Here is a 57,671-nt window from a genome sequence, read left to right as displayed (position 1 = left end):
GGAGCCCGGCCTGGCCGAGCGCCTGCACCAGAGCCTGGCCGATTGCGTCGGCAAACAGGAAGCCCGCAACGAACCGGCCGTGGTCCTGGTCCCCGGCACGGTCCGCGCCGCCCTGGCCCGCCTGGTCCGCCACAGCGTCCCCAGCCTGTCGGTGCTGGCGTATAGCGAAGTGCCGGAAGACAAACGCCTGAAGTTGGTCGGCACGATCAGCTGAGCCGAACGCACATCGTCGTCGCCCCCCTTCCGTAGGAGCGCACCCGGGCGCGACAGCGTTACCGGGACAGCCCCATCGCGCCCAGGTGCGCTCCTACGACGTACTGGGTCATCCGACAACGCGGGTGAGCTTTGATCCAGACGGGTCAACCGCTGGGATACGAGATCCCAAGAAGACAGCACAGCTCGGACTGGACAACGTCGCCGACACCGCTTGTGTAGGAGCGCACCCGGGCGCGACGACTTCACCGGGACAGCCCATCGCGCCCAGGTGCGCTCCTACGAATGTATCAGCGCTCCGGTAGAGCCCGATAGCCTCTATCGCGTTCTCCAGCAATCACAGCAGGCCGGCCACCAACCGCCAACGCCACGCGCCGGAAATCCGCCACTCGGCAAAACCCCCAATCGATTGCATGACACCGACTCCGGGAAGCATGACGCGCGCGACGGTGTCGCGGTGCGCGCAGGCGTTCAATGCACTCCCAGACACCCGATCTGCCCCGCCGTCCGGCCCATGGGCGCAGTCGAACCGGCGACAACGCCGCCAAACATCCCAATCAGGACAAGCACTTAGCGCCGCGCACCCGGCTCAGCATCAGCGCCCAGCCGCCCTCGCCAAAAACCCAGCACCGCCGTTTTGGCACGCCGCGTGCATTAGCTCTGGCGAGACCGCAGACAGCACCACCGCTGCGGGGCGGATGGCAGGACTTGGAACAACCGAACGGGACAGGCAACTCATGACGCTGGCAACACACCCACATTCATCGCGCACCCGTCCGGCGTCCGGCGGGTCCCGTTCCTGGAGGCACGTGGCATGAAGATCAAACGCTTTGTCGCCCCGGACATGCGCACCGCATTCCGCATGGTGCGTGAAGAGCACGGCCCGGATGCAGTGATCCTATCCAACCGTCGTACCGCTGAAGGCATCGAGATCGTCGCCGCCAGCAACTACGACGAAGAACTCGTGCAGCGTGCACTGGAAACCGCACGCTCCGATGCGCCGATCACCCACACCGCTCCGCTGCAGCAGGCGCCCGTGCAGCAGGCTCCGGTGCAGGCCGCCGCCCGCCCCGCCGCTCCGGTGCATGCCCCGCTCAAGCCGGCCGCCGAGAACGGCATGAGCCACCGCCAGCGCGTTGCCAGCGCCGCCGAAGACATGATCGCCGCCATGGCGCTGCGTCAGCCGGTCAGCGTGCCGCGCCAGTCCCCGGTGGCCGCCCCGATCCGCAGTGCGGTGCCGATGCCGGCCGTGCAGGACGTCGCCGCCCCGGTTGTGCAGCGTCAGGAACACGCGCTGTCGGCGGTGCCGGAACAGCTGTTCGCCGACTTTTTGACTACCGCCCCGGTGCAGCGCCCCGCCGTGCAGGCCGCTCCGGTGCAGGCGCCGACCCCGGTCGTTGCCGCCGCCCTCGCCGCCCCGGCTTACGCCGCACATGGGCAGGACGACGATGCATTCGCCGACGAAGCCGACTTCGACCTGGACGACGCGCTGCCGCAAATCCTGCCGCCAGCCGCGTTGCCGCCGATCGTCGTCGCCCCCGCCGCGCTGGCCGCGGTGCCGGTGGCCGCCGCACCGGTCCCGCAGAACGACGAAGAACTCAAGCAGCTGCGTGGCGAACTGGCGCTGATGCGCCAGATGATCGAGCGCGAAATGAACCGCCTCACCGACGAGCGCCTGCGTGGCTCCCCGGTGCGTGCGCAGGCGCTGGAGCTGATGGACGACTACGGCTTCGATGCCGGCCTGACCCGCGATGTCGCCATGCAGATCCCGGCCGATACCGAATTGCACCGCGGCCGCGGGCTGATGCTGGGCCTGCTGTCCAAGCGTCTGCCGGTGGCTCCGATCGACCCGCTGGAACGCGGCGGCGTGATCGCCCTGGTCGGCCCGACCGGTGCCGGCAAGACCACCACCATCGCCAAGCTGGCGCAGCGCTTCGCCGCCCAGCACGCCCCGCGCGACGTGGCCCTGGTCACCACCGACACCTTGCGCGTCGGTGGCCGCGAGCAGCTGCACAGCTACGGCCGCCAGCTCGGCATTGCCGTGCACGAAGCCGATAGCGCCGACAGCCTGCTCGCGCTGCTGGATCGCCTGCGCGACTACAAGCTGGTGCTGATCGACACCGCCGGCATGGGCCAGCGCGACCGCGCCCTGGCTGCCCAGCTCAACTGGCTGCGCGCCGCCCAGCAGGTCACCTCGCTGCTGGTGCTGCCCGCCAACTCCCATTTTGCCGACCTCGACGAGGTCGTGCGCCGCTTCGCCCACGCCAAACCCCAAGGCGTGGTGCTGACCAAACTCGACGAGACCGGCCGCTTCGGCAGCGCCTTGTCGGTGGTGGTCGACCACCAACTGCCCATCACCTGGGTGACTGACGGACAGCGGGTCCCCGACGACCTGCACCGCGCCAATGCCGCCAGTCTCGTTCTTCGTCTTGAAGATTTACGGCGCGCTGCCGATAAGCCCTGTACTCCGGAGCACAACCATGCAGTCGCGTGAATACGCAAAGCTGACCAACGCCTTCCCCCTGACGGCGACCCGTCCCGAGCCCTTGGGCCCGGTGCGCACGATTGCCGTGACCGGTGGCAAGGGCGGCGTGGGCAAAACCAACATCTCCGCCAACCTGGCCGTGGCGCTTGCCGACATGGGCAAACGCACGCTGCTGCTGGACGCCGACCTTGGCCTGGCCAACCTGGATGTGGTCTTGGGCCTGTCGCCCAAGTTCACCCTGGCCGACCTGATCGCCGGCCGCTGCACGCTCGATGAAGTGATCATCGAAGGCCCGGGCGGCGTGTTGGTGGTGCCGGCCGCCTCCGGTCGCCGCCACATGGCGGAACTGGCTCCGGCCCAGCACATCGGCCTGGTCAATGTGTTCTCCGAACTGGAACGCGACCTGGACGTGATGGTCATCGACACCGCCGCCGGCATCACCGACAGCGTGCTGACCTTCTGCCAGGCCGCCCAGGACACCGTGGTGGTGGTCTGCGACGAGCCGGCCTCGATCACCGACGCCTACGCGCTGATCAAGGTGCTCTCGCGCGAACGCGGCGTGGACCGCCTGCAGATCATCGCCAACATGGTGCGCGACCCCAACGAAGGCCGCCTGCTGTACGACAAGCTCTCGCGCGTGTGCGAAAAGTTCCTCGGCGATGTGTCGCTGAACTATCTCGGCCACGTGCCGCAGGACGACTGGTTGCGCCTGTCGGTGCAGCGTCAGCAACCCGTCATCAAGGCGTATCCCGCCAGCCCGTCGGCGCAGGCCATTGCCGAAATCGCACGCCGTACCTCGCGCTGGCAGGCTCCCACCGTGCCGCGCGGCAACGTCGAGTTCTTTGTCGAACGCATCATCCAACGGGGAGTGGCCGCATGAGCACTGCTACCGCAACCACGGCCAGCGCGCAGTACCGCGCCGTGCAGCGCAATAACGCCAACGACGTGGTGACCCAGCACGCCGATCTGGTCCGCCGCATCGCCCACCATCTGGCGGCGCGTCTGCCGGCCAGCGTGGAAGTGGACGATTTGATCCAGGCCGGCATGATCGGCCTGATCGAAGCCTCGCGCAGTTACGACTCCGACCAGGGCGCCTCGTTCGAAACCTACGCCTCGATCCGTATCCGCGGCTCGATGATCGACGAAATTCGCCGTGGCGACTGGGTGCCGCGTTCGGTGCACCGCCGTGCCCGCGACGCCGCCGCCGCCGTGCGCAAGATCGAGCAGAACACCGGCCGCGCCGCCGCCGCCACCGAAGTGGCCGCCGCGATGGAAATGCCGCTGCCCGATTACCTGCGCCTGATGGAAGACGCCGCACGCGGCCAGGTGCTGAGCCTGGAATCGCGCATCGAAGATCACGGCGAGCTGGACACCACCGCCAAGGGTGGCCCCAACCCGCAGCAGATGATGGAGCGTGGCGAATTCGGCCGCGAGCTGGGCAAGGCCATCGGCCAGTTGCCCGAGCGCGAGCAGCTGGTGCTGTCGCTGTACTACGAACAGGAATTGAACCTGAAGGAAATCGGCGCTGTGCTCGGTGTCAGCGAGTCGCGCGTCTGCCAGATCCATGGCCAGGCCGTGGTGCGTTTGCGCGGCCGCCTCAAAGTCTTCGAACTGGCCGATGCCGGTGTCGAAATTGACGACTAATTTTTTCGCGTATTTTTTCGTATTAGGAGCTTGATGTGAATAAGAACATGCGGATCCTGATCGTGGACGACTTCTCGACGATGCGACGTATCGTCAAGAATCTGTTGGCAGATCTCGGCTTCACCAATACCGCAGAGGCCGAAGACGGCAACAGCGCGCTGGCTGCATTGCGCGCGGGCCCGTTCGATTTCGTGGTGACGGACTGGAACATGCCCGGCATGACCGGCATCGACCTGCTGCGCAACATCCGCGCCGACGCCAAGCTCAAGCACCTGCCGGTGATGATGGTGACCGCCGAAGCCAAGCGCGAGCAGATCATCGAAGCGGCGCAGTGCGGCGTCAACGGCTACATCATCAAGCCGTTCACCGCGCAGACGCTGGAAGAAAAGCTGGGCAAGGTGTTCGAACGTCTGGCGGCGACCGCCTGATGAACGCCACCGTGGAGACCAATGCCGAACGCGCTGCGTTGATCGAGCGTCTGCAAGGTGCACTTGATGCACTGGAAAGCGGTGACGAAGCTGCGTGGAAGCGCGAGGTCGATCACCTCGCCGCCCTGCGCACGCGTCCGATGATGCAGGGCCTGAGCCGGCTCGCGCGCGAACTTGGGCAAGCGCTGGGCGAGCTGCCCACCGTGCCCGAAGAAGCCGGCGAACTGGACGATGCCTGCTCGCGCCTGGACCACGTGGTGGAAATGACTGAAAAGGCCAGCCATCGCACCCTGGATCTGGTCGAAGAATGCCGCGAGCTGGCCAACAAGCTGCGCGACGGCGGTCTGAATCAGGACCAGGGCGCGCTGATGGACCAGATGCGCCACAACCTGACCGAGCTGTCGCTGGCGCAAAGCTACCAGGACCTCAGCGGGCAGATCATTCGCCGCGTGGCCGGGATCGTGCGCCGCGTGCATGAAGGCTTCGGCGCGCTGGGCCTGCCGCCCAAGAGCACCGAGCCGAAGAAAGACGACGGCGGTCTTGCCGGTCCTGCGGTCAAGGGCCTGGACCGTCACGCGGTGTCGCAAGACGACGCCGACGATTTGCTGTCCGGATTGGGGTTGTAACCATGAGTGCTGTTCCAGACGATATTGCTGCCGATTTCATCGTCGAGGCCCAGGAAATCCTGGATCGCCTCGGCGAACAGCTGGTGTCGCTGGAACAGGCGCCAGACGAAGCCGACCAGCTCAACGCGGTGTTCCGCGGCTTCCACACGCTCAAGGGCGGCGCCGGCTTTCTGGCGATCAAACCGATGGTGGAGCTGTGCCACGCCGCCGAAGAAACCCTCGGCATGGCGCGCTCGGGCCAGGCGGTGCTGCAGGCGCATCATTTCGATGCCGCCCAGCAGTCGCTGGACTATCTGCAGGCCATGCTGGATGCGATGAGCTCGGGCGAACCCGTGCCGCATGCACCGCCGTCGCTGATCGCACAGTTCGATGCCAAGAGCGGACCGCCGGCGGTCAAGACCGCGCCCAAGGCGGCAGCTGCCGCACCTGCGCACGACGACGGCCATGCCGCGCCGGCGCCAGGCGCCAAGGCCGCGCCCAAGGCCGCCGCCAAAGGCGGCGCCGAAGCCGAACAGACCGTGCGCGTGGATACCAAGCGCCTGGACGCCATCGTCAATCTGATTGGCGAACTGGTGCTCTCGCGCAACCGGTTGAAGACATTGCGCACCCGTCTGCGCGACGAAGAACTCGACCGCGCGGTCAGCGTGCTGGATATCGCCACCGCCCGCCTGCAGACCGCGGTCATGCGCACCCGCATGCAGCCGGTGAGCAAGGTATTCGCGCGCTTCCCCAAGGTGGCCCGCGACGTTGCGCGCACCCTGTCCAAGGAAGTGGAACTGGAACTGGTCGGCGCCGAAACCGAGCTCGATCGTAATCTGGTCGAAGCCCTGGCCGACCCGCTGGTGCACCTGGTGCGCAACGCGATCGACCACGGCATCGAATCGCCGGCATTGCGCGAAGCCACTGGCAAACCACGCAGCGGCCATGTGCGCCTGTCTGCGCAGCAGGAAGGCGACTACGTCAGCATCGAAATCCAGGACGACGGCGCCGGCATCGACCCGGAACGTCTGCGCGAAATCGCCCGCAACAAGGGCCTGATCGACGCCGAAGCCGCTGCGCGTCTGAGCACCGACGAGTGTCTGCATCTGATCTTCATGCCGGGCTTTTCGACCAAGGCTGAAGTCACTGACATCTCCGGCCGCGGCGTCGGCATGGACGTGGTGCAGTCGCGTATCCGCGAGTTGAGCGGGCAAATCCAGATCCAGTCCGAGCTGGGCCGCGGCAGCCGCTTCATGATCCGCGTGCCGTTGACCCTGGCCATCCTGCCCACGCTACTGGTGCAGGCTGGCGAAGCGGTGTACGCGCTGCCGCTGGCACGTGTGGTCGAAGTGCTGCACGCACCGCAGACCTCGCTGGGCTGGTTCGACGGCCGCGCCGTACTGGATCGCCGCTCGCACACGTTGCCGCTGATCGACCTGCGCCGCTGGCTGGGCGTGCCCGCCGATCAACCGCCGCTGCTGACCGTGGTGCTGCTGCAGGCCGGCGAAACCCGCTTCGGCCTGGTGGTGGATCAGGTCCGCGGCCGCGAAGAAGTGGTGATCAAACCCCTCCCCCGCGCCCTGCGCGGCCTGCCCGGCTACGCCGGCGCCACCCTCATCGGCGACGGCCGCATGGCGCTGATCCTGGATGTGGATGGATTGCGCTCCAGCGATCATTGATCTTTGGAATCGGGAATCGGGAATCGGGAATCGTCAAGACGATCCTATCTGCCTGATCTAACGACAACGGCCGCGTACTGCGGCCGTTATCGTTTCACCACCAGCATCGCTGCCGATCTACGCTGCTACGCGCGCAGGCATGGGCGCGATGGTTTGGCGACGGTCAGGCTGCCGTGGAACTGAAACTGGAACCGTTATTTCGGAACCGTTACTTCACTAGCCCTCACACCATCCGGTGTTGAGGCGCAATCGACTGCTCTCGCTGTTGCTCCTGCTGCTGGGATTGCTGTTGGCGCTGCGTTTCGCCCAAGGCCTGTAATTGCGCCAAGGATTGCTCGACGGGCTGCGCAATCGCATCACTCGTCTTCATATGCGCCATCTTGTGAGCGGGATCGTTCAACGCACCTTCCACAACGAAGACGTTCTCGCCCTGCCGCACGGACTTGGTGTTCTCGCTCAGCACGACATGATCGATTCGCGACAGCCCGTTCTCTTTGGCTAAGAGCCGCTAACAAAACTACTGTGCAGCCGCCAGGCGGGCGCGGCCGGTGCTCGGAATCCTCATGTACCACCCGTACACTCCGGTTCCTCCGCGCCGTCCACACCCACCTGACGACTGCTCGCTACGTTTTGTTAGCCGCTCTAAATACGCGCTGCTTGCTGCCAGCCGAGCGCTGTTGTCGTCGTACTCGCGGCCGAGGCCTTGTTCAAGGCGGCGAACGGCCTCTTCTGCTTGGTGATGCAGCGGATCTGTTGGCAGCACTCTCGCGAGCTGTGTTGCTTCCTGTCGTGGAGATACCTGCTCACCGGGCGGCTGCGCCTCACCAATCACCTTCTGCCAAAGTTCCTGCTTGGGCTTCGGATTGTTGTGCTCCTTATTCAACTCACTTTTAGGCACAGGAGCAGGAATGCTCTTGATATCATCTACGTTTTCTACGGGTCTGATATCCCCCTCAAAGCCTTTATCAACTCCATCTTTTGTCTTCCGGTGCAGTCCAGCGTGATTGAGCGCATCCCATGTGAAGTCGATACAACTGTTTTTAGCACCGTGATATTCCATATTGAACCCGTGCTTAGCAGGGGCCGCGCCGAAGGCCTCCAGCTTTTCATACTGCGCCTTATCGATCTCCATCGTGCGTGAGTAATACGGTTTTTGATAGGTGTCGACGTCATTGAACGAAACTTTTCCTGGCCCGCTAGCCTCGCCATGCTTGATGGGCGAGAACCCATAACTTTTGACAGTCGTTCCGTCGTCAATCGAGTAGTACATATGGCCACCGAAGGATGTGCCTCCGGCCATCAACGGCGTACCTGCGGCAGCGACGTAGACAGTGACTGCATAGCGCTTTTCCTGATCATCCATGCTCATCCCCCTCACTTTCCTTTGTAGGTGTAAGCGACAAGAAGTTGCGCATTAGCCGCAACCAGCGCCTCGGCGTTCTGATCAAAGCGCAGTTTGAGCCGATAACGGCCTGGCTGGACAGCATTGCTGTAGCCGAACGCCAACTCCCTGGACGCGGTCTGCTCAGTAGACAAAGTGGCGTTCTGCAGCGTTGTACCGTCCGCATCAAAAGCGAACAGACCAGGCGCCATACCATCAGCTGACAAGGGAACGGACGCCTGCTGACCTACTCCCACACGCTGACTACGCTGCAATTCCACGGCGACCGGACCGGATGGTTCAATACGCTCCAAGTGGAGCTCGGCCGAAACACCAGCGCTAATCAGCCTGTCAGCACTTTGGGAGACGGCAGTTGGATCGACACCTGTGATCCGCACACCGATGAAAACGGGCGGAGTCGCGTCGTCGGGCAGTGCGGGCACATCGAATTCCAGCTCTGTGGGCCCACGATCATGCGGGGTCAAGCTCCGTACCAACGGGACGACCGTTCTCATCTCTATCTGCTCCTTTGCGATAGGCACGTTTGCAGGCGGCGGTTGCAGGCTGCAGCCAGGGATCAGGCAGGTAATCAATGCCGTGAGTGCAAAGCGCATTCGATCGTTTGCAAGGGGCACGGTCTTTCTCCAATGAGTGTTGGTGCTGCAGGGGGAATTTTGACAGTTTTTCAATGCCATCGTGACATGCACGCCTCTCAACTACCCCCAATGCCCTATGCATGCATTGCTTTATGAGGCCTGACAACTCCAGGGCTGAGTGACATGTCCGCTACCTCAGCTTATCGGACGTAGACCCATTCGACGCATTTGTGCGCCACTAACTCTTGCGGTTCCGCAGCCTCACCTCGCGGAAAGACCTCTACTCGCATTCCTGGGCGCGTAAAGAAATCACTCATCCAGCGGCCGTCTTCGATGATGTTGCGCTCACGTGCAAACCCCATCTGCTCAAGCTGCTGGGTAAAGCGATCAAAGTCCAGGCGACAAATTTCGCTCATCGGAGGCGATGCACCGGCCACATTGCGATCGAAGCGGAATTCGAACCATCTGCCATCAAGCTTGGTTTCATCGACTCCAAATCCATAACTCCAATCCTTAGTGAGCCGGCCAAAGGCCCGGTATCGGCCTTCGTCACCTTTCACGAACTGAACCACCTGCCCCATCGTCGAATTCAAACGCTGTGGAGTGAAGTCGGAGGTGGTCTGGCTATCCTTGATCAACAAAAGCAGCTGACCAAGCAAGCCTTCAGCAATGGGCTTATTGGGCGGCACAGTGATAGGGCCGGATGCATTTATGGCGGATGTCTCCGTGACGGTTGCCAGGGCTGGGGTGGCCGCCGTGTGGGCGCATGCGCCCAGGGCGAAGGTGGCGAGCAAGGCGTAGAGGGGGCGCGCGATCATGAAGCGTCCGTAGTGCGCTGATGTCGCTGCGACGCTAGTAGCATGCGGCACTGAGGTCAATCGCAGGTCTCTGTCACCCGCACCATCATCGCCGCACTCTGCGCGCCTTGGCCGGCACCTCCACCGGCGGCAACACCTGCATCAGCAACTGCCCTTCGCTTGCAGTGATGCGCAGCTTGGTGCCGATGGCGAAGCCCAGTTGTTCCAGCCATAGGCCGCTGAGGCGGACGCGGGGCACGTGTTGGTCGCCGGCATGGTCTTGGGCGCCGGGGGTAATGGATGTAGCTGACGGTGCATTGGCGTGCGTAGCGAGGGGCATATGAGCACCCAGGCTTCATTCTGTTTTGTTGAACCTCAACGCGTCATCGACGGACCGGCCTGGGTAACGGCTTGTTGCGATTGCTCCAGCGCCTGCTGCTGTTCGCGCGCCTGGGCCTGAGTCTGGTTGATTGCCTGCAGGCGATCGAATGACTGGGCCTCTGGTGTCTGCACGGCATCCAAGGTTGGCATATGGGCACGCTGGTGTGCCGGGTCATTGAGTGCACCCTGGACAATGAAGACCTTTTCGCCACCGGCCAACTGCGGTGTCGGGTTGTTGAGCACGACATGATCCACCCGTGACAGCCCTTCCTCTTTTGCCAGCGCAAGCAGGCTGGCCGTCATGCGTTGGCTCGATGCATCCCACTCTTTGCCATGTTGGGCATCGAGCTGCATCACGCCACCTCTGATCTGCTGGTACAGCGCGTGGTCTGGGTGGCCCGGCTGTGATGGCATCTGCGCCGGGGAAGAAGGTGGTGATTGCGGGTCGCGCTCGCGTAGCTCCTGCTCCAGCGCCTGGGCAGAAATCGGCGAGACGTATAGATGATTGTCCTTGCTGTGCTGGAAGAGCCCAGGTGTTGGCGGCTGCTTACTACTGTCGAGGTACGGCATGGGACGGGTGTCACTGCCTAGATCGATGCCGTTGCGTTCCAGGATTTCCTCCTTGAATCCCAGACGCTGCATGTTCAGGATCATCGGCTGCTCTGGCTCGCCGGGCTTTGACTTGTTGTAGTGACGCTCGTAGATGGCGGCGGTGCCGACAACCCACGGACCATAATGATTGACGTAGTCGGACTGGCCCGCATGACCAATACGAGTGCTTTTGGCGGCCTTGTCGAAAAAGTTGGCTCCCATTGCCTCGACGTTAGCTGCAGTGGCCGGCATCGTCATATCTGCGTTCAAAGCAAGATTAAGCTTAAGCGCGTAATTTAATTGGGGCAGCCCGCCAGTTTGATCAATAAAATCGTTCATGCGCCCTGGAACTTCTCGAAAGATATCTTCCAGTGAGGGATTCGGATTTGATTGCTTTACTCTGCTTACCACTGCATTCCAACCGGCGATTTCCGCGCCTGCTTCATCTACCCGATTGCTTGATATCACTTTTTCCGCAGCATCAGAATAATCGTGCGTCGTCTTAGCGATTTTTACCGCAGCGATTTCAAAATCCTTACGGGAGGCGGCTGCGATCGGGCTGTACATGCCATGTTGAAGTTCATGCCCAAGCACAAACGTCATTTCGCCGGAATCAAGCATCTTTCCCGTAGGTCCATTGGAGAGCTTGGCAAGAGGCAGACGAATGGAATGGTCATCAGGAGTAAACGTCCCGCCCGCATTCGGATCATGGAGAGGCTTTAGACCTACAACGCGCTGCTTTGATACCGCATCATTGAACTGGTCGAGCAAAAGGGGCGAAGCGTTAAGTACGCCCTGCAAATTTACGATGTGCTCGGGAGTGACGCCTGGCTGGCGACCGAATTCATCGATAATGGCTTGCGCTTGCGGACTCAGTGGCATGACCGTTCCTTGGATTAACGAATGTAGATCCATTCAACACAGTGATGTTCCACGCGATCTTGCGGAGCATCAGCCTCGCCGCGTGGAAACACTTCCACACGCATGCCGGGGCGAGTAAAGAAGTCGCTCATCCACCTTCCGTCCTCCACCATGTTTCGTTGACGCACAAACCCTATCTTCTCGAGCTTTTGGGTGAAGACATCGAAATCGATCTTGCAGATCTCCGACATGGGAGCAGTGGCTCCAGCCTGTGTGGGGATGAAGGTGAACTCAAACCATTTACCCGCAGTTGGCGTCTGATCCACTCCGAAGCTGTAACCCCACTCAGGGGTGAGCGGACCGCTGGCACCGTACCGCCGGGGATCCTTGGCCGCGTGCGTCACCGCCCCCCCCATTTTTGATTGCAAGTAGCCTGGCGTGAGATCGTCAAGCCCGCGGATTCCTTCGATCAGTGAAAGCATGCGCGTCAGCGCGTCTTCCGCCGTTCTTATTGGGGTGCTGGGTTCACTGCCGGTAAGGGCAACACCGGAATCGGATGGGGAACTCATGGCAGATGTCTCCGTGACGGTTGCCGGGGCTGGGGTGGCCGAGGTGTGGGCGCATGCGCCCAAAGCGAGGGTGGCGAGCAAGGCGTAAAGGGGGCGCGCGATCATGAAGCGTCCGTTGTGCGCTGGTGTGGCTGCGACGCTAGTGGCATCCGGCACTGAGGTCAATCGCAAGGGGTCTGGCAACCGCACCATCATCGCCGCACGCTTTGCGCCTTGGCGGGCACCTCCACTGGCGGCAACACCTCCATCAACAGCTGCCCCGCGCTGGCGGTGATGCGCAGTTTGGTGCCGATGGCAAAGCCCAGTTGTTCCAGCCATAGGCCACTGAGGCGGACATGGGGTACGTACTGGTCGCCGCCGTGATTGTGGGCGCCGGAGTAATGGGTGTAGCTGACGGTGCATTGGCGCGGGCGGCGGGCGCGGCGGGGCGCGCCCAGCGTGCCAGGGCCTTGCGGGGAGGCGTCCGGGTCGGGCGGCAGCATCGGTGGAAGCTTGGTGCGGTCGGGTTCCACAACGACCCACTGCAGCCGCTTGGTCGTCGCGGGGCGTGCACGCTTGCTGCTGGGCTGTGAGGTGGCAGATGCCGTGGGTGGGCGGCGACGTGTCATGACGCCTCCGCGTGATGGTGGGCGATGCGTGAGGCGACGCAGCACTGCAACATCACATCAGCGCATGCGGATCGACGGCGCGAGATGTGCGGCAACACACCGAGCTGGCGACTCAGCGAATGTGCGGGATCGTTGATCGCTCGCTCAACAGCTGCGCGTGCTGCGAGCCGACGCAGCACTTGGGCTACATCCCGCCGCAAGCGGTGAGCAAAGGCTGGAAACAGATCAACCAACAAAGATGCCGGCATGCATGGTGCGGTAGACATGGCAACGCCCTCCTGGAACAACCCAAGAACCGCCACCAACGGCGACGGGATGTCGGGAGGTTCGAAACCGCTAGTAGCCGGCGGGCGTATTCCCCTTGCGGGTGTTGTATTAGCCGCCCTCCCGACGCAGGCATTGCGTCGGCTTGCACCTGCAGGATGCAGGCACAAAAAACCCACCGGTTTGACGGAGGTGGGTACCGCTACTAGAGGAGTTTCGACGCTCCTTGGGACTAGATTGCAAGTACACAGCCTGGCGTGTCAACACAAGCTGGTGGGTCTCGCGCGGCTATGTGTGCCGCTGGCGAAGTTCCATACCGGCCACGCAAGCCGAACGCCGTCGCCTGATAAGTGCACCTGACCCCATCACGGTCAGGCCAAGAGCTGCAAGCTGCATTTCTATGTATTCAAATAACGTTTTCAGATTCACTTCTTTCGTGATCAAACCCCTACCCCACGCCCTGCGTGGCCTACCCGGCTACGCCGGCGCAACCCTGATCGGCGACGGCCGCATGGCGCTGATCCTGGATGTGGATAGATTGCGCTCTAGCGATCATTGATTTTCGGGAATCGAGAATCGAGAATCGGGAATCGGGAATCGTCAACACGATCCTGGCTGCCTGATCTAACGACAACGGCCGCGTACTGCGGCCGTTGTCGTTTCACTACCAGCATCGCTGCCGATTTACGCCGCCACGCGCGCAGGCATGGGCGCGATGGTTTGGCGACGGTCAGGGTGCCGTGGAACTGAACCTGGAACCGTTATTTGGGCAGTGGAACTGAACCTGGAACCGTTACTTGGGCAGCCAGCGCATTCTGCGTGAAGACTGCGCTCCTCGGCAGAATCCCGCTAGCCACTACGTTTTCTACAGTGGCCGCAGGGTCGGCAACAAAGAAAGTCAGCACCAGCCCACGCTTGGCACGAGTGCAACAGACATACAACAATCGCAGCGTTCAGCTCCAGGTATTTTCATCACCGTTCTGGGCTCGTGCACGATCTGCTGCACGGGCATCAGCGCTGGCAAAGACCCGCTCGTAGTTGTACGTTCGATAATCACTCTCTTCCTCGTCCATCACCACAACGACGCGGTCGAACTCAGCGCCTTTCACGCCATGCTGCGTAGCATAGGGCGAGCCTTCAGAGACATATCGTTCGTATGGCCGAAGCTCTTGTGCGGCGCACCGGAAGAACTTGAGTATTGCCGCGTCCGAGGACAGTCCCTTCGCAGTAGCTGCATCAGCGGCCTCGGCTTCTTGAGCCATGTCACCGATGTCTCCGACGAACTCAAGCACTCGCTCATACCGCTCGTCGAAATCGAATAGGCCCGAGTCGCGGAGATGGATGGCTATGTCTCCAATAGTGGTGTCGGCCTCATCCAGCATGGCGACGAGTCTTAAAACGGCTGTGCGCAGCTCACGCAAAACGCCCGCAGCACGGCGGCCGGTCAGGGCGCCAGGCGTCAGGCGCGGGCTGAACTCCCGGAGCAGATTCATCGCGGCGAACTCGTTGCCGGCGTTCATCGCTGCAACGATTGGCAACACGAAATTGAGGAAGGGCCGAACAGGCCAGCCGGTACCGTCCTGCATTCCCTGCTTCATGGCCTCCGACGTCTTGTCGTTCAGAGCCGAGTAGATGCCACCAAAGCCAAGCCGGCTTGCGGCCATACGGTGCACGATAACAAGGATTTTGACCCCAAGATCTGGGGTAGTCCACCCTTCGTCGTTGTTCGCTGCCGCGCTCCATGCTCGGACCCTTGCCAGGGTCTCATTTCGGTTCAGCGTGTTCGGCAGGACGAACATCCGGGCCGAGCCCTCCACGGGTTTGAGCTCACCATCGACCCTCTCGTGCAGTCCGCGAACTTGCTCCATGCCGTCGCCCTGCGCGCGCACGGCGTTGGCGACGTCCAGGATTTGCATGGCGCAGCGGAAGTTCTCCGGCTTGGTGATGGCTTGCCAATGGTCTTCGCGCGGAATCTCCCCAGCGCCTCTCATGAAGATCGACTGCATCGGGTCGCCAAAAAAACCGAGACAGAACTTACCCCGCATCTGGGCTTCCACTTCCTTGAAGGACTTGACCACGTTCGGGAATGTGTCCTGACTCTCGTCAATGAACACGAACGGGTAGTTCAACGCCACGACCCTTCGAAACAGTGGGCGATTCTGCAGTAGGAAGTCTGCAAGCTGAAGGATGTCCTCGTGGCCGAGGATGCCCTTCGCGTAATCACTGCCGACGCCGTAATTGAACGTCTTGATGCCATCCAGAGCTTCCAGGTTTCGGGCATAGCGCTCCTGATCGGCCTTGTTCCTGTCACGCGTGGTTTGCCGAACGCGCGAGCTGTAGTTCTTGAACTCTTCTTCCAGCTCAGAGATCCGCCTGTAGATGTCGCTCTTCAGCCAGATCTTGATGTCAGCCTGAAACGTCTTGGCAATGGCCCAGTAGAAGCTATGGATCGTCGAGACATGAACCAGCGGACTGGAGTTGACGTCCGACAGGATTTCATTCGCGGCGAGGTCTGTGTACGTGATACAGGCAACCTTCTGCTTCTTTGCCCGCATGCTGGCGCCGTGCTCAGACATCACCCAGTCCAGCGCCTTGATGAGGGAGGTGGTCTTGCCGGAACCTGCGCCGGCACGAACCACGAAGGGCTGTGGTGGCGTTGCCGTAATGCACGCGTGGATCTCGCGGTCCGCATCGGTATCCGGGCTATCGACTCGCCTGCTCATGCCATCTGCTCCGCGCCAGCAATGACAGAGACAGTGCCGGCCGCAGTAGGCTCGATTGTCGCGACCTCGCTGGCGATGGCCGCATCCGCTTCAAGCTCATGGGCCACTTTCGCCTCGAGCCAGGCCAACCCCTCAGCGATGTACGTGGGAACCTTCCAGCCATTGAGCGGCCCACTTGCGAGGACCTCTAGCGCAAACCGTGTCTTGTCGAAGTTCTTGCCGACCACCCTGTCATGCAACTTTTCGGCCAGCTCCTCAGGACTGTTCGGTGCGCACTTCAGCTTGAGGCCGACCGCCCGGTTCGCCTCAACCTGACACCAGTCGGCGTTCTCAAGGCCAAAGGCCTCCTCAAGCGTGCGGCCGCAGAGCTGCGCGGTCGCCGACCCCACCGTCACCGAAACCTTTGTCTGATAGGCCACTCGGACCGCTGCACTGGAACCTTCAGCCAGCGACAACGTCTTCTGCTCCGCCGTAACTTCCCAGAGTTCGGCCACCGAGCGTTTCTTTGGAATCCAGCTAATGAGGGTCTGGTTGGCCGTGACGGCACCCTCCACGTGTGCATGGCAAGTGCTTCCGCGCTGCTTGGACTTCTTCTTGCCGCTCGGCTGTGTCGCGTCGTCGTCTTCGAGCTCGAAGGGTTTCAAGTCGTCGTCGTCATCCACGGTGTCGCCAATGCCGGCGGTTTGCGCGGCGGCCTTCTCGTCATCCGACTTAACTTTCACACTGTCAAGGTCTGTGACGACCAGCGTCGTGAGTCCAACGAAGTTAATGAGTTCCTGAAAGCGGTGCGCGAACGCGCCTCCGACTTCAAGGATGGTCAGGGCGGAGGAGCGAAGGCGCTTGGCAGCCGACTCGATCATGGCAGGCAAAAGCAAGCGCTCGACGTTGCCTTCCACCAAGATGACCGCGTCGGAAAAGAACAGGTCGCAGTGCGTAAGCTTCAAATACCGCTGCAGGAACTGGCGTGCTGGAGCGTCGGCCTCGCTCGTCTTGAAGAGGGACAGATTTCGTACATCGGTTTGATGGTCCAGCTGGTCGCTGACGCGACGGAAATACCGGATGGACGAGAACCCGCGTTCGTAGAGGATGTGTGGGGAATGAGTGGTAATGACGAGTTGCGTATGGAAAAACGTCGCGTGGTCGTTGGCATCCTCAAGCAGGCGCAAAATGTTCCTGATGAAGACCTGCTGAATTTGCGCGTGCAGATGAGCTTCAGGCTCTTCAATAAAGAGCAAGTGCAGCGGAGCCCGTTTGTCTTCTTCGGCTTTCCACTGCTCGTGCAGATCGAGGAGTTCAACCACCATGTAGACCAGGTTCTTGAACCCCAGGCCGTTGTAGCTGTCGGGCAGTTGGGCGGAAGCCGCGCCTGGAACCATATAGTGAACCTTGGCATCCTGCCCCAGGACAGTCGTCGGGTCCAACGCGGCCCGAATCACAATCTCGGGATTATTTACGCCTGGATAACCTAGCTTGGCTAGGCGCTTGAGGGTGTCACCGAAAACTTCCTCCAGGTGGATGTTCAGTTCCTTCTCCGAGGTATCGAGTGCTTTGAGAGCAGTATGGTCGTCGCCACGCTTCTCCAGGTTACGGTGATAGAAACGGCTGAGGCGCCGCGAAAGGCTTTCGGCGCGGTCAGAACTGCCAGTATCCGGGTCATCAAGGTGCCGCTGCGCGCGCAGGAAGTCCACCTTGACCAGCGACTTTAGAATGGCCGCGCCGCCAGGCTCCTTGCTCAAGGGCAGGGGCTCGTAATCGGCCTCTGAGGCCCGATAGCCGACGAAGGACCGCTCATCGAGCACGTAGTAACGGAAGGTGTATTCCTTGCTGAGTTCTTTTGTGAGGTACTTCGTCAGGCTTTGTGGCCAAGGCTTGTACTCGCTGGCCTCGGCTGCCTCAACCTCATGACCTGCTCCCGCCTCGGCAACAGAGGCACCGGCCACCTTACGCTTGGCCGCCATCGCGATCGCCACGTTGTTCGCCTTCTGATGCAGCTCATGGAAGCGCCGGACGAGCTCGTTGGGGTCGCGAGGCTCGAACGCCACACGGATTCCGACGCACTTGCCGTCCCAATCAGTGCTCGGAAGAAGCGACATCGCAGTGGCGAGATCATCTTCACCGACGCGGAACCAGAGATCCAAGAGGATGCATGGCAACCTCTTGGGCGCTTCCTCATCCCCTGGAGCCGACATTCCGATCGCGTCGATTTCAGCCCACAGCGCCGCGCTGAAATCAAAGAGTTCAAATTTCCTCGTATCGCCGCGCAGCATTGAGTACAGCCCCTGGACAGCAGACGTCTTCCCGCTGTTGTTGGCACCGACAAAGATAGAGATCTCATTATCGAGCTCGATGACAACGTCACGCAGCCGGCGATAGTTGTTTAGCCGATAAGCCTGTAGTTTCACGATCAACCCCCCTTTAATTTTCGCTGGCTATTCACGAAATAACGGTTCCAGGTTCACTTCTTTACCATCGCGCCCATACCGCCACGTGGCAGGCATGGGCGCGACACGCTGGGCCTAGAACTTGTAGGTCAGCCCCAGGTACGCCAGCCGGCCTGCGTATCCGCCGCTGTAGAAGCGGGCTCGGGTGTCCTCGCCCAGGTGCGAGCGCGACTCCTGCTTGGTCAGGTTCAACACCGAGGCGGTGAGGCTGAGCGCCGGGGTGATGTTGTATGCCGCGTTTACATCGATCTGGTAGTACGGCTCCTCAAAGACGTTCAACCCGTTGACCAGGCCTTGCACCAGTTCGCCACGACGGTTGTACGAGGCGCGCAGCAGCAGGCTATCGGCTTCGTAGAACACGGTGAGGTTGGTCTGGTTCCTGGCGCTGCCCGGCATGGACGTCTTGCCGGCCTCGGTGCCGTCTTCCAGCCGCACCGCCGCCTTGCTGGCATCGTTGTAGGTGTAGTTGACCTGCACGCCGAGGCCAAACGGCAGCGTGTGCTGCGCGTATAGCTCCACACCTTGCGAGACCGCGTCCTGGCCGCCGGCCTGGGTGCTGTAGTTCTGCACGGTGACCGGTTGGCCGTCGACCATCATGTTGACGTCGCTGATCACGTCGACCGCAAAATTCTCCACGTTCTTGCGGAACAGCCCCACACCCGCCACCGAGCCCGGGTGGAAATACCATTCCAGCCCCAGGTCGAACTGGTTGGCCTTGTACGGCTCCAGGTTCTTGTTGCTGCCCGAGCCGTACCAGGCCTGCTCGCTGGCACCGCCGGTCAGGCGCCGGTCGGCCACGTACTCGGGGCTGTAGAACTCCAGGCTGCCAGGCGCGGCGATGTCGTTGTAGCTGGGACGTGCGATCACCTTCGCGGCTGCCGCGCGCAGCAGCAGGTTCTCGGTCAGATCGTAGGCCAGGTTGAAACTCGGCAGCACGTCGGTGTAGTTGCGATCCAGCCCGCTGACCACGAACGACTCGGTGCGCTGCACGCTGTCGGACAAACGCCAGTAGCCTTCGGTCCCGCAATAGGTGTCGGCCGGGGCGCCGCTGGGCATGGCGGCGCCCTGCTGGCAGGCCAGCGGACTGCCGTCGGCGCCGTCGAAGAAATAGTCGTTGTAGGCGGTCACCTTGTCGGTGGAATCGGCACGCTGGCCGGTGCGCGCTACCCGCACGCCGACGTTGCCACGCAGCCGCTCGGTGTGGAAGTTGAGCTGCAGGTAGGTGGAATAGATCTCTTCGTCGACGTTGTAGACGAAGTTGTCTTCGCTGCGGGTCTGCATCGCGCCGTAGGTTTGGTTCAAGTAGCCGATGTAGCCAGGAAAGTTGATCGCCGGGAACGCGCTGGCGTTGACGCCACCGGCCAGGTTGTCCTGCGCGAACAGCAGGCCCGGCGAGAACTGCGTGGCGATGGCATTGCAGCGCCCGTTCCAGTAGCGGTTGTCGTAGTCGCTTGGGTCGGTGCCCGGGCACACCCAGTAGTTGTTGCCGGTGTTGCGGTGGATGCCGCCGTCGCGGCGCTTGAGCCCGAACTGCAGCGAGTCGAAGACCTCGCCGTCGAAATGCCAGGTGGTATCGATCTGCGCGTATTGCTGCTGATTGGTGTTGCGGGTCCAGGACGAGCCGGTCGAGCCCAGGTCGACTTGCAGGATGCCGTTGCGCAGGTTTTGCATCAGCTCCGGCGAGAACGTCATGCTCGGTGTGCCAGTCAGGTCCCAGGCGCTGGCGAAATTGCCGTTGGTCCAGCTGCCGTCGGCATTCTGCAGGCGCGGCTTGATTGGCAGGGAGAACTGCAGCTCCGGCCCGCCCTTGGCCCAGGTGCGGCCAGCCTTGAACGCCACGTCCACCTGCTCGCCACGCCATTCGCCGCCCAGGTCCACCGTCTGCGACTGCGACTTCTCGATGTTGTAGCTGCCGGTGATCTGCGGCGTCGGCACCGTGCAGTCATCCGAGCCCCAGCCGCCCGGCGGCAGGCCGGCTGCGGCGGCCTGCGCCTCGCTGCAGTAATAGGTCTTGCCCGGACGCAGGCTGTAGGCGGCGCCAGTGACAATCGTGCCGCTGGGATCGAACTGCAGCCCGTCGAGCAGACGGCCGCCGCGCCAGTTGCCGTCGCCGTTAAAGCGGGCAATGTTCCACTCGGGGATCTTGATGGTATTGGTCTGCGCGTTCTGCGACAGATCGAAGCGGAAATAGTTCGCGGTCAGGGTCAGGTCGTCGGTTGGCTTGAACTGCAAGGTCAGCTGCCCACCCTTGCGCTCGCGCTCCTCGCGTTTGGCATCCAGGCTGACCGCAGTCGGCATCATGAAACCGGTGGAGTAATTGCTGTCCTGGTCCCAGAAACCGGTCCCGCCCCACCAGTTGGCGTTGAAGTCCGACGGATTTCCGTTCACGTCCACCGCCGGGCCAACTTCGTCGCGGCCGTACCACTGCCAGCTCTCGGTACTGGCATTGAGCGTGCGTGCGGTGCGCTTCTGCTGCGTGTAGCCAACGAAGACACCGAAGCGGTTGTCCTTGTCGTGCCACGAGTACGAACCGGAGAACTGGCCGTCGGTGTTCTTGCTGGTATCGGACCAGGTGCCCTCGGCGGAAACGAAGCCGGAATGTGGTTCCAGTTCCAGCGGGCGCCGCGTCTGCAGGATCACCGTGCCGCCGATGCCGCCTTCGTCGATGCGCGCTTCCGGGGTCTTGTACAACTCCGCGCTACCCAGCAGGTTCGACGGCAGCAGCGTGTAGTTGAACGAGCGCGTCGGGTCGCCGTTGGACTCGGCGGTGGCGATGTAGTTGCCGTTCAATTCGGTCAGCACCAGCTCCGAGGACAGACCACGCACGCTGACGTTCTTGCCTTCGCCGCCGTCGCGGCTGATGACCACGCCGGGCACGCGCTGCAGCGCATCGGCCACGTTCTTGTCGGGGAACTTGCCCACGTCCTCGGCAGTGATCACATCGACCACAGCGTTGGCGTTGCGCTTCTGCTCCAGGCTTTTTTCGATCGCGTAGCGGTAGCCGGTTACCGTCACCGCGTCCAGCTCCGTGGCCTGCACCTCGGCCTGGCCCGCGGGCGCCGGCGTGCCGTCGGCCTGCTGGGCGGAGACGGTGGCGGAGGCGGCGCTCGCGAACAAGGCGATGGCGATACCGGCGGACAAGGTGCTGCGGTTGCGTGCGAATGGCATGCAGTTCATTTCGATCATGTTCTCCCAATAGTGATCGGCTTCGGCGGCTTTGTATCGATCCAACGATCGGACAAGAACACCGCGCGAGTGACGCAAAAATATCCGGCGCCGTTGCGGCGACCCGGTTTCCCTCCTCTTCTCTCCCCTTCTGCGCGGATGCGATTAGATCGTTCTAATGCAATGAAAAACTAAGTATCACAGCCCATGCGCCAGCGCATTCTGCCGCGCAGCAGGCCGCAGCGTTGTAAGGCATCCACGATGGCCGGCCGCGCTCGCCACGCTTGCACGCGGCACGGCACAGCCTGCTGCGTCGTCGGTAGCAGCAGCTCGATCGCCGCCAGCAACGCCCTCGCCCGCATCCGCGCGCAAGCGGTACCGAAGCGCCTGCGCACTCCCCATCATTTGCAACCGGGCTCAGCCAGAAGCAGGATCGATATGAGTGTTGGAACATTCCAGGACATGGCCACCACACGCCGCTTGGCTGCCATCGCCACGGCAATTCTGATACCGCGAGCATTCTTTATCGCTTGTGATTGCCTGGGCGTTCGATCAATGAATCTGACCCCGATCACGGCCGCACCGATGGCTCCACTGAAGCATTGCACGCAGTCGCGTCAACTGATTGCCGGGTATTCCGGGAGCCTGGCTCCCACCTTGCCGCCGCAATGACGCATGAAACGACTCACCCTCCTGTGGCTGATTGCGCATACGTTTTGTCGGCTGCTCTGAGGCCCGCCGGCACCCTGCGCCGCTGCGCGCGGCTGCACGTTGATTTCGGCCTCGGTGCGGTTGGGCAAAGTTGTCAGGTCGCAAGTGGCCTGCGGCGCGAGCCAGGATGCCGCGTCGCTACCGACGTGGCGCGCGAGTCGCGCAGCGGTATCGGCAGTTTACGATCCGGGTTGCCTGAGTAATGACAACGGCCGCACACAGCGGCCATTGTCGTTTCCGTAGATCTTGCTGCGCGCAGGTGCGTGACGAACTACATTCCGTACAACCTCGGCCCAAAGGTGGCCCGTACCCTCACCCCAACCCCTCTCCCGCAAGCGGGAGAGGGGCTTGTGCAGACGACTTCGTCCTTCTCCCACGGTCGGAGAGGGTGCCCGAATGGCATGCGATTTCATTCTTCTCCTGCATGCGTTCGTCCCTTCCCTCGCGTGCGGGGGAAGGTGCCCGAAGGGCGGATGGGGGCGGCATCGCCGACAGGGATCCGGCCGACAGTCGATCAACACAGACTCCCCCCCGATGAAAACGCACCAGTCTGTTGGCATTGGCAGAGTGGTCACGATGCGCTACCGGCTCCCATGACGCGCAAGCTGCGCACCGGAGCCCGCCAGCTCAACCCCGAGGTGCCCGTACCCTCACCCCTCTCCCGCAGGCGGGAGAGGGGCTTGTGCAGAACCGGCTCCAATGACGCGCACGCGGCGCGCACGCAAGGAAGCGGGCGCAGACCTCAGAACGACAAGTTTCTGGCGCTCTCGACCGCCCGCCTCTATCAAGTCCGCCGCGCCTGGGCCGATACCGCTTGCATGGACAGACTGAGCATTATCGGACTGGTGCTGGCGATCGTGGCGATCGTGGGCGGCAGCGTGTTGAAAGGCGCCGGCATTTCGTCGCTGTGGTCGCCGGCTGCCTTCCTCATCGTAATCGTGGGCACCGTGGCGGCGATCCTGCTGCATACCTCGCCGGCAGTTTTCCGGCGCGCGTTCAAGATCCTGCGCTGGGTGATCCAGCCGCCGGCCAGCGATCGCCCGCAGCTGGTGGCGCGGATCGTGGAATGGAGCAACATCGCGCGTCGTCAGGGCCTGCTGGGCCTGGAAGACCAGCTGCCGCGCCAGAGCGATGCCTTCCTGCGCAAGGGCCTGCAGATGCTGGTCGACGGCGTGGAGCCCGAATCCATGCGGCATATGCTGGAAATCGAAGTCGATAACCAGGAGCGTCAGGATCTTGCCGCAGCCAAGGTGTTCGAAGGCATGGGCATCTATGCGCCCACGCTGGGCATCATCGGCGCGGTCCTCGGCCTGATGGCGGTGATGAAGAATCTGGCCGACCCGGCCATGCTCGGCCACGGCATCGCGGCGGCGTTCACCGCCACCATTTACGGCATTGCCTCGGCCAATCTGCTGTTTCTACCGGTGGCGGCCAAGCTCAAGAGCGTGATCCATTGCAGCACCAACGAGCGTGAAATGGCGATCGAAGGGCTGATTGGGATCGCCCAGGGCGAGAACCCGCGCAACATCGAGTCGAAATTGGCAGGCTACTTGCATTAGAGCGTGCTATGGCCCGTCGTCGCAAACACCACGAAGAACATGGCAACCACGAAGCGTGGGCGATTCCGTACGCCGACCTGATGACCTTGCTGCTCGCCTTTTTTGTGGTGATGTACGCCATTTCCTCGCTCAACGAGGGCAAATACAAGGTCATGGCGCAGGCGCTGACCAGCGCGTTCGGCGGCTCGTCCACCAACGCCAGCCCGGTGCAACTGGGCAAGACCCAGAGCCTGGGCGCCGACTACGACCGCCCGTCGGTGATCAAGGCCGGCGCGCCGATGGCCGCCTCCAACGGCCCCACCGATCCCACCTTGCTGCCCTCAATGGCCGCGCAGATGCGCATGCCGGTATCGCTGCGCAATCAGACCCAGCTGGCCCGCGCGCAGCGGCAGATGGACGCAGTGGAGCAGCAGCTGAGCAAGACGCTGTCGCCGCTGATCGACAAGAAACTCATCACCATCCGCCGCAACGATCTGTGGATCGAAGTGGAGATCAACAGCGACATCCTGTTCGGTACCGGCTCGGCCACTCTGGCCGGCGGCGCCCGCGGAACGCTCTCCACCTTGGCGTCGGTGCTGCGCGATGCGCCCAACGGCGTGCGCGTGGAGGGCTATACCGATAACCAGCCCATCGCCACCGTGCAGTTCCCCTCCAATTGGGAGCTGTCGGCGGCGCGTGCGGCCAGCGTGGTGCACCTGTTTGCCGACGACGGCATCGCCCCGCAACGATTGGCGATGGTGGGCTATGGAGAATTCCGCGCACGTGCCGATAACACAACCGAGGCGGGACGGAATGCGAACCGGCGAGTGGTGTTGATCATCCTCGCTGACTCAGCTGGCTCACTCGCACCCGATCCGCCATCGCAGTTGCACGCGACCGCCGCCGGGGCGCCAAAGCTTCCCAAGTCAGACGGCGGCCAAACGGCCGTCACCACCGAAAGCGGCACAAGTTCCGTCCCCGCCGTAATTGAAGGAGTGCAGTGAGATGCGTATCTGGGCAATCGCCAACCAAAAGGGCGGCGTAGGCAAGACCACCACGACGCTGGCGCTGGGTCGCGGCTTGGCCGCGCTCGGCCATCGGGTGTTGTTGATCGACCTCGACCCGCACTCCTCGCTCACCCGCGCGTTCGGCGTGGCGGTCGACCCGCCGCCGCGCGGGGTACTGGATCTGTTCGGCACACCGCCGAGCGATCTGGCCAGCCTGGCGCACGAAAGCAGCATCCCCGGCCTGTCGTATGTGTGCGCGCAAGCCGCACTGGCCACGCTGGAGCGCCGTAGCGCCAATCAACCTGGCCTGGGCCTGGCATTGCAGAACGCCATGACCCGCCACGCCGGCCAACACGATTACATCCTGCTCGACTGCCCGCCTACGCTGGGCCTGCTGATGATCAACGCGCTGGCCGCCTGCGACCGCGTGGTGGTGCCGACCCAGGCCGAGCCGCTCGCATTGCATGGCCTGGCCAGCATGGTGCGCACTGCCGACATGGTGCAGCGCTCGCGCCGCCGCGAGCTGCCGGTGTCGATCCTGCCGACCCTGTTCGACCGCCGCACCCGCGCCGGCAACGAAACGCTCAAGGAAATGCAGACCACCTACGGCCCGGTGGTATGGGAAGACGCCGTCCCGATGGACACCCGTATTTGCAACGCCGCCGCTCTCACCGTCCCCGCCAGCGGCGCCGATTATCAGGGCCGCGGCCTGTCCGCCTATCGCCGCGCACTGGAATGGGTGCTGGCCGATGACGCGATGCGCATGGAGCAAGCAGCATGAGCAACCACGCCGCCAACGGTGAGCTGGACGACTATCTGGAAGGCTTGCTGCACGATGCCGGCGTGGAGATTCCCGCCGCCGTCGCGAGCGCGCCTGCCGCTGCAACCCTGGCCGCTGCGCCCGCTGCCGCGCTTGCCACGATCGAAGAGACCGACGTCGCTGTCGCCGAAGCACCGGTTGCCGTCGCCGCAACGCCGGACGTCATCGCCGCCGATCTGCTGGCCGACCTGCGCTCGGACCCGGCACTCGGTGCGCCTGTGATTGCCGCACCGAGCGCGGCCGACATCGCTGCCGATTTCCTGGCCGAGATGGATGCCGATCCGGCCTTCGGGCCGCCTGTGGTTGCCGCACCGAGCGCTGCCGACATCGCCGCCGATTTCCTGGCCGAGATGGATGCCGACCCGGCATTCGGGCCGACCGTGGTCGCCGCACCGAGTGCTGCCGACATCGCCGCCGATTTCCTGGCCGAGATGGATGCCGACCCGGCATTCGGGCCGACCGTGGTCGCCGCACCGAGTGCTGCCGACATCGCTGCCGATTTCCTGGCCGAGATGGATGCCGACCCGGCCTTCGCCACGGAAGCGCCCAGCCCGTTCATGAGCACGGCCGATCTGATGGCCGAAATGGACGCCGACCCGGCCTTCGGCACCGCCTCCTCTGCGGTGGACCTGCTGACTGCCGATCTGCTGGCAGAGATGGATGCGGACCCGGCGTTCGGGCTGGAAGCCGCACCGGTCGCCGTGCCGGCACCGGCACCCGCACCGCGTGCAGCACCGGCACCGCCGCGCGCCGCGCCCGCACCGGTGTACCCGCAAGGCCTGCAGGCACTGCTTGCGCCTGGTCAGGCCGACAAGATCCATGCCGAGCGCCGCGCCAGCGAACGCAGTACCCGCTGGCTGCGCCTGCGCTGTGGCGAACAAACCTATGCGCTGGAATTGCTCAAGGTGCAGGAAGTGGTGTTGCCGGTGCCGCTGTTGCCGCTGCGAGGCACCGCCAGCGCCATGCTGGGCATCATGAATCTGCGTGGCCAGGTGGTGCCGGTGATCGATCTGGGCATCCATCTGGGCTCGTCGCCGGTGGACATGGACCTGCACACCCGCGTGGTGGTGCTGGAAGAAAACGGCGAAACCATGGGCCTGCGCGTGTCGGCCGTGGAAGACGTCACCAGCCTGACCGATCACCAGATCGAGCCGCCGGACAACGCACGCCTGTGCCGCATTTCCAACAACCTGTTCCGCGGTGTCGCCCGCCTGGGCCATCAACCGATGATCCTGCTCGATGCCACGCACCTGCTGCATTAACGCAGGGCTTGCGCAATCTGGCGTATCGCCGATTCACCGTTAAAGCTTTTCCGCCTTCCGCCGTTAGTACGCATAGAACCAGCCGTTCGGAGCAACAATGAGCACAGTGATATTGGGTGAGGATCTCGGCATCGAGACCAGCGCCGACCTCAAGCAGAAGCTTGCCGGATTCCTTACCCAGGGCGGCGACCTGGTGCTTGATGCCGGTGAAGTCCGCCGCATCCACACCGCCAGCGTGCAGTTGCTCTGCGCCTTTGTGCAGAGTCGCCGCCAGGCCGGTCTGCATACCGAATTCGATGGCTGCAACGACACTTTTAGAGATGCGGCACGTCTGCTCGGCGTCACCGACGCACTAGGACTTTCCGCATCCAATGACAACCTGAAATCTGTGGAGAACGCCGCATGAGCGCACGTATCTTGGTGGTGGACGATTCGGCGTCAATGCGCCAGATGGTCTCTTTCGCCCTCACCTCCGCCGGCTTTGCCGTCGAAGAAGCCGAAGATGGCGCCGTTGCGCTGGGCCGCGCGAAGGGCCAGCGCTTCAATGCTGTGGTCACCGACGTGAACATGCCCAACATGGACGGCATCTCGCTGATTCGCGAGCTGCGCCAGCTGCCGGACTACAAGTTCACCCCGATGCTGATGCTCACCACCGAATCGGCAGCCGACAAGAAGTCCGAAGGCAAGGCCGCCGGTGCCACCGGTTGGCTGGTCAAGCCGTTCAATCCAGAACAGCTGATCGCCACCGTGCAGAAAGTTCTCGGTTAATCCTTACTCGCTTCACCATCGGATCTCACGCCCATGAGCATGGACCTGCAACGTTTCCACGCCACCTTTTTCGAGGAAAGCCGCGAAGGGCTCGACGCGATGGAGGCCGGGCTGCTGTCCCTTGAAGAGGGCAACCGCGACCCGGAAATCATCAACTCGGTGTTCCGCGCTGCGCACTCCATCAAGGGTGGCGCAGCCACTTTCGGGTTCGAGGCCGTCGCCGGCCTGACCCACGTGCTGGAGACGCTGCTGGACGAGTTGCGCTCCAACAAGCGCCAGCTCGAACCCAATGCGGTCGACGCCATGCTCGGCTCGGTCGATGTGCTGCGCGCCTTGTTGCGCGAAGCCGAACACGGCACTCCCGCCGACCCGGCCGCGGTCAAGGCCGTGCATACGCGCTTGAACGCGGTGCTGGCCGGCGAAGCGCCGGTGGCGGTGGTCGTCGCCAAGCCGAAGGAAGAAGAACCCGAAGCCTGGCACATCGGTTTCACCCCGGCGCCGTCGCTGTTCATGAGCGGCAACGACCCGCTGCGCATCATCCGCGAGCTGGAGCATCTTGGCCCGCTGCAGATTGCCGCGCGTCTGGAGCGCATGCCGGGCTTTGAAAGCATCGATCCGCTGGAAGCCTACCTGGCATGGGATCTGGGCCTGATCGGCAAGATTCCGCGCAGCAAGATCGAAGATACCTTCGCCTGGGTGGTGGACGATTGCGAGCTGGACATCCGCCCGATGGCGGTACCCGGCCCGCCGCCGAGCCTGGCAGTAGACGCCGCAGCGCCAGTGGCCGCCGTTGCACCGGCCGCTGCCGCAGCCGCTGAGCCTGCCGCTGCTGCTGCGACGCCGGCCAAGGCCGCCGCCGCAGAAGCCGAAAGCTCCATCCGCGTCAGCGTCGACAAGGTCGATGCGTTGATCAATCTGGTCGGCGAGTTGGTGATTACGCAAGCCATGCTCAAGCAGGTCTCCGCCGGGCTGGATCCGGCGCATGCCGAACAGCTGTTCGCCGGCCTGGACCTGCTCGAACGCAATACCCGCGATCTGCAGGAAGCGGTCATCGGCGTGCGCATGCTGCCTGTCGATGCGGTGTTCCGCCGCTTCCCGCGCCTGGTGCGCGACCTGTCCAGCCGTCTCGGCAAGCAGGTGCGTCTACGCACCATTGGCGAAAGCACCGAACTGGACAAGGGGTTGATCGAAAAGATCGCCGACCCGCTCGTCCACCTTGTGCGCAACTCGATCGATCATGGTCTGGAAATGCCCGATGCGCGCCGCGCCTCCGGCAAGGACGAGACCGGCACCATTACCCTGGCGGCCTCGCATCAGGGCGGTCACATCGTGATCGAAGTCAGCGACGACGGCCGTGGCCTCAATCGCGCCAAGATCCTGGAAAAAGCGGCCGAACGCGGCATTGCCGTGCCGGACAACCCGACCGATTCGCAGGTGTGGGACCTGATCTTCGCACCGGGCTTCTCCACCGCCGATGCGGTCACCGATCTGTCCGGTCGTGGCGTGGGCATGGACGTGGTCCGCCGCAACATCCAGGGCTTGGGTGGCGAAGTACAGCTGGAAAGCAGCGCCGGCAGCGGTACCCGCGTGCTGATCCGTCTGCCGCTGACCCTGGCCATTCTGGACGGCATGACCGTCTCGGTGGCAGGCGAAACGCTGATCCTGCCGTTGTCCTACGTGCTCGAAGCGCTGCAGCCCGCCGCCGAAGACATCCGTTCAATGGCCGGCGAAGGCCGCGTGCTACGGGTCCGCGGCGAGTATCTGCCGATTCTCTCGCTCACCAATTACTACGGCTTCGGCGGGCAACAGTCCTCGAAGGAACCGCTGGTGGTGGTGGTCGAAGGCGACGGCCAGAAAATCGCGCTGGAAGTGGACGAACTGCTCGGCCAGCAACAGGTTGTCGTCAAGAACATCGAAAACAACTACCGCCGCATTCCGGGCGTCTCCGGCGCCACCATCCTGGGCGATGGCCGTGTATCGCTGATCGTGGATATCGGCGGCCTGGTGCGCTCGTTGAAGGTGCCGCAGGCAGCCTGATGTCAGCGCAGTCGCTGCGGCAAGGATGCCGCGGTGGTAAGCCATAAGGACACGTAGGATCCGCCGACGGTCTAGGGCCCGCCGGCATGCGTCACCGCCTTGCTCCATGCATGGCGACGCCTCGGGCTTCACTGCCCCACTGCTTGATTCAGCGACCGTCCTCAGCGTTGCGACGATGCCGACGCCAACGCTTTCCATTGATCTTTTTGAAAGTCGACTCCCATGAATTGGTTTCGTCATCTCGCTGTTGCGCGCAAGCTCGCTGTCGCCTTCTTTTTCACTACCCTGATCACCCTGTGCCTGGGTGCGTTTGCGCTGGTGCGCATGCATACCAACGCGCAGCTGCTGCGCGAAATCGGCCACACCTGGGCGCCGGCCGTGCAGCAATTGAGCGAAATGCGCGCCTTGCTGGGCGAATTCCGCACCTACGAACTGGCACAGCTGGCGCGCGCCAACGATCCGGACGCGGTGAAGAATTATTTCGAGCGCATGGCCAAGACGCGTGCCGACGTGGATAGCGCACAGGCGGCGTATATCAAGACCATGACCGCTGGCAAGGAAACCGACCTGTATAACGCGGTCAAGCAGCAGTTGGACGGGTACTACGGCGCCAACGCGGCGATGGCTGCTGCCGTGCGCGCCGGTGACTTCGCTGCGGCCAGCAAAGTGTCTGACGAACAGTCACGTCCGCTGCGCCGCGAGCTGTTCGCCAAGCTGGTGGAGTTGACCAACTTCAACATCGCACACATGGATGCGGAGATCGCCAGTGCCGAAGCCGGGTATCAGAGCTCGCTGAAGATCATGCTGACCGCAATGGTCGTGGCGGTGTTGTTGGCCGCTTTTGCAGGCTGGTTCATCGCCCGCAGCATCGCCGGCCCGCTTGGCCGCGCCACCCGTGTGGCCGGCGCTATTGCACAAGGCAAGCTGGACAACCTCATCAGCGTGGACAGCCGCGATGAAACCGGCCAGTTGCTGCACAGCATGCAAGGCATGCAACAGCAGCTGCAGGCCGTGCTGGCCGCGCAATCGGACATGGCCAAGCGCCACGACGCCGGCCAGATCAGCTACCGCATGGACGCAGACGCATTCCCCGGCGACTACGGCACCATGGTGCGCGATACCAATGCCCTGGTCGGCTCGCATATCGCAGTGAAGATGCAGCTGGCGCAGATCATGTCGCGCTACGCCATCGGTGACCTGAGCCAGGACATGCAACGCCTGCCCGGCGAAAAGGCCGTGCTCACCGACACCATGGACACGGTCAAGCGCAATCTCTCTTCGATGAACAGCGAGATCAAGATGCTGGCGCAGGCTGCCGCCAATGGCGACTTCAGCGTACGCGGCGATGCGCAGCGCTTCCAGTACGACTTCCACGCGATGGTGGCGAGCCTCAACACCTTGATGGCCACCTCCGATACCAACCTGCGCGCGTTGTCGGGCGTGTTGCAGGCGATTGCAGCGGGCGATCTGACGGCGCAGATGCACGGCGAGTTCAATGGCGTGTTTGCGCAGATGCGCGACGATGCCAATGCCACCACCGAGCAGTTGTCGAGCATCGTCGGGCGGATTCAGCACGCCACCGTGTCGATCAATGCCGCGGCCAGCGAGATTGCCGCAGGGAATAACGACCTGTCGCAGCGCACCGAGCAGCAAGCGGCCAATCTGGAAGAAACCGCCGCCTCGATGGAGGAGCTCACCTCCACCGTCAAGCAGAACGCCGAGCATGCGCGTCAGGCCAATCAGCTCGCCATCGGCGCAGCGACGGTGGCCTCGCAAGGCGGCGATGTGGTCGCGCAGGTGGTCACCACCATGTCCGGCATCGAAGTGTCGTCGAAGAAGATCGCCGAGATCATCAGCGTCATCGACGGCATCGCCTTCCAGACCAACATCCTGGCGTTGAACGCGGCGGTGGAAGCAGCGCGTGCCGGCGAACAGGGCCGCGGTTTCGCCGTGGTTGCCTCGGAAGTGCGCACGTTGGCGCAGCGCTCTGCCGGTGCCGCAAAAGAGATCAAACACTTGATCGACGACTCGGTCGGCAAGGTCGCCGAAGGCTCGCTGCTGGTGGACCAGGCCGGCAAGACCATGGCCGATATCGTTGCCAGCGTGCAGCGTGTCACGGACATCATGGGCGAGATCTCCGCCGCATCGCAGGAGCAATCCAGCGGCATCGAGCAGGTCAACCTCACCGTGACGCAGATGGACGAGGCCACTCAGCAGAATGCCGCGCTGGTGGAAGAAGCCACCGCCGCCGCACGTGCGATGGAAGAACAGGCCGGCCAACTGTCCGATGCGGTCACGATCTTCAAACTGCAGCCCACCGCTGCAACGGCGATGGCAGCGGCGCGCCCTGCCCCGACAGCGCGCAAGCCGCTCAAGACGCTGGCGGCCAAGCGCACTGCCGCCAGCGCCGCACCGGCAGGCAAGCCCAAAACCGCGACACGCCCTGCGCTGGCAGCAGCCTCCGGCGGGGACACCAGCTGGCACGAGTTCTGAGGTCTTGCGCGAGATCGGCTGCGGTTACGCAGCCTGCACCACCAAGCCCTGGCAGCGATGCCGGGGCTTGCGCGTTTATGCGGGGCGCGTGCGGTCGGTTGTCGTCGCGCGCAGCCAGTACCGGCACGCGATGCCGCCACGGCCAACTCCGTCGCCGAGAGCGCCGCAGCGTCGATCGCGATGCAAGGCGTGCAATGGCTTGCAAACCCCTGTGCCTGCGTCATCACGTTGCACGCGCCAGCCGCACTACGCATCGCGCCACTGCGTCGCACTTGCGTCGAGCGCGCTGAACGCAAGCGTGCCAGGCAAACCCGAGCGGCTTCAGAAACCCGGCGAGCGAACGCTACCGGTGTACCTATTTCCCACCCTCCCTTAGAGAACACCATGAAATTCCTGCACTCCCTGACCGTCGGGCGACGCCTGGCGTTGGCATTCGCGTTGCTGATCGTTTTGTTGGCCGGCTCCACCACCCTGGCCCTGTACGAATTCAAGACCGTCAAACACCAGGTCTCGATCATCATCGAGGTCAACAACCGCAAGGCCGCGTTGCTCAACCAGATGCGCGAAAGCAACATGCTGGGCGAGCGCTACCTGCGCGACTTCATGCTGGCCACCCCGCAGCAACTGCCCGCCGTCGATGCGCAGCTCAAGGCCAATCGTGCGCATTACGCACAGCTCTGGGCTGCGCTGGAACAGTTGCCGGCCAACGCCGACGGCATGCGCGCGCGTCAAGCCATCCAGGACAGCCTCACCGCGACCCGTGCCACCAACAACCGTCTGCTCGGGATGGTGCGCGATGGCAATCTCGACGGCGCCAAGCAGCTGTTGAATGGCCAAGCGCAACCGCTGCTGGAGCGCCGCTCCAAGGCGATCGCCGCGGCGGTGGAATTGCAGAACCAGCAGAACGCCGCCGGTGCGGACACGATCCTGAGCAGCGTGGCGCTGGCCAATCGCGCCTTGATCGCCTTCGGCCTGTTGTCGGCCGGCCTGGCCGCTGCATTGGCGTGGCTGATTTCGCGCAGCCTGGTGCGCCCGCTGCAACAGGCCACCCAGGTGGCCGAGGCGATCGCGTACGGCAAGCTGGATAACCCGATCGGCCCGCAGCCGGGCGACGAGCCCGGCCAATTGTTGACCAGCATGCGCGGCATGCAGGATCAACTCAAAGCCGTGGCCGCTGCGCAGCAGGAGATGGCGCGCCGGCACGACGCCGGCCAGATCAGCTTCCGCATGGATCAGGCGGCGTTTCCCGGCGAATACGGCACCATGGTGCGCGACACCAATGCACTGGTCGCATCGCATATCGAAGTGAAGATGAAACTGGCGCAGATCATGTCGCGCTACGCCATCGGCGACCTGAGCCAGGACATGGACCGCCTGCCCGGCGAGAAGGCCGTGCTCAGCGACACCATGGATGCGGTCAAGCGCAACCTCTCGGCAATGAACAGCCAGATCCAGTTGCTTGCCCAGGCTGCCGCCAATGGCGACTTCAGCGTGCGTGGCGATACGCAGCGGTTTCAGCATGATTTTCTGGCGATGGTGGAAAGCCTCAACCAGTTGATGGCCACTGCCGACGGCAACCTCGGTGCGTTGTCCAAGGTGCTGCAGGCCATTGCCGCCGGCGACCTGACCGAGCGCATGCACGGCCAGTTCCATGGCGTGTTCGCGCAGATGCGCGACAACGCCAATGCCACCACCGAGCAGTTGTCCGGCATCGTCGGGCGTATCCAGCTGGCCACCAGCGCGATCAACACCGCTGCCGGCGAAATCGCTGCCGGCAACAACGACCTGTCGCAGCGCACCGAGCAGCAAGCGGCCAATCTGGAAGAGACCGCCGCCTCGATGGAGGAGCTCACCTCCACCGTCAAGCAGAACGCCGAAGGCGCACGCCAGGCCAATCAACTCGCCATCGGTGCCGCCAACGTGGCCTCGCAGGGCGGCGAAGTGGTCAGCAAGGTCGTCGCCACCATGGCCGACATCCAGGCATCTTCGAAAAAAATCGCCGACATCATCAGCGTCATCGACGGCATCGCCTTCCAGACCAATATCCTGGCCTTGAATGCGGCAGTGGAAGCGGCGCGTGCCGGCGACCAGGGCCGCGGCTTTGCGGTGGTGGCCAGCGAAGTACGCACCCTGGCACAACGCTCGGCCGGCGCGGCGAAGGAAATCAAGGAGTTGATCGACGACTCGGTGAGCAAGGTCGCCGAAGGTTCGCGGCTGGTAGACCAGGCCGGCACCACCATGACCGAGGTCGTGGCCAGCGTGCAGCGCGTGACCGACATCATGGGCGAAATCTCCGCCGCGTCGCAGGAGCAGTCGGCCGGCATCGAGCAGGTCAACCTCACCGTCACGCAGATGGACCAGGCCACCCAGCAGAACGCCGCGCTGGTGGAAGAAGCCACCGCCGCCGCACAGGCGATGGAAGAACAGGCCGGCCAGTTGTCCGATGCGGTGGCGATCTTCAAACTCCATCCCGGCGCGAGGCAGCCGGCAACGACCACCCGCCCTGCCCCGCAGCGGCTGACATCCGTGGCCTCGACGGGTGCGCCCCGCCACGTTGGATCTGCGAAAGCAAAGCTGGCGATCGAACCCACGATCGTCTCGCGCCCAGCCCTGGCAACGGCCGCCGATAACCAGGCGAACTGGCGCGCGTTTTAAGCGCACGACGCTCACCCACCTCCCGCACGGAGGTGGATTCCAGTGAGGGGACGGCTCAGCGTCACGGCTCCAGTCCTCCTCACGCTGCATCACCCAAAGCCCCAGAACGCCCCGGCCAACCACCGGGGCGTTCTGCTATCCAGACGCGACACCCCTGCATCGCCGGGCGCCTTACCAGGCCAACGATGCATCCACCGGCCTTGCCGTTGGTCGAAAGGCGATCAAGCGCAAGCTTCCGCGGCCGATACACACAACAATGAGGGCGCAAGCGCCCGCGCCATGTCGAGGACGTCCGCATGCATACCGCCAATTCCATCCGCTCTGCCCGCAACATGCTGGGCGCCGCGTTCGCCGTCGCCGTGCTGGCAGCGGGCGTGTCGTTGCCGCCCTCGTTTGCCGCACCGGCCGCACCGGTCTCGGTGCTGCTGGACAGCGTGCCGGTGAGCGCGTTGCAGTCGCTGGCCATCGACCTGGTGCAACTGCGCGACGACCAGCGGGCACAGCTTGCCGTCGCGCACGATGCGGCCCGCGTGCAGGCCTATGACGAGCGCATGGGCAACCTGCGTCAACGCATCGCCCGGCATGCCGGGTATTTCCAGGCCACCGCGCCGCAGGGTGAGCAGGCGCGCCAGTTTGCAGTGGTGCAGCAGCAGCTGGGCCAGTATCTGGAGCAACAGCGTCTGGCCAATCGCGCCCTGCATGCAGGTGACCTGTACCAAGCGCAAGCCTTGTCGCTTGGCCAACCCGGCGATACCCACCAGGTGCTCTGGACCGAGCTGCAGAACCTGCAGGCATCGGTGGCCAAGGTCGGCACGCCACAGCGCCGCTAAGCGCCTTGCAGTGTGTGCCGGCAGGCCGCAGCACGGCCACCGCCATCCCTCCCACAACACGCTTTACCGCTTCGCGTGATCTGCCTTGCGGCGATTCGTGCGCGCTGTGCCGTGCCTGCATGTTTTTGCGCGTCATCCTCAGCGTCAGCGGATGTTTCGTGTGACCCCGTAGTCGCTGTCGTGCTACCCGGCCGTCGCCAGGTTGCATACAGCAGTCGCACCACCGACGTCACGCAATGCTCAACATTTCTAGTACCGGGTCGCTATTCGAATTATCCCGGTCAAAATCCTCTCGCTGGATACCTGTCATGACGTTCAAGAGCTCGCTCGCAAAGACGTTGGCCAATGTGCCGCTCAAGCGCAAATTCTTCGCCCAGACCGCGCTCGTTGCATTGGGCATCGTCATCCTTGCCGTCGTCGCGGCACGCATGCAGTACGTCGATCTCACCGATACGCGTCGTGATGGGCTCAAGAGCCAGATCGAAATGGCGATGGCGGTGGTCAACGGCTACGCCGAGCGCGCCGAAAAGGGCGAAATAAACGTGGAAGCCGCCAAGAAGGGCGCACTGAGTACCTTGTCCACCATGCGCGCACGCGGCGGCGTGGACTACATCTACGTCACCGACCAGGCGCCGGTGATGCTCATGCATCCCACCCGCCCGGACCTCAACGGCAAGCCCTTGACCGACGTACTCAGCCCGGACGGCAAGCGGATCTTCCCCGCGTTCGTGACCGCCGCGCAGGCTGGCGGCGGTTATGTCGACTACACCTGGGCCAAGCCCGGGCAAAAAGACCCGGTGCAGAAAACCTCGTATGCGGCGCTGTACAAGCCGTGGGGCTGGGTGATCGGTACCGGTGTGTATCTGGACGACACCCAGTCGCAAGCGCTGGCCTTCACCGGCATCGTGACCCTGGCCGGTGGCATGCTGATGCTGCTCAACCTGCTGGTCGGCTGGATGATCGGCAACTCGATCCTGGAGCCGGTGGCGCGCGCATTGGCGGCGATCAAGGGCGTGGCGCGTGGCGATCTGAGCGTGCGCACTGCCGAGCATGGCAACGATGAAATCGGCCAGATGCTCAAGGCCACCGACGACATGGTGCACACCCTGGTGCGCTTCTCCGCGCAGACCAAGGTGATGATGCACATGCATGCCGGCGAAGACGTCACCCACCGCATGCCGAGCGATTTCCCAGGTGTCTATGGCGAATTGGCCAGCGGCATCAACACCATGATCTTCGAGCACCTGGATGCCATCGTCGATGCCATCGGCATCCTCAACGAATACGCACAGGGCGACCTGTCGCGCGATGCCGTGCGCCTGCCCGGCACCCGTGCGGTATTGCACGAAGCGATGGACGCGGCCAAGGCCAGCCTGCTGGCCATCAACACCGAGATCAAGCGCCTGGCGCAGGCGGCGGCCAATGGCGATTTCAGCCAGCGTGGCGATGCAGCGCGCTTCAAGCACGATTCGGCGCGCATGATCAACGACCTCAACGCGATGATGGATGTCAGCGACCGCAATCTGGGCAAGTTGTCCGAGCTGCTGGCGGCACTGGCCGAAGGCGACCTCACCGCGCGCATGGACGGCGAATTCCATGGCGTGTTCGCCCGCATGCGGGACGACGCCAACACCACGGCCACGCAGCTGGCCGGCATCGTCGGGCGCATCCAGCAGGCGGCAGGCTCCATCACCGGCTCGGCCAGCGAAATCGCCGCCGGCAACAACGATCTGTCGCAGCGCACCGAACAGCAGGCGGCCAATCTGGAAGAAACCGCCGCCTCGATGGAAGAGCTCACCTCCACCGTCAAACAGAATGCCGAAAGCGCACGTCAGGCCAACCAGTTGGCGATCGGCGCGGCCGGCGTCGCCTCGCAGGGCGGCCAGGTGGTGAGCCAGGTGGTGGACACCATGTCCGGCATCCAGACCTCGTCCAAGAAGATTGCCGAGATCATCAGCGTCATCGATGGCATCGCCTTCCAGACCAATATCCTGGCCTTGAACGCCGCGGTGGAAGCCGCACGTGCCGGTGAGCAAGGACGTGGTTTCGCGGTGGTGGCATCGGAAGTGCGCACGCTGGCACAGCGCTCGGCCGCTGCGGCAAAAGAGATCAAGCATCTGATCGACGACTCGGTCGGCAAGGTGGCGCAGGGGTCGGCACTGGTGGATCAGGCCGGCAAGACCATGGCCGACATCGTGTCCTCGGTGCAGCGCGTGACCGACATCATGAGCGAGATCTCCGCCGCCTCGCAGGAACAGTCGGCCGGCATCGAACAGGTCAATCTCACCGTCACCCAGATGGACGAGAGCACCCAGCAGAACGCCGCGCTGGTGGAAGAAGCCACCGCTGCCGCCAACGCGATGCAGCAGCAGGCGCAGCAGCTGGACGATGCGGTGTCGATGTTCCGGGTGGTGGCCGCATCGCCCGCGCAGTTTGGCAATGCAGGCGCACGCGCGCCCAAGCGCGTAGCGATGGCCGCTTACTAAAAGCAGCCAGCAAGACGCCGTCAGCGGCCGCGAGGCCGCTACGGCCCCCACAGCTGCCGCGTTCGGGAGGTACATGCCGCACCGAACAGCGCCCGCGCTGATGATCGCCGCCCAGTGAGTCTATTGCGCGTCTTACCTGCACTCCCGCGCCCCAGCGGGTTCCTCTCCCTTCTTTTGCAGCCACGCCCATGACCTCGCTCTCCTCGCACTCACGTTTCGACGGCCGCCTTGCGTACCGCCTGATGTTCGGCACCGCGGTCATCGCCTCGCTGTGCTTCGGCCTGACCGCGGCTATCAGCTACTGGCAGAGCAGCCGTGCCTTGATCGCCTCGGCGCAAACCACCATGCAGAGCGTGGCGCGCTTTCAGGCCGAGCAGGTCGGCAATGAGTTGGGGCAGGCGTTCGTCGCCGGACAGTCGGTGGCCAGTGCCCTGTTGGCACAACGCGCCCATGGCGGAATCAGCCGCGACGCAGCGGCCGCCATCGTGCACGATCAATTGCAGGACCACCCGGAATGGGTGGGCATGGGCACGTTGTGGGAGCCGCAAGCCTTCGATGGCAAGGACGACGCCTACGTCGGTGCCAAGGGGCACGACAGCACCGGCCGTTTCATGACCTATTGGGCCTATAACGGCCAGACCCTGATTCGCGAGCCGCTGGTTGGCTACGAAAAACCCGGCGACGGCGACTGGAACCTGAAACCGCGCGCATTGGGCCGCCAGATCGTGGCCGGCCCCTACGATTATGTGATCGGGGGCAAGCCGGTGCTGATGACCACCTTGTCCACGCCGATCATGGACAACGGCAAGTATCTCGGCGTGGTGTCGGTCGATTTCGCCCTGGCCGCGTTGCAGAAACGCTTGAGTGCGTTACGCCCCATGGATGGCGGCTATGTGGAGTTGATCTCGCCTGCAGGCGTGATTCTGGCCTCGCGCGATGTCGCACGGATCGGCCAACCAGCCACCGGCGAGGGGTATCGTGCGTTGCTGCAGGCCACCAGTGCCGGCAAGGATTACATCGACTTCACCCCGGACGCAGCAGGCAGCGTCAGCGCCTATGTGCCGTTGCAGATCGGCAAAGCGCAGGAGCGTTTTGCGCTGGGCGTGGTGGTGCCGCATGCGGCCATCATGCAGCAGGCGCATCGTCTGCTGTGGACGATCCTGCTGGTGGGCCTGGCCTCGGCGGTCGTGCTCAGCGGTGCGTTGTTCCTGCTGCTGCGCCGCCAGGTGGTGCGCCCGCTGGAATCGGCGGTCGGCGTGGCCGATGCGATCGCCTCGGGCAAGCTCGACAACCACATCGCCATTCAACGTCGGGACGAAGTGGGCCGGTTGATGGGTGCCATGCAGCGCATGCAGGACGACCTGCGTGCGCGGATCGAACGCGACACCGCCATCGCCAACGAAAACCTGCGCATCCGCACTGCGCTGGAGCATTCCGAAATGGAAGTGTTGCTGGCCGACGAACAACACAACGCGGTGTTCATTACCAAGGCGCTGCACACCTCGTTCAAGCACGGCGAGCCGGCCTTCCATGCCAAGGGCCAAACCGGCTTCAGTGCCGATGCGGTCGTCGGCAAGCCGCTGGACTACGTGTTCGGTACCGACAGCGAGGGCAAGGCGCGTGCGCAGAGCCTGCAGCACTTGCAGTCCACCACGTCGGAGCGCTACAGCTTCGGCCCGGTGACCCTGGATCTGACCATGAGCCCGCTCTACGCGGCCGATGGTCATCGCAGCGGCAGCATGCTGCTGTGGCGCAATGTGAGCACCGAAGTCAGCACGCAAAAAGAAGTAGCGGCGCTGGTGCAATCGGCGTTGATGGGCGATTTCGGCCAGCGTCTGGCGCTGGACGACAAGCACGGGTTCTATCTTGAATTCGGCCGCCAGCTCAACGGCTTGCTGGAAACCACCTCGCAAGGCCTGGAGCGTATTTCCAGCCTGCTCAGCGCGCTGGCCGAAGGCGACCTCACCGTGCGCATGGATGGACAGTTCGCTGGCGTGTTCGCACGCATGCGCGACGACGCCAACGCCACCGTGGCGCAGCTCACCGGCATTGTCTCCGGCATCCAGACCTCGGCCACGCAGATCAATGCGGCCGCCAGCGAGATCGCTGCCGGCAATCACGACCTGTCGCAGCGCACCGAACAACAGGCCGCCAATCTGGAAGAAACCGCCGCCTCGATGGAAGAGCTCACCTCCACCGTCAAGCAGAACGCCGAACACGCGCGTCAGGCCAACCAGCTGGCGATCGGCGCGGCCGATGTCGCCTCGCATGGCGGCGCGGTGGTGGCGCAGGTGGTCACTACCATGTCCGGTATCGAAACCTCGTCCAAGAAGATCGCCGAGATCATCAGCGTCATCGACGGCATCGCCTTCCAGACCAATATCCTGGCCTTGAACGCCGCGGTGGAAGCCGCACGTGCCGGCGAGCAAGGCCGCGGGTTTGCGGTGGTGGCATCGGAAGTGCGCACGCTTGCGCAGCGCTCCGCCGGTGCGGCAAAAGAAATCAAACACCTGATCGACGACTCGGTGAGCAAGGTGGCGGAAGGCTCGTCGCTGGTGCAGCAGGCCGGCACCACCATGAGCGAGATCGTGGCCAGCGTGCAGCGCGTCACCGACATCATGGGCGAAATCTCGGCGGCGTCGCAGGAACAATCGTCCGGCATCGAGCAGGTCAACCTCACCGTCACCCAGATGGACGAGGCCACCCAACAGAACGCCGCGCTGGTGGAAGAAGCCACCGCCGCCGCGCGTGCGATGGAAGAACAGGCCGGCCAGCTCACCGAGGCGGTCGCCGTGTTCAAACTCAGCCACGTGGCCGCACCCGCGAGCGCTGCGCTTACCGCCAGGCCGGTTGTGCGTGCCCTGCCCGCGTCCAAGCGCGCACCCACCGGCAGCACGCGTATCGCTGCACCTGCGCGCCAGTCGGCCAAGCCGTCGGCCAACACGTCCGGCAACGAGAGCCAATGGCAGGACTTCTAAAGCAGGCATGATCCAGCGACGGCGCCTGTGCAAGGCGCCGTGCTGCCTGCACTGAGCACTGCGCCTCACACTAGCGTGCGCAGTGTCGCCACGCACGTGGGCCCTGGCAATTGCGCGCTACGCCTTTCAAGCGCATCGAACCTGTTTGATAGCGTTGCCGCAACCACAACACCCACGTGCATGATGGCCGCTTCAAGCAGACGCAAGCGCTGCTGTCGGCCCGGCGCTGCACACACGCCCTGCCCCGCCTTGCGCCACCGATCGGCAATGCTTAAAGATTTATCTGGCGTTGCCGTTAGCCTGGGTGACAACGGCTGCCTGTGCACTACCGCAACAGCCGCTCACACACCGCATGCGCAGGTGCAGACAGCACGCGCAGACGCATGCATCCGAGGTTGGATCGTTGCAGGGGTTGCCATGAAGTCATCCGTTCTCGCCAGCTGTCTTGCGCTGTTGTGCGTCGCCGGCCATGCCCGCGCCGAAGACCCCATCGCCACCGACCGGCCCGATTTTGTCGAGTCCAGCCTCACCGTCGGCAATCATCGGTTGCAGGTGGAAACCAGCGCCGCTTGGGAACGCGATGCATCGGTCGATGGCTATTCCACGCCAACGCTGTTCCGCTACGGACTGGGCCAGACCTGGGAATTGCGGCTGGAAACCGATGGCTGGCAACGCATCGACCTGCCGGGCGACTCCAGCATCAGCGGCATGTCCGACGTCGCGCTCGGCATCAAGCATCATCTGGCAAGCTCCGACAGCGGCAAGACCTCGTTGGCCTGGCTGCTGCATGTGGATCTGCCCAGCGGCGCACGCGCCCTGCGCGGTCACGGCGCGCGCCCCTCGTTCCGGCTGGTGGCCGAATGGGAACTCAGCGAGAGCATCTCTGCCGGCGTGATGCCCGGCGTGATCTGGGACGACGACGGCGAAGGCCATCGCTACACCGCAGGCATCTTCGGCGCGGTGCTCGGCAAAGCCTGGAACGACCGCGTGCGCTCCTTCGTCGAAGTGGCATTGCCGCAGATCGCCAAGAGCGACGATGGCGGCAGCGTGGCCTTGCTCGATGTCGGCTCGGCCTGGCTGCTCAGCAACGATGTGCAACTGGACGCGGTCTATAGCCGCGGCCTCAACGATCGCTCACCCGACCACGCCCTCGGCGTCGGTCTGTCTTTCCGCTTCTGACACGGACCGCGCAATGAAGATCATGCATATGTTGGGCGTTCTGGTGCTGGTGGCTGCACTGGCGTTGCTCACCCTGGGCGGTGTCGGCTACAGCGGGCAGCGCGGGCTGCTGGAAGCCATCGCCGCGCAGGTCATTTCTTCCGACGCGCTGCGCAACCACATGCAGGCCGACATGATGCACGACGCCTTGCGCGGCGACGTCACCGCCGGGCTGCTCGCCGCATCGCGCCAGGACGATGCCGGCATCGCCGCCGCGCGCGCATCGCTGGGCGAGCATGCCGGTGAATTTCGCGATGCGGTGCAAGCCAACCGCAAGTTGCCGCTGGACCCGGCATTGCGCAGCGAGCTGGAAGCGGTAGCACCCGCGCTGCAGGCCTACATCGCCTCGGCCGAACAGGTCATGACGCTGGCCGAAACGCATGCCGACAGCGCTGCGGCGTACCGCGATTTCACCGACAAGTTCGGCCAGCTCGAAACCCGCATGGGTGCGATCAGCAAGCGCATCCTGGCCTTGAACGAGGCCAACCGCAGCCAGGCCGAGCAATACAGCCACCGCGTGATGTGGCAGCAAGGCGGCGCCGTCGTGCTTGCATTCGTGTGCCTGGCATTGGCCGCCGGCTGGATCCTGCGCTCGGTGTTCGGCCTGCTGGGCGGCGAACCGCAGCTGGCCATGGCCGCTGCACAGCACATTGCCGAAGGCCGCCTGGACCAGCCCATCCCGGTTGCCGCACAACATACGCACAGCCTGATGGCGGCGCTGTCGCGCATGCAGCGCGACCTGCGCGAACGCCTGGAGCGCGAGCGCAGCATCGCCGCGGAAAACCTGCGCATTCGCACCGCACTGGATAACGCATCCACCGGCATGTACATCGCCGACCCGGACCTGACCATCATCTATACAAACACCGCACTGCAGTCCTTGCTGCACGCCTACGCAGACGATATCCAGGCCTGCGCGCCGGCGTTCGATCGCAGCGCCAACCTGGTCGGGCAACCGGTGTCGCTGCTGGAAGTGGGCAATGCGCAGGACGCGGAAATCTACCAGCGGCTCGACCGCCAGGGCGCAGCACAACGCGAAGTGCGGTACCGCGCCACCTGCATCGCGCAGAATGTCTCGGCCATCCGCGACGAAGGCGGCGCGCATCTGGGTTTTGTCTGCGAATGGCGCGACCGCACCGCCGAAGCGCGGGCAGAAGTAGACGTGGCCGATGTGGTGCGCAGCGCCGCTGCAGGCGATCTGTCCAAGCGCATCGACAGTACTGGAAAAAAAGGCTTTTTCCTGCAACTGGCGCAACAACTCAATGCCCTGCTCGATGCCAATGCAGTGAGCATCAGTGAGGTGTCGCGTCTGCTGAGCGCACTGGCCGAGGGCGACCTGAGCACACGCATGCACGGCGACTTCCACGGCGTGTTCGCCACCATGCGCGACGATGCCAACACCACCGCCGAGGAGCTGGCGCAGGTGATCGGACGCATCCAGCAGGCCGCCGGCAGCATCCATACCGCCTCCAGCGAGATCGCCGCCGGCAATAGCGATCTGTCGCAACGCACCGAACAACAGGCCGCCAATCTGGAAGAAACGGCTGCCTCGATGGAAGAACTCACCTCCACCGTCAAGCAGAACGCAGAGAGCGCGCGTCAGGCCAACCAGCTCGCCATCGGCGCGGCCGGTGTCGCCTCGCAAGGCGGCGCGGTGGTGGCCAAGGTGGTCACCACCATGTCGGGCATCGAAGTGTCGTCGAAGAAGATCGCCGAGATCATCAGCGTCATCGACGGCATCGCCTTCCAGACCAATATCCTGGCGTTGAACGCGGCGGTGGAAGCGGCACGCGCCGGCGAGCAGGGTCGTGGTTTTGCGGTTGTTGCCTCGGAAGTGCGCACCTTGGCGCAGCGGTCGGCCGGTGCGGCGAAGGAAATCAAGCACCTCATCGACGATTCGGTCAGCAAGGTGGCCGAGGGCTCGCAGCTGGTCCACCAGGCCGGCACCACTATGGCCGACATCGTCGCCAGCGTGCAGCGCGTCACCGACATCATGGGTGAGATTGCCGCGGCCTCGCAGGAACAATCGTCCGGCATCGAGCAGGTCAATCGCACCATCACCCAGATGGACGAGGCCACCCAGCAGAACGCCGCATTGGTGGAGGAAGCCACGGCGGCCGCACGCACCATGGAAGATCAGGCCGGACAACTGGCGCAGGCGGTCGCGCGCTTTACGCTTGCCGATACGCCTCAGGTCGCGGCATTGGCACGCCCGGCCAAGCCGGCATCCATCGCACCCAAGCAAGCGCCACCCGTGCGCCGTAAAGCGGCCAGTGTGCCCACGGCCGCGTTCGGTAACGAAAGCCAGTGGCAGGACTTTTAAACCATCTCTGCGCCGTTGCAACCACGGCGCTGGATCGTGGTGTTTTAGCTAGATGAGAACAGATCAGCAGTTTTTCAGTGGCAATCCCCGCATTGCGCCCAGTTGCAGGACTGTTTGATTCATTCTTGCAATATCAAGAATCATCGCTCCGGGCCGCTAGCGTGCAGGACAACATCGCGATGTTACGCCCCGGAGTTACATGATGAACAAGTTCAACGATTGGCCCATTCGCCGCAAGCTGATGTTTGCGTTCTGCCTCAGTGCCGTGCTCACCGCCCTGCTCGGCGGCTTGGGTTTTTCGCGCATGAAGCAGATGCAGCAGCAGACCGCCCTCATCAATGAAGATGTGGTGCCGGTGTTGAGCAAGTTGTCGGAACTGCGTGGTTTCGCCGGCGAATTCCGCGTCTATGAAGTGGGTCAGTTCGTCAATCTGGACGACCCGGAACGCTATGCGTATTTCTTCAAGCGCATGGACGAAATCCAGGCCAAGTATGCGGAAACGCAAAAGACGCTGGACGCCAAGATCGGCCCGGATTCTCCGCTAAAAGCCGAATACGCCAAGCTGGCCGATGCCAGCACGCGCTACTTCGCCGCCAATGTGAAACTGCGCACGTTGTACGCAGACCCCGACCGCGCTGCGGCCATGGAGTTTTCGCGCAAGCAGTCCGGCGAGATCCGCAAGGAACTGTTCGCCTCGGTCGACAAGATGTATGCGCAGCAGTCCAAGGCGTTGAGCGACATGGTCGCGGCCAGCGCAACCTCGTTCAAGTTCACCAGCGCAGTGCTGCTGCTGGGCACCTTGTTGATGGCTGCGCTGTCGATCACCTTCGGCTGGCTGATCGCACGCAGCATCACCAACCCGCTGTCCAAGGCATTGGGCGCCATCCAGGCGGTGTCGCGTGGCGATCTGAGCATGCAGGTCAGCAAGACCAGCAACGACGAAATCGGCCAGATGCTCGAGGCCACCAGCCGCATGACCCAGATGCTGCGCCGCTTCTCCGACGAGACCGCACGCATGTCGCATCTGCATGCGGCCGAAGACATCACCCACCGCATGCCGGAAGATTTCCCCGGCGTGTACGGCACCCTGGCCGGCGGCATCAACACGATGATTTTCGAGCACCTGGACGCCATCACCGATTCGGTGCGCATCCTCAACCAGTACGCGCAGGGCGACCTGACCCAGGACGCACGCCGGTTGCCGGCAAGCCGCGCGATCCTGCACGAAGCGATGGATGCGGCCAAGGCCAGCCTGTTGTCGATCAACACCGAGATCAAGCAGTTGGCGCAGGCGGCAGCGGCGGGCGACTTCAGCGCCCGCGGCAACGCGGCACGCTTCAAGTACGACTTTGCGGTGATGGTGGCGGACTTGAACTCGATGATGGAAGTCAGCGATCGCAACCTGGGCAAGCTGTCGCAGTTGCTCGGCGCGGTCGCCGATGGCGACCTGACCGCACGCATGGACGGCCAATTCCACGGCGTGTTCGCGCGCCTGCGCGACGATGCCAATGCCACCACACAACGCTTGACCGACATCGTCGGCCGCATCAAGCACTCCACCCTGACCATCAATACCGCCGCCGGCGAGATTGCTGCCGGCAATCAGGATCTGTCGCAGCGTACCGAGCAACAGGCGGCCAATCTCGAAGAAACCGCTGCCTCGATGGAAGAACTCACCTCCACCGTCAAGCAGAACGCCGAACACGCGCGCCAGGCTAATCAGCTGGCGATCGGCGCGGCTGGCGTGGCCTCGCATGGCGGCAGCGTGGTCGGCCAGGTGGTCACCACCATGTCCGGCATCGAGACCTCGTCCAAGAAGATCGCCGAGATCATCAGCGTCATCGATGGCATCGCCTTCCAGACCAATATCCTGGCGTTGAATGCCGCGGTGGAAGCCGCACGTGCCGGCGAACAAGGCCGTGGGTTTGCCGTGGTCGCCTCGGAAGTGCGCACGCTGGCGCAGCGCTCTGCCGGCGCCGCCAAGGAAATCAAGAGCCTGATCGACGACTCGGTCAGCAAGGTGGCCGAAGGCTCGGCATTGGTGCATCAAGCCGGCACCACCATGAGCGAGATCGTGTCCTCGGTGCAGCGCGTGACCGACATCATGAGCGAGATCTCCGCCGCCTCGCAGGAACAGTCGGCCGGCATCGAACAGGTCAACCAGACCGTCACCCACATGGACGAAGCCACCCAGCAGAACGCCGCCCTGGTGGAAGAAGCCACCGCTGCCGCACGCTCGATGGAAGATCAGGCGCAGCAGCTCACCGAAGCGGTGGCACTGTTCCGTCTGTCGGCCGAACTGGAATCCCAGACCCGCGCCACGCCGGTCGTGCACCAACTCGCCGCCAAACGGCCCACCGCGCCAAGCAAGCCGGCTGCCAAGACGCTTGCCAAGCCGTCTGCTGCAAGGCCCGTCGCGCGCGCCGCAGTGGCGTCGGCACCGTCCAACGAATCGGACTGGGCCGAGTTCTAAACCACTGGATCGGTCGCATAGCGGCCGATGCTGTCGAAGCCGCGCTCTTTCGGGAGCGCGGCTTTTTTATTGGATCTGGTCGCTGGCCTCTGCCTCGATGCAGTGGAGCGATTCAGCGCGAACTCAATTACCAAGTCACCAACGCTGGTGCCGCGTTGGCGCTGTAAGATGCACCCGCTCCGCAAGACCTGTATCGCCAGCCGGCCAATGCCACTGACCGTCCCAGCCTGAGGAGCGCCGACTGGCGACGCGATGCAGGCGTGGACAACCCCACAGCGACGCCGATCGTCGCCAGCTACCAAAAGGCGCGCGAACTCAATTACTAGGCGACCAACGCCGCTGCCGCATTGGTCTTGAAGGATGCGCCCACTCCGCAGGATCCGTATCAGCAGCCGGCCAATGCCACTGACCGTCCCAGCCTGAGCAGCGCCGACTGGCGACACGATGCAGCGGACGGCCAGTGGCATCGGCTGGTCAAGACCGAGGTGTCGGGCGCCAACGATCGCGGCAGTTACGTGCAGGAAACCGCCCTGCCGCCCCGTGCGGCCGAACTGGACGCACAAGCGCAGGAGGTCATCGCCTGCACCTAGGATGCGTTGACTACCTCTAACCGCCAACGCTACTGTCGTGGGATAGAGTGTCTTTACTCAGATTCAAAATCATGTTGATCGGGAGCTTGACTGCAAGCATTGATGTTGTCTGTTGAGAAATGTGGTACTGCTTGAAGCTGAATCACTGGGTTGTTGATACCTAATTCTGGCAAAGTCACCATAACCGATAAGCTGTGGAGCAATATCCATGAACGGAACACAAGAAATAGAAGTGACTACTCAGAATAAACCGCAGAAAGGCGAGTTCTACATCTTGATGCCAGATCTTGAATACGGCCCTGAACTCGGGGTGGTGTTCGAAAACGTGAAAAAACTACTCGTACCTCCCAGATTAATTTTGAGGCCGAGCGAAGGGGGCTTTCCTACACTTCTAGAAAGACCACGCCTCATCTACGACCCATCGAAAGGTGTTATGCCTAAAGACCTGGAAGCCGGTTTCAGTGGCTATTGGCTCGTGTCCGAGCGTTTACACCAGGTATTTTCGACCGTCGATCCAGAGGGCTTCAGCTTCGTCGAGTGCGATTTCCTGATGGCCGATGGCACTCAGGGTCCTAGATACTTCCTGTGCGATGTAGTGCGAGTGCTGGACGCGCTTGATGAGGAGCAGTCGGAAGTAGAGATAGAAATTAGCGACGATTTCGTGAATGGAAAATTTTACGATCTAACTGGCGGTGCGAGCCTGGCTTTTCGGAAAGATGTGGTTGGAAATTCTCATGTATTCCGAACACCTTTCTCTGCTGACTACTATGTTATCTGCGATCGCACATTGTTAGATGCAGTGCGTGAAGCCGGTATCGGTGGCACGAGAAAATCTTCTAATGGACTTTGGTTTCGAGACGTTACTGACTGGAAAGACGCTTAATTTCAATAACGGAATACTGTCATGCCTAGACGTACGATTTTTCAAGAGCATCATATTGCTGAGCAGCAAACGCTTCGCAACAGTCCGTTGCTTGAAATACTTCAGCAGAAGAAAGCATTCAATATTAATGCTGACCGCAATCTGATTTATATGCCCAGTGAGCCAACACTGGCGCGTGCCTTAGGGCTTTCGCCACATAGCGGTGGACCTATTAAAGACTACCAAGATGGCTCCTTGGCCAGATTGGAGCGTTTGTCGCGGACCGCTGACGGTCAGTTGGCAATGGCTGGCGATCCAGATGCCATTGCGAGAATTTCCCCCAAAGTCGATCGACTGATCGATACGATGAGAGTTGGATTGGGGAATGCGGACCTTTACACCAACGCCCCAATCGGCATGGCTGCAGACGACATGCGGCCTGGCATCAATTCGTTTTTCAAGAACGCGCAGAACTACGACCGGAGTCTTGCATCTCAGATCGACGCAGTTCCAACGCTGCAAAGACCCGAGCTTGGCTGGTCATCAATCGTCCACTCCGAGCAGCGCGTCATATCTACACTTCAATACGTAGAGCAATCCAGCATCAATCTCACCAAAGGCGGCGATCCGGAGATCGGTCGAAATTCACTTTCCCAAGCGATCGCACAAGCCCATGGCGCAGGCCGACTGACACTTTCCGACCAAGGCATCCTGCAGGTCGAAAATGTGCTCGGCGAGGAAGCAGCACGACCATTACGCATTCCGTCAGGCCAACGCGGCTTCGCCACCGCAGAGCTACTGGCCGGTGATCTATCTGCAGGCCAAGCACTGCGCACCGCCGGCCTGCTAGCCACCGCCGCCGACACGGTGATGACCGGCCAACGCGCCACACGTTTTCTCGGTGAGAACAACCCGCTCGCCGCACAATCGGAGCTTGCCCACTTCGCCGGCCGCAACGTCGGCGGCTGGGCCGGCGGCACCGCTGCTGCTTACGCGCTGGGCAGCTCGGGCGCCGGGCCGATGGTGCTGATCGCGGCCGATGCGTATTTCTTGAGTACCGCTGGCGAAAAAGCCGCCGCGTTGCTGGATAACCGCGCCATCTACACCCAGACCGATCGCGCGGGCACGCAGTGGTCGTTCAACGGCGTCGCCTGGGCGCGCGACGGCAAGGCCGACACCACCAACGATGGCGTCAACAACCCCACCTCCACGCCCATCGTCGCCAGCTACCAAAAGGCGCGCGAACTCAATTACCAGGCCACCAACGCCGCTGCCGCGTTGGCCTTGAAGGATGCGCCCACTCCGCAGGATCCGTATCGCCAGCCGGCCAATGCCACTGACCGTCCCAGCCTGAGCAGCGCCGACTGGCGACGCGATGCAGCGGACGGCCAGTGGCATCGGCTGGTCAAGACCGATGTGTCGGGTGCCAACGATCGCGGCAGTTACGTGCAGGAAACCGCCCTGCCGCCCCGTGCGGCCGAACTCGATGCGCAAGCGCAAGACGTCATCGCCCGCAACGTCGCCAACAGCCCCGGCGCCATCGCCGCACGCTACGAATTGGCACATCACCGCAACGGCTGGGCGGCCGATGGGCTACCGATGTCGCCGGCCGTGCAACAGGCGCTGCCCGACCCGGATGCGTTGACTGCCTCCGACGGCCAGCGCTATTACCGCGACATGGAGGGCCGGTGGACCAGCAACGGTGCCCCACCCGATGGCAATCGCGTGCTGGAGTTGGAGACCACGCGCGCACTGCTGCAACCGGCACTGGCTGAGCAGGCGCAGGCGATTGCCGCCCTCCGGCAGTCGCCGCCGTCAGCGCAGGATCTGCAGCGCGAGGAAACGCAGTACCGCTATCGCATCGTCGGCACCGAGTTGCAGCCGCAATGGCGTGAGGCGATCGAGCTGGCGACCCAACGCACGCGCGATGAGTACGGCCTTATCGGCGCTGGATCGTTGAAACTGCAACGCGGCGCCGGTGGCATGTTTGGCGCCGATAGCCCCATCGCGCATCTACAGCGCGGCGCTGATGGGGTGGATCGCATCGCCGCCATAACCAGCAGCGAGGAGATTCGCCAGGCGTTGCAGCAGGTGCAGGCGCGGCAACAGCCGCCAGCCTTGCCGGACCAGCCAGCACGCCCACTAGCCGCCACCGCACGGGTATCGGAGGGATCGGTCGACAGCGAAGCATCGAATTCGGACACCTCGTCCAGCCCCCAGCTGGTACTGGATATGCAGGCGCGCATGCAGGCCTCTGTCGCGGCACAGGCGCGGCAAGAGCGCGAACAGCTAGATCGTCTTGCGCAAGAGCAACATGCCGCGCAGGTGCGCGAGCATCTCCAGCAGGCACAGCCTGAGCACGAAGATAGCTCACAAAGCGAACCTGCGGTCCAGGCACATGCGGTATTGGAAGGTCAGCGCCAAGTGGAGCTGCAACGCGAACAGGAAGCACGCCAGCAACAGCAGCGCCAGGCGCAGACCAGCCAGCAACGCGAGCTGCAGGAGCGTGATCAGAGGGATGTGCAGCAACGTCAGGCGCAGGAACGCCAAGCTGAGGAAAACCGGCAGCGGGAACAGCAAGACCGACAGACCCAAGAAGCCAGACACGTTGAGGTCCAGGAAGGTCAGGCGCAGCAAGCCCGGCATCAGCAGCAACAAATGCAAGAACTCGAGCAGCAGCAGGCCCAGCGTCAGCAAACCTCGCAGCAACCGAACATTCAACCGCAGGCTCAAGATGCCGCGCTGGCTCAACAAGCGACGGGTCCTCACTCGCAGCAGCAAGACGCGCGTCAGCAGCTCGAGGCGCAGAACCAGCAGGCACGCGAACACCTTTCTCACAACACACCTGACCCACTGAAGCAAACGCCCGGCCCAGGCGATGCGCAACCGGGACAAGCACACGAAACGGAGCGCGCGCTGGAAATGCAGGCGCTGGAGCATCGCGACACCGCGCGCCTCCAGGTGGCTCCATCCGAGATCCCGGAATCTCGCAGACACCCTCCGCAAAGCGCAGAGGCTAATGCAGTGCCATCAGCGCTGGACTACAGCGCTCAGGCGCAGCAACCTGAGATAGAGCAAGCATCGCTGCGCCAGCGAAACGTGGCGCACCTGCAGGAGCCAGCGCCGGGTCGCGTCATGGCCCAAACACCGCCTACGACAGCAGAGCCGTTGATTGCGTCGCGCTCCATAGTGTCTACCACGCCTGAGCAAGAAGCCGCCGCAGATCAGCTCCGCCCTTCAAGCGCTTCGCCCGCCGGGCATGGGGCGGCTGTGCTGCCCCCAGACCACCTCGCGCAAGCGCGCGAGCAGTCATCGGCAAGCGGTGCCGACACGCGCTGGCCTGTCGGGTCTGCTGACGCAGAAAACCAACAGACGCCATCGACCCCGGCGCAGGACCGCAGCGCCGCAGAACCAAGTAGCACCCTATTACTGGAAGAGACCATGCGCTCGCTGCGCCAACTGCAACAGGAGATTGAGGCAGCGGATCGGGAAGACGAGCGCTTCTACAAGGAATGGAGGGAGTATCGCGATCGCGGCGAACCCTATCCCTTCGCTCAAAAGAGGGTGCTAGACCAGGAGCGTGGCAGCATTGATGCATTCAGCGCGCACGAACAAGGCCACCGCTCTCCCAGTCAAGCGGCGGCGCAAGCCGATGCCTTCCCTCCGCTAGCTCAGCGCTTCGCCGGTGCAGCGGAAAGGGATGCGCCAAACGATGCGTCGAAAGCTGAGCGCAAATCCATCACCGGCGACCCTGACGTGGACGAAGTGCTCTATGCGCTGGAAAGCAAGAACGAGTTGGCGATCGAGCAGGCCCTGACGCGGGTGGCCAACAGCGCAGCCACCCAGGCGCTGATCAAACAAGGCAACGAGTTCCTGGAAGCCCAAGCGATGCAGGAAGCCCAGGAGCACGTCGCCACGCGCCAGGCACTGGGCATGGATGTCGCGACCGAGGTCAACACCAGTCGTGGTCCGGTGATGGTGATGACCTTGCCAGAGTTCGCCAAGGGGCCGATGCAGAACGGGCCTCAAGGGGATGGCGGTGGTGGTGGAGATGGTGGTGGGGGCGGTGGAGGGGGCGGCGGCGGTTAGTCAAAATCGCTTCCATGACTCGTTGAGCTTCGGAGACCTCATGGACAGGCAAGACGCTTCCGCAATGGCGGAAATGCTGGTGACGTTGAACGCATCGAATGCCTCGTTGCAGCACACCATCAAAGTATTGACGACGCTGGTGTCGTCCCTGCAACAGCGCGAACACAACCTGCGCGATCTCATCGCCGAGCAACTTCAGGTGCTGCAAGACGCGGTAGGGAGCGCCGATTACAAGGTCAATCGCGTGCTGGAGAATGCATTGCCGCGGCTGACACAGCTGAGCCAGCAGGCGTTGACGCAGACCCTGGAACCGGCCGCCAAGCGGTTCAACAAAGAAATGGCTGCTGCGGACGAGACGTTGCAGCAAGCTACACGGCGTTACGCGCAAGCGCAGCAATCATTGGAGACGCGGATCACACGTCGCATGGGCATCGCCTCGGTCACGATGCTCGTGGCGGGCGTCCTGGGCCTTGGTGCTGTGGCCTACTCGGTTGGCATCATCAACGAAAAGCGAGCCGAACTCGCACAGCTTCGCGCATCCATCGATTACGTGGACCGCATCTCGCGTGCCGACATAGCACCCTGTGGCGAAGGCAGGCTCTGCGCCACGTTCGAGAAGAACGGGCCGCGTTACGGCAACCAGAGGCAATACAGGGCGATCAATTTGCGCGCAGCACCTGGTTCGCGATGATGGCCACTGATCGCAGGCCTAGCGAGCCGCAGATCCGATTGGCTCGTGCTCTGGCGCCTGATCCGCCAGCTGCATTCGGACCAAGGGTGCGGCCTTAAAGCGTTGCGCTGACGCACAGCATCCTCAATGCGCCGCCTGGCGCAAGCGGGGCACCACCTGAGCGTCGTTAAAAATCGCTTGCAAGCACCGACGCGATCACTGCGTGCGCACGCGCTGATGTGCACTTGCTCCAGCGTGCGCTCGATGTCCACGCGGCGTGCCCACCCCAGTACGCATCGATACCGCAGCACGCGCTATCGGCGCTCGAACGGATGCGGATACGCCTCGCGGCCAGCCTTATGACGTACGACAGGGCCTTATCAGCAGTGACCCACGGCCGCGCTTGCCGCACGGGTGCGCGCAACGAGTGGCAAGCGTCCACCGGCAAGCGCATGGCGCAGATCGCGCCGCCCTCAGCGTCACCGGACACGACAAGCCAGGATAGAGACAACCACAAGACATCACAGACAACCTCGACAAATCAGCGGTCTAGTTCGCTTGCGGCATGGGATCCGGGCATTTTTCATTGATTAAAATGTCTCTTACCGAATGAGACAGCCAAAACATGTCTCTTTTTTTCATCTGCGTGACTGCGGTCATATTTTTTTCGCATAGCCGGCATTCAGACCTTGATACCTACGCCGTTATCTCGCATAGCGGCAAAGGTATTGCGAGACCGTCATGGCTTGCGTCGCAAGCAACAACTCCCGTCACGCCTTCGGAAACCCGTCAATGAACGCATTCTTGCAACGCTACAACGTCGGCCGCCGGTTGGGCGTGGCCTTTGGGATCCTGATTCTGCTGTCCGGCCTGCTGGTGGCCTCCGGGCTCAGCACGATGATCGAAGCGCGTAAGCAACTGGATTCCATCGTCAATAACAACCTGGTCAAGATTCAAATCAGCAACAACATGCGCTCGGCCAATGCCGACATCTTCATTGCCATCGGAACACTGGTGATGGTTACCAGTCAGGAATTGAATGAAAAGGCCTTGGCGACGATCAAGGAAAAGCGTGAAGCGTATGCGACCGAACGCAAGAAGCTGGAAACTTTTGCAGCCACCGCCGCCGGGCGCAAGGTGCGCACCGAGATCGACGCGGCACGCGATGTTGCCAGACTCCTGAACGATCAGGTCATTGCTTTGGGAACACAAAACAAGAATGCGGAAGCGCAGACGTTGATGAGCGAAAAGGCACGCCCCGCCATGCTCGCCTGGCAGGCAAAGATCGACGAAAACGCAGCAATGCAGCAGGAACAGGCCCAGCATAGTTATGAGCAGGCCGTCGCTGCGATGAACCGCGGCAAGGCCCTGTTGATTGGCGGGGGCGTGGCGGTGCTGCTGATCAGCAGCCTGCTGGCGTTTGCCATCACCCGCAGCCTGACCCAACCGCTCAGCCGCGCCACCCGCGCCGCCGAATCGATCGCCGGCGGCAAGCTGGACAACGATGTCGATACGCAGGCCAATGACGAGAGCGGCCGCTTGTTGAGGGCGATGAGCAAAATGCAGCAGCAGCTGCGCAACCTGATCGCCGCGCAAACCGAGATGGCCAAGCGCCACGACGATGGGCAGATCAGCTTCTGCATCGATGCGTCCGCGTTCCCGGGCGACTACGGCCGCATGGCCAACGACACCAACCTGCTGGTGGCCTCGCACGTGGCCGTGCAGACCGATTTGGCACGCATCATGGGTCACTATGCGGTGGGTGAGCTTTCAGAGGACATGAAGGCGCTGCCAGGCGAAAAAGCCGTGTTCACCGACACCATGGCGCAGGTCAAGAGCAATCTGTCGGCAATGAACCATGAGATCAAGCATCTGGCGCAGTCCGCCGCCAATGGCGACTTCAGCGCCCGTGGCGACGCCGCGCGGTTCCAATACGACTTCCGGGTGATGGTGGAAAGCCTCAATACCTTGATGTCCACCGCCGATGGCAACCTGCAATCGCTGTCCGGTCTGCTGCAGTCCATCGCCGCCGGCGACCTCACCGCACGCATGAGCGGCGAGTTCCGCGGCGTGTTCGCACAGATGCGCGACGACGCCAATGCCACCGCCACCCAGTTGGCCGAGATCGTGGGCAGCATCAAGACCTCGGCCATCTCGATCAAGGGCGCCGCCAGCGAAATCGCCGCCGGTAACCAGGACTTGTCGCAGCGCACCGAACAGCAAGCGGCCAACCTGGAAGAAACCGCCGCCTCGATGGAAGAGCTCACCTCCACCGTCAAGCAAAACGCCGAAGGCGCACGCCAGGCCAACCAGCTCGCCATCGGCGCCGCCAGCGTGGCGGTGCAAGGCGGCGAAGTGGTCGGCAAGGTGGTCGACACCATGGCCGGCATCGAAGCCTCGTCCAAGAAGATCGCCGACATCATCAGCGTCATCGACGGCATCGCCTTCCAGACCAATATCCTGGCCTTGAATGCAGCGGTAGAAGCGGCACGTGCCGGTGAGCAGGGCCGCGGATTTGCGGTGGTGGCCTCGGAAGTGCGGACGCTGGCCCAACGTTCGTCGGGTGCGGCCAAGGAGATCAAGGACCTCATCGACGACTCCGTGCACCGCGTCGCCGAAGGCTCCGCGCTGGTGCACACCGCCGGCAAGACCATGAGCGAGGTGGTTGCCAGCGTGCAACGCGTCACCGACATCATGGGCGAGATTTCCGCCGCCTCGCAGGAGCAATCGGCCGGTATCGAACAGGTCAACCAGACCATCACCCAGATGGACGAAACCACCCAGCAAAACGCCGCGCTGGTGGAAGAAGCCACTGCTGCCGCGCGTGCGCTGGAAGAACAGGCAGTCGGCCTGACCGAAGCGGTTGCGGTGTTCCGTCTGTCGGCCGAACTGGAATCCCAGACCCGCGCCACGCCGGTCGTGCACCAACTCGCCGCCAAACGGCCCAACGCGCCAAGCAAGCCAGCTACCAAGACGCTTGCCAAGCCGTCTGCTACAAGGCCTGCCGCGCGCGCCGCAGTAGCGTCGGCACCGTCCAACGAATCGGACTGGGCCGAGTTCTAAACCACGTAATCGGTCGCATGGCGGCCGATGCTGTCGAATCCGCGCTCTTTGGGGAGCGCGGCTTTTTTTGTTGGTTCTGGTCGCTAGACTCTGCCTCACTACAGTGGGGCTAGTGAGTCATAGATCCGATTGACGCGTGCTCTCGCCCTTGATCGGCCAGCTGCATGCGTTAGAGCTTTGCGCTAACGCACAGCATTTTTCAGTGCGATCCTTCGCGCACCGGGGCTAACACCTGGTCGCCCCTAAGAATCGCTTGCAGGCCCACGCGATCACTGCATGCGCACGCGCTGATGTGCACCTGCTCCAGCTTGCGCTCGATGTCCCACGCGGCGTGCCCACCCCAGTACGCATCGATACCGCAGCACGCGCTATCGGCGCTCGAACGGATGCGGATACGCCTCGCGGCCAGCCTTACGACGTACGACTAGGCCTGATCAGGAATGACCAACGGCCGCGCTTGCCGCACGAGTGCGCGCAACGGGTGGCAAGCGTCCACCGGCAAACGCATGGCGCAGATCGCGCTGCCCTCAGCGTTACCGGACCCGACAAGCCAGGATAGAGACAACCAAAAGACATCGCAGACAACCTCGACAAATCAGCGGTCTAGCTCGCTTGCGGCGTGGGATTCGGGCATTTTTTACTGATTAAAATGTCTCTTATCGAATGAGACAGCCAAAACATGTCTCTTTTTTTCATCTGCGTGACTGCAGTCATATTTTTTTCGCATAGCCGGCATTCAGACCTTGATACCTACGCCGTTATCTCGCATAGCGGCAAGAGCATGGCGAGATCGTCATGGCTTGCGTCGCAAGCAATATTTCCTGCCACGCACGCCTTCGGAAATCCGTCAATGAACGAATTCTTGCAACGCTACAACGTCGGCCGCCGGTTGGGCGTGGCCTTTGGGATCCTGATTCTGCTGTCCGGCCTGCTGGTCGCCTCGGGCTTTAGCACGATGATCCAAGCGCGTGCGCAACTGGATTCCATCGTCAAGAACAACCTGGTCAAGATTCAAATCAGCAACAACATGCGCTCGGCCAATGCCGACATCTTCATTGCGATGGGGACGCTGGCCATGGTCACCACTCAGGAACTCAACGACCAAGCCGCTGAGACGGTCAAGCAAAAACGTGAACTGTATGCACACGAACGCAAAAGGCTGGACGCCTTTCCACCCTCGGTTGCCGGGCGCAAGGTGCGCGCCGAGATCGACGCGGCGCGCGCGATTGCCAGAGGTCTGAACGACCAGGTCATTGCCCTGGCAATGCAAAACAAAAACGACGAAGCGCAGATGCTGATGAGCGAAAAAGCGCGCCCTGCCATGCTCGCCTGGCAGGCAAGAATCGACGACAACGTTGCACTACAGG

General features: G+C 63.0%; 35 protein-coding genes, 1 other RNA gene and 5 pseudogenes (2 of these 41 cut by a window edge). 30 read left to right on the top strand and 11 right to left on the bottom strand.

Annotated elements, in window-relative coordinates:
• The 7 genes from flhA to ACCQ06_RS11155 form a co-directional block, all read left to right on the top strand.
• Positions 1–214, top strand: the 3' portion of a protein-coding gene (gene flhA, locus ACCQ06_RS11185) for a flagellar biosynthesis protein FlhA (RefSeq protein ID WP_316692443.1). 1,880 nt of this gene lie to the left of the window's left edge; only the last 214 of its 2,094 coding nucleotides appear in the window; its start codon lies off the left edge, out of view; the stop codon is at positions 212–214.
• A gap of 813 nt (positions 215–1,027) precedes the next feature.
• Positions 1,028–2,707: a flagellar biosynthesis GTPase FlhF gene (gene flhF / locus ACCQ06_RS11180; RefSeq protein ID WP_316692442.1), complete on the top strand. Its 1,680-nt coding sequence runs from the start codon at positions 1,028–1,030 to the stop codon at positions 2,705–2,707.
• Positions 2,694–3,578 (top strand): MinD/ParA family protein, encoded by an 885-nt coding sequence (locus ACCQ06_RS11175; RefSeq protein WP_055854547.1) that lies wholly within the window; start codon positions 2,694–2,696, stop codon positions 3,576–3,578. The genes flhF and ACCQ06_RS11175 overlap by 14 nt, the downstream gene beginning before the upstream one ends.
• The gene (locus ACCQ06_RS11170) at positions 3,575–4,342 is read left to right on the top strand and encodes an RNA polymerase sigma factor FliA (RefSeq protein WP_005996242.1); all 768 of its coding nucleotides are present in this window, start codon (positions 3,575–3,577) and stop codon (positions 4,340–4,342) included. The genes ACCQ06_RS11175 and ACCQ06_RS11170 overlap by 4 nt, the downstream gene beginning before the upstream one ends.
• Positions 4,343–4,377: 35 nt before the next feature.
• Positions 4,378–4,770 carry a chemotaxis response regulator CheY gene (gene cheY / locus ACCQ06_RS11165; protein ID WP_014507662.1) on the top strand — a complete coding sequence of 131 codons (393 nt, stop codon included), beginning with the start codon at positions 4,378–4,380 and terminating at the stop codon, positions 4,768–4,770.
• Positions 4,770–5,396 carry a protein phosphatase CheZ gene (locus ACCQ06_RS11160; RefSeq protein WP_055854552.1) on the top strand — a complete coding sequence of 209 codons (627 nt, stop codon included), beginning with the start codon at positions 4,770–4,772 and terminating at the stop codon, positions 5,394–5,396. The genes cheY and ACCQ06_RS11160 overlap by 1 nt, the downstream gene beginning before the upstream one ends.
• Before the next feature lie 2 nt (positions 5,397–5,398).
• Entirely contained in the window at positions 5,399–7,054 is a 1,656-nt protein-coding gene (locus tag ACCQ06_RS11155; protein WP_316692441.1) for a chemotaxis protein CheA, read from the top strand.
• Positions 7,055–7,277: 223 nt separating this feature from the next.
• Here ACCQ06_RS11155 and ACCQ06_RS11150 read toward each other — a convergent pair.
• Positions 7,278–7,556 (bottom strand): annotated as a pseudogene (locus tag ACCQ06_RS11150) (XVIPCD domain-containing protein); the annotation flags it as partial.
• A 61-nt stretch (positions 7,557–7,617) separates the two neighbouring features.
• On the opposite strand from ACCQ06_RS11150, the gene ACCQ06_RS11145 reads away from it, so the two are divergent.
• Positions 7,618–7,693, top strand: a non-coding RNA gene (locus ACCQ06_RS11145) — sX9 sRNA.
• A gap of 7 nt (positions 7,694–7,700) precedes the next feature.
• Here the strand turns inward: ACCQ06_RS11145 and ACCQ06_RS11140 are convergent.
• From ACCQ06_RS11140 to ACCQ06_RS11110, 7 genes and pseudogenes are all read right to left on the bottom strand, one after another.
• A pseudogene (locus ACCQ06_RS11140) lies at positions 7,701–8,324 on the bottom strand (XVIPCD domain-containing protein); the annotation flags it as partial.
• 104 nt (positions 8,325–8,428) lie between these two features.
• Positions 8,429–9,130: a hypothetical protein gene (locus ACCQ06_RS11135; RefSeq protein WP_316692440.1), complete on the bottom strand. Its 702-nt coding sequence runs from the start codon at positions 9,128–9,130 to the stop codon at positions 8,429–8,431.
• 101 nt (positions 9,131–9,231) lie between these two features.
• On the bottom strand, positions 9,232–9,849 hold the full coding sequence (locus ACCQ06_RS11130; protein WP_316692439.1) for a hypothetical protein: 618 nt from the start codon (positions 9,847–9,849) through the stop codon (positions 9,232–9,234).
• Positions 9,850–9,934: 85 nt separating this feature from the next.
• Positions 9,935–10,187, bottom strand: a pseudogene (locus tag ACCQ06_RS11125) (SymE family type I addiction module toxin).
• A 16-nt stretch (positions 10,188–10,203) separates the two neighbouring features.
• Positions 10,204–11,682 carry an XVIPCD domain-containing protein gene (locus ACCQ06_RS11120; protein WP_316692438.1) on the bottom strand — a complete coding sequence of 493 codons (1,479 nt, stop codon included), beginning with the start codon at positions 11,680–11,682 and terminating at the stop codon, positions 10,204–10,206.
• Positions 11,683–11,696: 14 nt separating this feature from the next.
• Positions 11,697–12,335 (bottom strand): hypothetical protein, encoded by a 639-nt coding sequence (locus ACCQ06_RS11115; protein WP_316692437.1) that lies wholly within the window; start codon positions 12,333–12,335, stop codon positions 11,697–11,699.
• 86 nt (positions 12,336–12,421) lie between these two features.
• Positions 12,422–12,838 carry a SymE family type I addiction module toxin gene (locus ACCQ06_RS11110; protein WP_316692436.1) on the bottom strand — a complete coding sequence of 139 codons (417 nt, stop codon included), beginning with the start codon at positions 12,836–12,838 and terminating at the stop codon, positions 12,422–12,424.
• A gap of 697 nt (positions 12,839–13,535) precedes the next feature.
• On the opposite strand from ACCQ06_RS11110, the pseudogene ACCQ06_RS11105 reads away from it, so the two are divergent.
• Positions 13,536–13,661, top strand: a pseudogene (locus ACCQ06_RS11105) (chemotaxis protein CheW); the annotation flags it as partial.
• A gap of 394 nt (positions 13,662–14,055) precedes the next feature.
• On the opposite strand, the gene ACCQ06_RS11100 reads toward ACCQ06_RS11105, so the two are convergent.
• From ACCQ06_RS11100 to ACCQ06_RS11090, 3 genes are all read right to left on the bottom strand, one after another.
• Positions 14,056–15,825, bottom strand: coding sequence for a UvrD-helicase domain-containing protein (locus ACCQ06_RS11100; protein WP_316692435.1), 1,770 nt, complete (start codon positions 15,823–15,825; stop codon positions 14,056–14,058).
• On the bottom strand, positions 15,822–18,227 hold the full coding sequence (locus tag ACCQ06_RS11095; RefSeq protein WP_316692434.1) for an AAA family ATPase: 2,406 nt from the start codon (positions 18,225–18,227) through the stop codon (positions 15,822–15,824). The genes ACCQ06_RS11100 and ACCQ06_RS11095 overlap by 4 nt, the downstream gene beginning before the upstream one ends.
• A gap of 114 nt (positions 18,228–18,341) precedes the next feature.
• Positions 18,342–21,497 carry a TonB-dependent receptor gene (locus ACCQ06_RS11090; protein WP_316692433.1) on the bottom strand — a complete coding sequence of 1,052 codons (3,156 nt, stop codon included), beginning with the start codon at positions 21,495–21,497 and terminating at the stop codon, positions 18,342–18,344.
• Positions 21,498–22,960: 1,463 nt separating this feature from the next.
• Here ACCQ06_RS11090 and ACCQ06_RS11085 point away from each other — a divergent pair.
• From ACCQ06_RS11085 to ACCQ06_RS10985, 21 genes and pseudogenes are all read left to right on the top strand, one after another.
• Positions 22,961–23,701 carry a flagellar motor protein gene (locus ACCQ06_RS11085; RefSeq protein ID WP_228324202.1) on the top strand — a complete coding sequence of 247 codons (741 nt, stop codon included), beginning with the start codon at positions 22,961–22,963 and terminating at the stop codon, positions 23,699–23,701.
• 8 nt (positions 23,702–23,709) lie between these two features.
• Positions 23,710–24,684: a flagellar motor protein MotD gene (gene motD, locus ACCQ06_RS11080; RefSeq protein WP_005992625.1), complete on the top strand. Its 975-nt coding sequence runs from the start codon at positions 23,710–23,712 to the stop codon at positions 24,682–24,684.
• A gap of 1 nt (position 24,685) precedes the next feature.
• Complete coding sequence (locus tag ACCQ06_RS11075; protein WP_104615508.1) at positions 24,686–25,468, top strand: ParA family protein; 783 nt, start codon at positions 24,686–24,688, stop codon at positions 25,466–25,468.
• On the top strand, positions 25,465–26,769 hold the full coding sequence (locus ACCQ06_RS11070; protein ID WP_316692432.1) for a chemotaxis protein CheW: 1,305 nt from the start codon (positions 25,465–25,467) through the stop codon (positions 26,767–26,769). Before ACCQ06_RS11075 ends, ACCQ06_RS11070 begins: the two co-directional genes overlap by 4 nt.
• A gap of 97 nt (positions 26,770–26,866) precedes the next feature.
• Complete coding sequence (locus tag ACCQ06_RS11065; protein WP_104615506.1) at positions 26,867–27,175, top strand: STAS domain-containing protein; 309 nt, start codon at positions 26,867–26,869, stop codon at positions 27,173–27,175.
• On the top strand, positions 27,172–27,537 hold the full coding sequence (locus ACCQ06_RS11060; RefSeq protein ID WP_002806565.1) for a response regulator: 366 nt from the start codon (positions 27,172–27,174) through the stop codon (positions 27,535–27,537). Before ACCQ06_RS11065 ends, ACCQ06_RS11060 begins: the two co-directional genes overlap by 4 nt.
• A gap of 33 nt (positions 27,538–27,570) precedes the next feature.
• The gene (locus ACCQ06_RS11055) at positions 27,571–29,574 is read left to right on the top strand and encodes a chemotaxis protein CheA (protein ID WP_104615505.1); all 2,004 of its coding nucleotides are present in this window, start codon (positions 27,571–27,573) and stop codon (positions 29,572–29,574) included.
• 222 nt (positions 29,575–29,796) lie between these two features.
• Entirely contained in the window at positions 29,797–32,067 is a 2,271-nt protein-coding gene (locus tag ACCQ06_RS11050; protein WP_316692428.1) for a methyl-accepting chemotaxis protein, read from the top strand.
• A gap of 384 nt (positions 32,068–32,451) precedes the next feature.
• Positions 32,452–34,722 carry a methyl-accepting chemotaxis protein gene (locus ACCQ06_RS11045; RefSeq protein ID WP_316692427.1) on the top strand — a complete coding sequence of 757 codons (2,271 nt, stop codon included), beginning with the start codon at positions 32,452–32,454 and terminating at the stop codon, positions 34,720–34,722.
• 296 nt (positions 34,723–35,018) lie between these two features.
• On the top strand, positions 35,019–35,552 hold the full coding sequence (locus tag ACCQ06_RS11040; RefSeq protein ID WP_104615502.1) for a hypothetical protein: 534 nt from the start codon (positions 35,019–35,021) through the stop codon (positions 35,550–35,552).
• Between the two features lie 308 nt (positions 35,553–35,860).
• Positions 35,861–38,038 (top strand): methyl-accepting chemotaxis protein, encoded by a 2,178-nt coding sequence (locus ACCQ06_RS11035; RefSeq protein ID WP_316692426.1) that lies wholly within the window; start codon positions 35,861–35,863, stop codon positions 38,036–38,038.
• A 188-nt stretch (positions 38,039–38,226) separates the two neighbouring features.
• Positions 38,227–41,016 carry a methyl-accepting chemotaxis protein gene (locus ACCQ06_RS11030; RefSeq protein ID WP_316692425.1) on the top strand — a complete coding sequence of 930 codons (2,790 nt, stop codon included), beginning with the start codon at positions 38,227–38,229 and terminating at the stop codon, positions 41,014–41,016.
• 417 nt (positions 41,017–41,433) lie between these two features.
• Complete coding sequence (locus ACCQ06_RS11025) at positions 41,434–42,195, top strand: transporter (RefSeq protein ID WP_316692424.1); 762 nt, start codon at positions 41,434–41,436, stop codon at positions 42,193–42,195.
• A 13-nt stretch (positions 42,196–42,208) separates the two neighbouring features.
• Positions 42,209–44,557 carry a methyl-accepting chemotaxis protein gene (locus ACCQ06_RS11020; protein WP_316692423.1) on the top strand — a complete coding sequence of 783 codons (2,349 nt, stop codon included), beginning with the start codon at positions 42,209–42,211 and terminating at the stop codon, positions 44,555–44,557.
• Positions 44,558–44,759: 202 nt separating this feature from the next.
• Positions 44,760–47,030 carry a methyl-accepting chemotaxis protein gene (locus tag ACCQ06_RS11015; RefSeq protein ID WP_316692578.1) on the top strand — a complete coding sequence of 757 codons (2,271 nt, stop codon included), beginning with the start codon at positions 44,760–44,762 and terminating at the stop codon, positions 47,028–47,030.
• Between the two features lie 257 nt (positions 47,031–47,287).
• Positions 47,288–47,611: pseudogene (locus tag ACCQ06_RS11010) on the top strand (hypothetical protein); the annotation flags it as partial.
• 217 nt (positions 47,612–47,828) lie between these two features.
• Positions 47,829–48,503, top strand: a complete 675-nt coding sequence (locus ACCQ06_RS11005) for a DUF1629 domain-containing protein (protein ID WP_228324190.1) — start codon at positions 47,829–47,831, stop codon at positions 48,501–48,503.
• Positions 48,504–48,806: 303 nt separating this feature from the next.
• Positions 48,807–52,571, top strand: a complete 3,765-nt coding sequence (locus tag ACCQ06_RS11000; RefSeq protein ID WP_372381661.1) for a hypothetical protein — start codon at positions 48,807–48,809, stop codon at positions 52,569–52,571.
• 40 nt (positions 52,572–52,611) lie between these two features.
• Complete coding sequence (locus tag ACCQ06_RS10995; protein WP_228324214.1) at positions 52,612–53,262, top strand: hypothetical protein; 651 nt, start codon at positions 52,612–52,614, stop codon at positions 53,260–53,262.
• A gap of 771 nt (positions 53,263–54,033) precedes the next feature.
• Positions 54,034–56,304 carry a methyl-accepting chemotaxis protein gene (locus ACCQ06_RS10990; protein WP_316692421.1) on the top strand — a complete coding sequence of 757 codons (2,271 nt, stop codon included), beginning with the start codon at positions 54,034–54,036 and terminating at the stop codon, positions 56,302–56,304.
• An 850-nt stretch (positions 56,305–57,154) separates the two neighbouring features.
• Positions 57,155–57,671, top strand: the beginning of a protein-coding gene (locus ACCQ06_RS10985; protein WP_316692420.1) for a methyl-accepting chemotaxis protein. It continues 1,733 nt past the right edge of the window; only the first 517 of its 2,250 coding nucleotides appear in the window; it begins with the start codon at positions 57,155–57,157; its stop codon lies off the right edge, out of view.

The organism is Xanthomonas sp. NCPPB 4467 (genome assembly GCF_041475665.2).
Taxonomy (GTDB): domain Bacteria; phylum Pseudomonadota; class Gammaproteobacteria; order Xanthomonadales; family Xanthomonadaceae; genus Xanthomonas; species Xanthomonas dyei.
Note: the sequence above shows the minus strand (reverse complement) of the source record. Positions and strands in the feature narration are given on the sequence as shown.

What these genes read in the sequence shown, in the direction of transcription:
- ACCQ06_RS11035 (WP_316692426.1), top strand. Translation starts at nt 35,861, where the DNA reads ATGACGTTCAAGAGCTCGCTCGCAAAGACGTTGGCCAATGTGCCGCTC.
- ACCQ06_RS11060 (WP_002806565.1), top strand. Translation starts at nt 27,172, where the DNA reads ATGAGCGCACGTATCTTGGTGGTGGACGATTCGGCGTCAATGCGCCAG.
- ACCQ06_RS10990 (WP_316692421.1), top strand. Translation starts at nt 54,034, where the DNA reads ATGAACGCATTCTTGCAACGCTACAACGTCGGCCGCCGGTTGGGCGTG.
- ACCQ06_RS11050 (WP_316692428.1), top strand. Translation starts at nt 29,797, where the DNA reads ATGAATTGGTTTCGTCATCTCGCTGTTGCGCGCAAGCTCGCTGTCGCC.
- ACCQ06_RS11040 (WP_104615502.1), top strand. Translation starts at nt 35,019, where the DNA reads ATGCATACCGCCAATTCCATCCGCTCTGCCCGCAACATGCTGGGCGCC.
- ACCQ06_RS11130 (WP_316692439.1), bottom strand. Translation starts at nt 9,849, where the DNA reads ATGATCGCGCGCCCCCTCTACGCCTTGCTCGCCACCTTCGCCCTGGGC.
- ACCQ06_RS11155 (WP_316692441.1), top strand. Translation starts at nt 5,399, where the DNA reads ATGAGTGCTGTTCCAGACGATATTGCTGCCGATTTCATCGTCGAGGCC.
- ACCQ06_RS11170 (WP_005996242.1), top strand. Translation starts at nt 3,575, where the DNA reads ATGAGCACTGCTACCGCAACCACGGCCAGCGCGCAGTACCGCGCCGTG.
- ACCQ06_RS10995 (WP_228324214.1), top strand. Translation starts at nt 52,612, where the DNA reads ATGGACAGGCAAGACGCTTCCGCAATGGCGGAAATGCTGGTGACGTTG.
- motD (WP_005992625.1), top strand. Translation starts at nt 23,710, where the DNA reads ATGGCCCGTCGTCGCAAACACCACGAAGAACATGGCAACCACGAAGCG.
- ACCQ06_RS11135 (WP_316692440.1), bottom strand. Translation starts at nt 9,130, where the DNA reads ATGGCATTGAAAAACTGTCAAAATTCCCCCTGCAGCACCAACACTCAT.
- ACCQ06_RS11075 (WP_104615508.1), top strand. Translation starts at nt 24,686, where the DNA reads ATGCGTATCTGGGCAATCGCCAACCAAAAGGGCGGCGTAGGCAAGACC.
- ACCQ06_RS11085 (WP_228324202.1), top strand. Translation starts at nt 22,961, where the DNA reads ATGGACAGACTGAGCATTATCGGACTGGTGCTGGCGATCGTGGCGATC.
- ACCQ06_RS11005 (WP_228324190.1), top strand. Translation starts at nt 47,829, where the DNA reads ATGAACGGAACACAAGAAATAGAAGTGACTACTCAGAATAAACCGCAG.
- ACCQ06_RS11070 (WP_316692432.1), top strand. Translation starts at nt 25,465, where the DNA reads ATGAGCAACCACGCCGCCAACGGTGAGCTGGACGACTATCTGGAAGGC.
- ACCQ06_RS11045 (WP_316692427.1), top strand. Translation starts at nt 32,452, where the DNA reads ATGAAATTCCTGCACTCCCTGACCGTCGGGCGACGCCTGGCGTTGGCA.
- ACCQ06_RS11115 (WP_316692437.1), bottom strand. Translation starts at nt 12,335, where the DNA reads ATGATCGCGCGCCCCCTTTACGCCTTGCTCGCCACCCTCGCTTTGGGC.
- ACCQ06_RS11020 (WP_316692423.1), top strand. Translation starts at nt 42,209, where the DNA reads ATGAAGATCATGCATATGTTGGGCGTTCTGGTGCTGGTGGCTGCACTG.
- ACCQ06_RS11120 (WP_316692438.1), bottom strand. Translation starts at nt 11,682, where the DNA reads ATGCCACTGAGTCCGCAAGCGCAAGCCATTATCGATGAATTCGGTCGC.
- ACCQ06_RS11175 (WP_055854547.1), top strand. Translation starts at nt 2,694, where the DNA reads ATGCAGTCGCGTGAATACGCAAAGCTGACCAACGCCTTCCCCCTGACG.
- ACCQ06_RS11025 (WP_316692424.1), top strand. Translation starts at nt 41,434, where the DNA reads ATGAAGTCATCCGTTCTCGCCAGCTGTCTTGCGCTGTTGTGCGTCGCC.
- ACCQ06_RS11110 (WP_316692436.1), bottom strand. Translation starts at nt 12,838, where the DNA reads ATGACACGTCGCCGCCCACCCACGGCATCTGCCACCTCACAGCCCAGC.
- ACCQ06_RS11030 (WP_316692425.1), top strand. Translation starts at nt 38,227, where the DNA reads ATGACCTCGCTCTCCTCGCACTCACGTTTCGACGGCCGCCTTGCGTAC.
- ACCQ06_RS11015 (WP_316692578.1), top strand. Translation starts at nt 44,760, where the DNA reads ATGAACAAGTTCAACGATTGGCCCATTCGCCGCAAGCTGATGTTTGCG.
- flhF (WP_316692442.1), top strand. Translation starts at nt 1,028, where the DNA reads ATGAAGATCAAACGCTTTGTCGCCCCGGACATGCGCACCGCATTCCGC.
- ACCQ06_RS11160 (WP_055854552.1), top strand. Translation starts at nt 4,770, where the DNA reads ATGAACGCCACCGTGGAGACCAATGCCGAACGCGCTGCGTTGATCGAG.
- ACCQ06_RS11065 (WP_104615506.1), top strand. Translation starts at nt 26,867, where the DNA reads ATGAGCACAGTGATATTGGGTGAGGATCTCGGCATCGAGACCAGCGCC.
- ACCQ06_RS11100 (WP_316692435.1), bottom strand. Translation starts at nt 15,825, where the DNA reads ATGAGCAGGCGAGTCGATAGCCCGGATACCGATGCGGACCGCGAGATC.
- ACCQ06_RS11055 (WP_104615505.1), top strand. Translation starts at nt 27,571, where the DNA reads ATGAGCATGGACCTGCAACGTTTCCACGCCACCTTTTTCGAGGAAAGC.